The sequence below is a fragment of the Streptomyces sp. NPDC022910 genome (assembly GCF_055561075.1).
The window spans coordinates 1-46,681 of the sequence record NZ_JBVHHL010000062.1 but is presented as its reverse complement, the minus strand read 5'-3'; the positions used below and the strand labels follow the sequence as shown (position 1 = coordinate 46,681).

35 protein-coding genes and 8 pseudogenes are annotated in these 46,681 nt (G+C 67.5%); 21 read left to right on the top strand and 22 right to left on the bottom strand.

Going from position 1 to position 46,681, the window contains the following annotated elements; translation table 11 throughout:
- A pseudogene (locus ACZ3TS_RS35820) lies at positions 1–155 on the top strand (IS1380 family transposase); the annotation flags it as partial.
- Between the two features lie 316 nt (positions 156–471).
- Here ACZ3TS_RS35820 and ACZ3TS_RS35815 read toward each other — a convergent pair.
- A complete protein-coding gene (locus ACZ3TS_RS35815; RefSeq protein ID WP_467626026.1) occupies positions 472–1,173 on the bottom strand; it encodes a methyltransferase domain-containing protein in 702 nt (233 codons plus the stop codon).
- 1,163 nt (positions 1,174–2,336) lie between these two features.
- Here ACZ3TS_RS35815 and ACZ3TS_RS35810 point away from each other — a divergent pair.
- Complete coding sequence (locus ACZ3TS_RS35810) at positions 2,337–3,149, top strand: class I SAM-dependent methyltransferase (RefSeq protein WP_467626025.1); 813 nt, start codon at positions 2,337–2,339, stop codon at positions 3,147–3,149.
- 313 nt (positions 3,150–3,462) lie between these two features.
- The gene (locus ACZ3TS_RS35805; protein WP_467626024.1) at positions 3,463–4,854 is read left to right on the top strand and encodes an oligosaccharide flippase family protein; all 1,392 of its coding nucleotides are present in this window, start codon (positions 3,463–3,465) and stop codon (positions 4,852–4,854) included.
- 985 nt (positions 4,855–5,839) lie between these two features.
- On the opposite strand, the gene ACZ3TS_RS35800 is transcribed toward ACZ3TS_RS35805, so the two are convergent.
- The 13 genes and pseudogenes from ACZ3TS_RS35800 to ACZ3TS_RS35740 all read right to left on the bottom strand — a co-directional run bounded on the left by ACZ3TS_RS35800 (position 5,840) and on the right by ACZ3TS_RS35740 (position 22,249).
- Entirely contained in the window at positions 5,840–7,183 is a 1,344-nt protein-coding gene (locus ACZ3TS_RS35800; RefSeq protein ID WP_467626023.1) for a hypothetical protein, read from the bottom strand.
- A complete protein-coding gene (locus tag ACZ3TS_RS35795; protein WP_467626021.1) occupies positions 7,141–7,950 on the bottom strand; it encodes a glycosyltransferase domain-containing protein in 810 nt (269 codons plus the stop codon). The genes ACZ3TS_RS35800 and ACZ3TS_RS35795 overlap by 43 nt, the downstream gene beginning before the upstream one ends.
- The gene (locus ACZ3TS_RS35790; RefSeq protein WP_467626020.1) at positions 7,947–9,014 is read right to left on the bottom strand and encodes a glycosyltransferase family 2 protein; all 1,068 of its coding nucleotides are present in this window, start codon (positions 9,012–9,014) and stop codon (positions 7,947–7,949) included. Before ACZ3TS_RS35790 ends, ACZ3TS_RS35795 begins: the two co-directional genes overlap by 4 nt.
- Before the next feature lie 916 nt (positions 9,015–9,930).
- Positions 9,931–10,911 carry a glycosyltransferase family 2 protein gene (locus ACZ3TS_RS35785; RefSeq protein WP_467626029.1) on the bottom strand — a complete coding sequence of 327 codons (981 nt, stop codon included), beginning with the start codon at positions 10,909–10,911 and terminating at the stop codon, positions 9,931–9,933.
- A gap of 165 nt (positions 10,912–11,076) precedes the next feature.
- Positions 11,077–12,261 (bottom strand): glycosyltransferase family 4 protein, encoded by a 1,185-nt coding sequence (locus tag ACZ3TS_RS35780; protein ID WP_467626019.1) that lies wholly within the window; start codon positions 12,259–12,261, stop codon positions 11,077–11,079.
- Complete coding sequence (locus ACZ3TS_RS35775) at positions 12,261–12,539, bottom strand: acyltransferase (RefSeq protein ID WP_467626027.1); 279 nt, start codon at positions 12,537–12,539, stop codon at positions 12,261–12,263. The genes ACZ3TS_RS35780 and ACZ3TS_RS35775 overlap by 1 nt, the downstream gene beginning before the upstream one ends.
- A gap of 452 nt (positions 12,540–12,991) precedes the next feature.
- Positions 12,992–14,137: a DUF1972 domain-containing protein gene (locus ACZ3TS_RS35770; RefSeq protein WP_467626018.1), complete on the bottom strand. Its 1,146-nt coding sequence runs from the start codon at positions 14,135–14,137 to the stop codon at positions 12,992–12,994.
- A 61-nt stretch (positions 14,138–14,198) separates the two neighbouring features.
- A pseudogene (locus tag ACZ3TS_RS35765) lies at positions 14,199–14,414 on the bottom strand (sugar transferase); the annotation flags it as partial.
- 246 nt (positions 14,415–14,660) lie between these two features.
- Positions 14,661–16,133 carry a sugar transferase gene (locus ACZ3TS_RS35760; RefSeq protein WP_467626017.1) on the bottom strand — a complete coding sequence of 491 codons (1,473 nt, stop codon included), beginning with the start codon at positions 16,131–16,133 and terminating at the stop codon, positions 14,661–14,663.
- Positions 16,134–16,386: 253 nt separating this feature from the next.
- Entirely contained in the window at positions 16,387–18,669 is a 2,283-nt protein-coding gene (locus ACZ3TS_RS35755; protein ID WP_467626015.1) for a (Fe-S)-binding protein, read from the bottom strand.
- A 208-nt stretch (positions 18,670–18,877) separates the two neighbouring features.
- Positions 18,878–19,747 carry a glutaminyl-peptide cyclotransferase gene (locus tag ACZ3TS_RS35750; RefSeq protein ID WP_467626014.1) on the bottom strand — a complete coding sequence of 290 codons (870 nt, stop codon included), beginning with the start codon at positions 19,745–19,747 and terminating at the stop codon, positions 18,878–18,880.
- Entirely contained in the window at positions 19,740–21,488 is a 1,749-nt protein-coding gene (locus ACZ3TS_RS35745; RefSeq protein ID WP_467626013.1) for a DUF4012 domain-containing protein, read from the bottom strand. The genes ACZ3TS_RS35750 and ACZ3TS_RS35745 overlap by 8 nt, the downstream gene beginning before the upstream one ends.
- A 128-nt stretch (positions 21,489–21,616) precedes the next feature.
- A complete protein-coding gene (locus ACZ3TS_RS35740; protein WP_467626012.1) occupies positions 21,617–22,249 on the bottom strand; it encodes an LPXTG cell wall anchor domain-containing protein in 633 nt (210 codons plus the stop codon).
- A gap of 335 nt (positions 22,250–22,584) precedes the next feature.
- On the opposite strand from ACZ3TS_RS35740, the gene ACZ3TS_RS35735 reads away from it, so the two are divergent.
- From ACZ3TS_RS35735 to ACZ3TS_RS35710, 6 genes are all read left to right on the top strand, one after another.
- Complete coding sequence (locus ACZ3TS_RS35735; protein ID WP_467626010.1) at positions 22,585–24,036, top strand: tyrosine-protein kinase domain-containing protein; 1,452 nt, start codon at positions 22,585–22,587, stop codon at positions 24,034–24,036.
- A complete protein-coding gene (locus tag ACZ3TS_RS35730; RefSeq protein ID WP_467626009.1) occupies positions 24,033–24,953 on the top strand; it encodes an arsenate reductase/protein-tyrosine-phosphatase family protein in 921 nt (306 codons plus the stop codon). The genes ACZ3TS_RS35735 and ACZ3TS_RS35730 overlap by 4 nt, the downstream gene beginning before the upstream one ends.
- A gap of 158 nt (positions 24,954–25,111) precedes the next feature.
- The gene (gene dnaK / locus ACZ3TS_RS35725; protein ID WP_467626008.1) at positions 25,112–26,965 is read left to right on the top strand and encodes a molecular chaperone DnaK; all 1,854 of its coding nucleotides are present in this window, start codon (positions 25,112–25,114) and stop codon (positions 26,963–26,965) included.
- Positions 26,962–27,621, top strand: a complete 660-nt coding sequence (gene grpE, locus ACZ3TS_RS35720) for a nucleotide exchange factor GrpE (protein ID WP_467626007.1) — start codon at positions 26,962–26,964, stop codon at positions 27,619–27,621. The genes dnaK and grpE overlap by 4 nt, the downstream gene beginning before the upstream one ends.
- A 39-nt stretch (positions 27,622–27,660) precedes the next feature.
- Entirely contained in the window at positions 27,661–28,833 is a 1,173-nt protein-coding gene (gene dnaJ, locus ACZ3TS_RS35715; RefSeq protein WP_467626006.1) for a molecular chaperone DnaJ, read from the top strand.
- 7 nt (positions 28,834–28,840) lie between these two features.
- Positions 28,841–29,299: a heat shock protein transcriptional repressor HspR gene (locus ACZ3TS_RS35710; RefSeq protein WP_467626005.1), complete on the top strand. Its 459-nt coding sequence runs from the start codon at positions 28,841–28,843 to the stop codon at positions 29,297–29,299.
- Between the two features lie 61 nt (positions 29,300–29,360).
- Here ACZ3TS_RS35710 and ACZ3TS_RS35705 read toward each other — a convergent pair.
- A pseudogene (locus ACZ3TS_RS35705) lies at positions 29,361–29,435 on the bottom strand (GntR family transcriptional regulator); the annotation flags it as partial.
- Between ACZ3TS_RS35705 and ACZ3TS_RS35700 the strand changes: the two are divergent.
- Both ACZ3TS_RS35700 and ACZ3TS_RS35695 read left to right on the top strand, forming a co-directional pair.
- A pseudogene (locus tag ACZ3TS_RS35700) lies at positions 29,430–29,726 on the top strand (dihydrofolate reductase); the annotation flags it as partial. The pseudogenes ACZ3TS_RS35705 and ACZ3TS_RS35700 overlap by 6 nt on opposite strands.
- Before the next feature lie 161 nt (positions 29,727–29,887).
- Positions 29,888–30,100 carry a hypothetical protein gene (locus tag ACZ3TS_RS35695; RefSeq protein ID WP_467626004.1) on the top strand — a complete coding sequence of 71 codons (213 nt, stop codon included), beginning with the start codon at positions 29,888–29,890 and terminating at the stop codon, positions 30,098–30,100.
- A 115-nt stretch (positions 30,101–30,215) separates the two neighbouring features.
- On the opposite strand, the pseudogene ACZ3TS_RS35690 reads toward ACZ3TS_RS35695, so the two are convergent.
- A pseudogene (locus ACZ3TS_RS35690) lies at positions 30,216–31,083 on the bottom strand (PA14 domain-containing protein); the annotation flags it as partial.
- 406 nt (positions 31,084–31,489) lie between these two features.
- Here ACZ3TS_RS35690 and ACZ3TS_RS35685 point away from each other — a divergent pair.
- Both ACZ3TS_RS35685 and ACZ3TS_RS35680 read left to right on the top strand, forming a co-directional pair.
- Complete coding sequence (locus tag ACZ3TS_RS35685) at positions 31,490–32,596, top strand: sugar ABC transporter substrate-binding protein (RefSeq protein WP_467626003.1); 1,107 nt, start codon at positions 31,490–31,492, stop codon at positions 32,594–32,596.
- A 46-nt stretch (positions 32,597–32,642) separates the two neighbouring features.
- Positions 32,643–33,231 (top strand): annotated as a pseudogene (locus tag ACZ3TS_RS35680) (M15 family metallopeptidase).
- A gap of 137 nt (positions 33,232–33,368) precedes the next feature.
- On the opposite strand, the pseudogene ACZ3TS_RS35675 reads toward ACZ3TS_RS35680, so the two are convergent.
- Positions 33,369–33,565: pseudogene (locus ACZ3TS_RS35675) on the bottom strand (circularly permuted type 2 ATP-grasp protein); the annotation flags it as partial.
- A 399-nt stretch (positions 33,566–33,964) separates the two neighbouring features.
- Here ACZ3TS_RS35675 and ACZ3TS_RS35670 point away from each other — a divergent pair.
- Positions 33,965–35,002, top strand: a complete 1,038-nt coding sequence (locus ACZ3TS_RS35670) for a helix-turn-helix transcriptional regulator (RefSeq protein WP_467626001.1) — start codon at positions 33,965–33,967, stop codon at positions 35,000–35,002.
- Here ACZ3TS_RS35670 and ACZ3TS_RS35665 read toward each other — a convergent pair.
- Together ACZ3TS_RS35665 and ACZ3TS_RS35660 are read right to left on the bottom strand one after the other, a co-directional pair.
- Positions 34,962–35,942 (bottom strand): helix-turn-helix transcriptional regulator, encoded by a 981-nt coding sequence (locus tag ACZ3TS_RS35665; RefSeq protein ID WP_467626000.1) that lies wholly within the window; start codon positions 35,940–35,942, stop codon positions 34,962–34,964. The genes ACZ3TS_RS35670 and ACZ3TS_RS35665 overlap by 41 nt on opposite strands.
- 103 nt (positions 35,943–36,045) lie before the next feature.
- Complete coding sequence (locus tag ACZ3TS_RS35660) at positions 36,046–37,083, bottom strand: helix-turn-helix transcriptional regulator (RefSeq protein ID WP_467625998.1); 1,038 nt, start codon at positions 37,081–37,083, stop codon at positions 36,046–36,048.
- 86 nt (positions 37,084–37,169) lie between these two features.
- Between ACZ3TS_RS35660 and ACZ3TS_RS35655 the strand changes: the two genes are divergently transcribed.
- Together ACZ3TS_RS35655 and ACZ3TS_RS35650 are read left to right on the top strand one after the other, a co-directional pair.
- Complete coding sequence (locus tag ACZ3TS_RS35655) at positions 37,170–37,382, top strand: hypothetical protein (RefSeq protein ID WP_467625997.1); 213 nt, start codon at positions 37,170–37,172, stop codon at positions 37,380–37,382.
- A 1-nt stretch (position 37,383) separates the two neighbouring features.
- A complete protein-coding gene (locus tag ACZ3TS_RS35650; protein WP_467625995.1) occupies positions 37,384–37,719 on the top strand; it encodes a hypothetical protein in 336 nt (111 codons plus the stop codon).
- Between the two features lie 133 nt (positions 37,720–37,852).
- Here the strand turns inward: ACZ3TS_RS35650 and ACZ3TS_RS35645 are convergent, their stop codons facing one another.
- Complete coding sequence (locus tag ACZ3TS_RS35645; protein WP_467625994.1) at positions 37,853–38,266, bottom strand: pyridoxamine 5'-phosphate oxidase family protein; 414 nt, start codon at positions 38,264–38,266, stop codon at positions 37,853–37,855.
- 134 nt (positions 38,267–38,400) lie between these two features.
- Here ACZ3TS_RS35645 and clpB point away from each other — a divergent pair, with 134 nt between their 5' ends.
- Both clpB and ACZ3TS_RS35635 read left to right on the top strand, forming a co-directional pair.
- Positions 38,401–40,998: an ATP-dependent chaperone ClpB gene (gene clpB / locus ACZ3TS_RS35640; RefSeq protein ID WP_467625992.1), complete on the top strand. Its 2,598-nt coding sequence runs from the start codon at positions 38,401–38,403 to the stop codon at positions 40,996–40,998.
- Positions 40,999–41,439: 441 nt separating this feature from the next.
- Complete coding sequence (locus tag ACZ3TS_RS35635) at positions 41,440–41,964, top strand: YbjN domain-containing protein (protein WP_467625991.1); 525 nt, start codon at positions 41,440–41,442, stop codon at positions 41,962–41,964.
- A gap of 6 nt (positions 41,965–41,970) precedes the next feature.
- Here ACZ3TS_RS35635 and ACZ3TS_RS35630 read toward each other — a convergent pair whose 3' ends face one another.
- Both ACZ3TS_RS35630 and ACZ3TS_RS35625 read right to left on the bottom strand, forming a co-directional pair.
- Positions 41,971–43,173 carry a mannosyltransferase family protein gene (locus ACZ3TS_RS35630; RefSeq protein WP_467625990.1) on the bottom strand — a complete coding sequence of 401 codons (1,203 nt, stop codon included), beginning with the start codon at positions 43,171–43,173 and terminating at the stop codon, positions 41,971–41,973.
- 125 nt (positions 43,174–43,298) lie between these two features.
- Positions 43,299–43,474, bottom strand: a pseudogene (locus ACZ3TS_RS35625) (aminotransferase); the annotation flags it as partial.
- Between the two features lie 145 nt (positions 43,475–43,619).
- On the opposite strand from ACZ3TS_RS35625, the gene ACZ3TS_RS35620 reads away from it, so the two are divergent.
- From ACZ3TS_RS35620 to ACZ3TS_RS35610, 3 genes are all read left to right on the top strand, one after another.
- Positions 43,620–44,174 carry a Uma2 family endonuclease gene (locus tag ACZ3TS_RS35620; RefSeq protein ID WP_467625988.1) on the top strand — a complete coding sequence of 185 codons (555 nt, stop codon included), beginning with the start codon at positions 43,620–43,622 and terminating at the stop codon, positions 44,172–44,174.
- A 327-nt stretch (positions 44,175–44,501) separates the two neighbouring features.
- Entirely contained in the window at positions 44,502–45,398 is an 897-nt protein-coding gene (locus tag ACZ3TS_RS35615) for a hypothetical protein (RefSeq protein ID WP_467625987.1), read from the top strand.
- Positions 45,399–45,766: 368 nt separating this feature from the next.
- Positions 45,767–46,645, top strand: a complete 879-nt coding sequence (locus ACZ3TS_RS35610) for a RimK family alpha-L-glutamate ligase (RefSeq protein WP_467625985.1) — start codon at positions 45,767–45,769, stop codon at positions 46,643–46,645.
- Positions 46,646–46,681 lie beyond the last annotated feature (36 nt).

Genomic DNA, 46,681 nt, shown 5'->3' with positions numbered 1-46,681 from the left:
CACGGACCGGCACCATCCGCCGCCACCTGATCAACATCCCCGCCCGGATCGCCACCGGCGCCCGCCGCCTCACCCTCCACCTACCCCAACGCTGGTGCTGGGCAGACGACTTCACAGACCTTTGGACAGCGACCGGACAGCGCATGGTCACCTGACGCACGCGACCACCCTGGCCGCCCACGACCCGAAAGACCCTTGGAGCCCCGGCACCGGACGGCCACCCGGCAATCGCCGCTGCCCGCATCCCGAAGAAACACCCAGAACCCGCCCGACACCCGTGATCAGAAATCACGCGGTGGATCCAGGCTCAGAGATGAAGAGGCATGTTCGCACCCTCGCGGGTGGGCATGCACGCTCTGGCGCACGCTGCAGGGTTTACCGGATGAAAGGCTTCTGGGCCGGTAGTTGTCGGTACCCGCCCGAGTGCGCAGCGATGGCCATGTATCCGCGAGAGTGACCATGGGTGGTACCTCAGACGGCCTCGTAGATGTAAAAGTCCGCGAAGGAGGTGAGCCTGCCGTCCCCACCGGTGTGAGGGTGGGCATTTTTTAGCCGCTCTTGAAGTCGCCAACCCGGGAAGTGCCTCTCGATGTCGCGCACCACGGGGCGGTGCCGCACATGAGGGGGGACGTATTCATTGACGTCGAGGCTGCTCGAGTCGCTCGTGTAGAGAATGACGAATCGATTAGCTGCCCCAAAAAGGTGTTTGAGGTGCAGAAGATAAACCTCGTCCTCCACCAGGTGATAGATGACGTCGAGCGACAGCGACAGGTCCGACACGAGGAACCGTGCTTCGTCCTTGAAGTTGCGAGGATCGTACCTGAGGAAGCTCTTGGTGGAATCTCCTGAGAACAGCCGCATTGCTTGCCGCAGGCCTGACTGGGAAACGTCGAAGCCGAGGTAACGCGGGTATTCAGCGAGCTGCAGTTGTCGTCCGTCGCCGCAGCCGAACTCGATGACGGAAGACACGCCGTTCTCTTTGACGAATTCGTTCAGGATCTGCGCTTTGAACTGGGCCAACACGCCTTCGGATCCATGGCCGGACGTGCCCCCTTGCGCGTAACGCCGCTCCCAGTATGCCCCTGATCCGGGGAAGCGATATTTGGCGACCAGTCCTAAAACCGTACCGGCTGCTGAGCCCAGGCTGTGCTTCATCGTCTCGACGACGGCCACAGTAGCCCCGATCTGTCGACTTGAAATGGCTTGCGGCCAAGATACTGCGCCCTTCGAAAAATGACCGACTTTCGTCAAAGTGTCATCGGGAAGCCGGCACCCGAACAGGGACGGGGCACTCGGGGCGGAGTACTTTTAGCTGGTGAACGGCGGTCTGGGCGGTCTCGCAAGCCATGGAAAACGTCCATACTTGCTGGCGCCATGGCCGGGCAGGGAGTCATCGCGCACGGCTCAATGGGTAGTTGACTTGTATCAAGCGTATGTGTCCCTGATTCTGTCGGGGAGCTTGACCTCCGGCGCCCACCCCAGAGCAGTGACTCTCGAAATGTCCGGAACCTTGCGACAGGTGCCATCCGGCTGGCTTGGATACCAGCCCGTCACACCTGCGCCTTCCACTGCGGATGCCACCATGTCCGAGAGTTCTTTGATGCTGAGGTCTTTGCCCATACCCACATTGACGGGTGAGTCCGGGTCGTAACGTTCGATGAGGAGCAGACATGCGTACGAGGTCGTCACGGCCTTCCGTGGGAACGGGCCACTGTGAAGAACTACGACCGCACCGAGGCCGCGGCCGCAAGGAGAGCCGGGCGGTGCAGGTGCTGTCCGCCTCTTGCCTGCTCTTCCCGCACGCGAAGCAGACCGCCCGCATCACCGCCACAGCACCGAGCCTGCCACCGGCAAACGGACGCGGGAGACCGTCCATGTGATCATCCTGCCCCGCCGGCAAGCGAAGCCGGAGGCCCTCGCACGCGGCTTCGCGAGCACCGGCACATCGTAAACAAGATCCACCACGTGCGAGCCACCCTCTGGGGAAAGATCGCTTCCGCATCCGAACCGGCCACGTACCAGAGACAATGGCTACTCTGCGCAACGCTGCCCTCAACCGCTTCCGTCACCAAGGAGCTGCGAACATCGCCGCCCCAGTCCGCGATCGACATCCGCGGCTGACCAGCGAAGACGCCGCAGAAATTTGACCTTGCGACAGCCCTGCCAACAGAGCTTCGGTCCTCCTGGTCACCCCTCAACTGACCAGCTCTCGTACAAGACCACGCTGACCTTCCAAAACCTCTGGAAGCACGATCGACGGCCGATCGCCTGAATTCCGGCCGACCCTTTGCGACAGGGTCAAGCGATTCCCCACAGCACTCCTAAAGTAACCAGCCATGACGACCACTCAGGTGAAGCCCTCGATGGGGGAGCTCCAAGAGCGCGAGCACGGAACCGGTCACGACTACGCCAAGGGCTCGCCGCACATTCGCCACCACACCATTCGTGACCGGGTCATCACTGACTTGCACGCCTTGGTGCAGGAGGTCATCGACCGGAACGGACAATGCCGGGTCATCGAACTGGGAGCCGGCCACGGCACGTTCACGGATCATCTCCTTGCCGCCGGCGCTCAGGTCACGGTGACGGAGATGAGCGCGCCAAGTGTCCGCTTTCTCCAAAGCCGTTTCCGCCAGAATCCGAACGTCACCGTGATCCACGATCGGGACGGTACCGCGGCTTGCCAGACGGGTCCCGTGGACGCAGTGGTGTGCATCTCCGTCCTGCATCACATCCCGGACTACCTCGGTACGGTCAAGCAGCTCGTCGAGCACATCGTTCCGGGAGGAGCGTTCTTCAGCACTCAGGACCCCTTGTGGTATCCACGCCGGTCACGGATTTCGATGAACCTGGATCGCCATGCTTACTTCCTATGGCGGCTTGGACAGGGCAAGCTCCGCCGGGGCCTGTCCACCCGACTGCGCCGGATGCGCGGCGTATACGACGAGACCAACGAGGCCGACATGGTCGAGTACCACGTCGTCCGTGACGGTGTGGACGAAGAGGCCCTGCGGGACCTTCTCACTCCTGCCTTCGAAGAGGTGGAGATTCAGCGCTACTGGTCGACGCAGTCCGATCTGCTGCAAGCCGTGGGAGAGCGGTTCTTCCCGCCGACTACCTTCAGGATCACCGCAAGAAATCGTCGATGAAGCGCGACCGAGCGCCGCCTCTACACCACCTACAGCCGTGGAGTGCCCAGCGCCTCAGCAGGCAGGGGCCACCCTTCTTGTGACGAGAGCGGAAGGCGTCAGGACCTTGGACGCTCTATGCTCCGATGGCTCGGCTGCCGTACCACCGCCTGTCTCTACACAAGCCGTCCTGCGGGCAACAGCCTTGGCAGGCCGCCGTCTCTCAGTAATCGACGGTCAACCGGCACCCTCTGTGTAGGTTCCCGCGTGAACCCACACTGGACCCTTTTGCCGACCCAGGCGTGAGACACAATCAAGTGATGCCAAGTACCCCTTGCCTGGCCAGCATGGTCGTCCGGAAGGTCCGCCGCCGACACCACGACAAGAACCGAATCCTTCCGCGCCCGAAGCGCTCTGTGCGAACGAGGGGTATTCGTTGACGACTTTGCGAACTCGCGTCGGTGTCAACCTGACCTCGAACGCGGCACTCACGCTCGCGGGATTCTTCGCTGCACCCCTACTAGCGCGCGGTCTCGGCGTTGGTGGAAGGGGGGAAGTGGCGGCGGCAATCGCCCCCCTTGCGCTCTGCGCGACGGTCTTCAACTTCGGTATGCCTGCCGCGGTTACCTACTTCATGGCGCGTGGGGGATACCGCGCGCGGACTGTGCTGGCGCGGGCCGGATGGGTGATGCTTGCCGCATCGGTATTGGCGATGGGTACGACCTTCGCAGCCCGATCCTGGCTCAGCTCGGGCAATAACGATCTCACCCGGCTAATCTCTCTGTCGTCCGTTGCGATCCTTCCCACGATGCTTGTGTCTCTTCTGCAGGCGGCTGCAGCCGGTCGTGACTTGTGGGGTTACGTCTTGGCGGAGCGCGCAACGTCAGCGGCGCTGCGCGTGATTCTCCTGGCGGTCCTCATGTTCGGAGGCCTCCTCACCCCGACCAACGCGGTGGTAGTCCTGTGCTGGGCACCGGTCCTGGCGGGTACGGTGTATTTGCTCAACTGGAGAGCCTTGGGCGATGTAGCCGTCAATACCGGTGCGCCCCACGAGCTAATGCGATTTGGAGTTCGGGTCTGGGTCGGCTCAGTTTCGGGCCTCCTGCTCTTACGTCTGGACCAGCTCCTTATTGTTCCGCTGGCCAGCACCACTGCACTTGGTAACTACACTGTGGCCGTGTCGCTGAGCGAAGTCGCGCTGATCGTGAACAGCACCTTCCGAGAAGTCATGTTCACCGACGCGACTAGGAAGTTCGACCGGGTGCGGCTCGCCGTGGCATCTCGTATTTCGACTGTTGCCGCTCTTGCCATTGGCGCTGGCTGCGCAGTCGCGAGTTGGATCGCCATTCCAGTCCTCTTTGGCCCCGCGTTCGAGGCCGCGGTCGTGCCGGCCTGGATCCTGATCCTCGCGGTGATCCTTGGGAACCCTGGGTCCCTTGCGGGCGTGGGCTTGACCGCGCTCGGTCAGCCAGGCCTGCGTAGCTGGAGCCTGGCTGTTGGCTGCGCAATCAACTTCGTGGCGCTGACAGTACTCGTCCCTCCGTTCGGCGCAGTGGGGGCAGCCCTTGCGACCCTTGTGGGCAACATGACCGCTGCGAACCTCGCCATCTATTGGCTTAAGACACGACATTCAGTCATGGCGAGAAACTTCTATAGAATCAGTCGAAGCGACTTCGTTGCCTTTTCGGAGACGGCAAGTCGTGCGCTCCGGGGACGATCCGGTTGACATCGCGGCCAGTGTGTCTCCCCACCAATGCTCAGGGGCCGCGACCAGTTCAGAGGGCCTAACGTGTTGGCGACGGCTGGAAAACGGTACTCGATCACTTTCAGTGCTGGAACCACGGAGGATCACCACGACCGCCATCATGAACGGCCTCGCGCGGCGCGGAGGGCCACTTTACGCAGCAGGTCGGAGTGGGCCCGGCCGAACATCTGCCGCTTCAGCATCTTGCTCTTGAGGTCCCGCCGCTGGACTTTGGCGGTTGTTCATCAACTCCGGCGAAGTCGCGGGCCTCGCCGCCGGGACAGCCGCGCTCGCGGAGTTCATCGAAGAGTCGGCGAGCGACGGTCAAGCTCTCGGTCCATTGCTGGTCCATGTAGGGCTTGCAGGGATCGAGGATGCTGGAGCGGCGGGTCCACCGCCTGACAGTAGTTCATCCGCAGTGGCTGCCTGGGCGAGACGGCGACCGTATTGCGGGCCAGACCGAGTCGGCGAGCAATCGGCGGCTGCCCAACGCCCTCGTCGAGCAAGGCGTGGACGGCCGTGTACTGTGCCCGCACTCGGTCCGACAGCCGGCCGGATCGCCTGGGGGATGTAAGGGGAGCGCCGTGTAGGGCAGGGATCTCCACGGCAGAGGCGGAGATCAGACCGGTCCTCTCCGACGCGCGGGCAGGGCGCGGTGCTGGATGACGCCCCTCTCGACGGCCTCGACGAGGTCATTCCAGACATGCCAGCGGACTGCGGTGTGAAACCGCATCCGGGGCGCCGAATTGTCCGGCTTCAGCGTAGGTGGTGGAGCGGTCCCGGTAGATCACCTGAACGCCCGGGTGGTCTGCGAGCGACTGGCCCCCGCTTGCCAGGCGGGCGCCGGTCCGGCCCGGCTGGCATGACTGCCAGGCTCCGCGGCACTGCAGCCCGGCACTTCGTCTTCCGGATCGCGGTCGTGGTGACCCCCGTGGTTCCAGCACTGAAAGTGATCCAGAACCACGATTCAGGCGACGCTGACACTCACGGACCGTTGCTGCCGCAGCCCAGCCTCTCTCCTCGATCGCGTGGGCTGCGATGCGCGGGTCCGGATCGGGGTGGCGAGTGCTAGGCAGAACCAGAGCACAAAGGGCGCCGCGCCTGGGTTGGCGATTGAACTGTAGGACTGGGTTAGAAATACAGCCGCAAGTGCTGCCCACCGAGCGGTGGGGAGCGCATATGCAGCCGAGTCACGAGTCAACAAGAGCAGGAATTGGGCACCGAAGTAGGCAAGAGAGAACACCAGCCCGAGTTCGATCGAATAAATAAGGGTTGGGTTCTCGAGACTGGTCGTGAGCCCGGCGGACCGCGCGAATACAGATGCACTGCCGGGGCCATCCCCGACAAGCCGGATCCCTTGGGCACCATCAAGGAATGAACCAAAAGCCGAGGCTCGCGCTCCCGCCGAACCCTTGTCGTCCGCGAGCCGATCGAGTACATCTCGGTAAGGCTGGAACTTGGATCCGGCCCAGTACCCTGCCAAGCAACCCGAGAGGATGAGGACTCTCGTCAAAAAAGCTGTAGCCCTCTGAACGAGCATTGCCGCACACACCACCGCGACCACAGCGAGCCCTGCGCGCGATTGACTCAGTAGAACACCAGCAGTGAGCAGCGAGCCGAGCGCCGCCTGAACGATCCCCGTCGAAAGTCGCCAGGCCAACGGCAAGGCTGCCGATGCCACGAGCGAGAGGATGAGTGGGTGGTCGAGAGTGCTGGACTGTCGACCGTTCATGGTCGGCCACCACGAGTATCGCTCCGTCATCGCTGCCTCAAACGGAGAGCGGAAGTCAGAGAGGAAGCCCCAGACCGCGATCGCGGACACCGTTGCGGCTCCAAGTACGAACACACGGATCAGCCAAGTCATAGATTCGCCCCTCCAGCGGGCGTACCAAATGAGCCAGGCATAGAGCACCGGCGCTACGACTTGGTTCAGCATGAGTGATAGGCCGTGACCATGCGCGCCTGCGACCACCACGGCGATGCCAAGGGAGACTCCCAGCAATACGGCTGGGAGCCGCAAAGGCGCGACAGCCGCTGCAAGCCCGCGTAAATTCCCGACCCCAACAACCGCGAAGCATCCGACAACCAGGGCCGCGCTTGGGTGAAAGTAGGCACCGTCGTCCAGGCTGGCATCCAGTACGGAGCTCATGAGAGCAGCCGGCGCAAAGAGCCAGCCAAGAGCCGCTAGGGCCAAGACCGGCACGATCGACCGATGCAGGACCACGGCGACCAGAGCCGCCGTGCCCAGCGCTCCGATCAACAGACCCATCATGGCTTCTCCCCGAAGATCCGACGCCGTGCTGCGCGCCACCACCGCGACTGTGCCGCGCGATCGCGCATATGGGCAGCAATGCCATACCGATACCCGCGGCTCCTGGCAATGTCATGGTCCTTGTGCAGGGCCAGCCATTCATGCCACTCCGACGTCCGGTTCTCAAGGCGCATGGCGTTGACTCTGATGGGGCTGCCATGAAGTGCGAGATTCACCGAGAGTTGGTCCCTGCGTGAACCCGACAGGACGTGGGCGAACCAAGTCTGCATCACCTCCTGAAGAGCGTCAGAGTGCCTGCGCATCAGCATTGCAGTCCAATAAGGCCGTTCGTCCAGTACTGAGGGGGCATACCTCTGCATCTGAAACAACTGCTCGTGCACTCGTTCGGGGCGATCAAGGTCGTGGTACAGGACGGCCGCATACTCGTCGCGAACTGTGTTACGGAAGCTATGTACCGGCAGTGCCAGATCCGCATCCGCCAGACCATAGGCGAAGAACTCTGAGGGTGCTCGTCGAAGTTGGATCCGGTTGTCAATCCATAGCGATAGTGCATGCCCCCGAATCGCTGGATGGCCAAGAATCTTGAGTTCACGAGCGCAGCGAGTGGGATCCCACGCGATCCTCTTTCGCACCCTGACGATCTCCCATGTAGAGCTGGTGAGGGATTCGTCGTCCGTGAAGCACACCATTCGCACGTCGGAATCAACCGTGACAGGGCAGTCATTGAGCGGCTCGTAGTTACCGAAGAGCGCCGTATAGACAACCAGATCGTCCAGTCGGCCAGTTCCTTTTGTGACCTGATTCATTGTCCCGCCCCCTTCTCTCCTGTGCGACGGAACGGCCGACGCTGCCGAAGGGCCCCGAGCGTCCGAAGGGCGCGACCCTCCATCTGACTCAACAACTCAATGTCCGGACGATGCGGCGGCACGTCCTCAGACATGAGTGATCGCACGTAGCTATCGCTCACGATCCGCGACCGTTGAATTCTCCTGCGTTCGCCTCGCATCTCCCACATCAAGCGAATGGCGTGCAGGTGGCCTCGCAATGCCGACCGACCTTGTCCTCGCCGGATGGCCCAGGCGGTCAATAGGAGCTGCGCAAGGACAAGTCTCGGGGCTAGGGGCCAGAGGAGAGACGTTGGAACGTTCTTGAAGGCCACGAGCGGCAGGTTCTTCATGGTCTGATATGTGACGAAGCCCTTGATGCGGCTACTCGTCATTCCGACTGCGTGAAAGACATGGGCGGCCGGCACATAACGAGCCGTCCAACCACGAAGCTGCAGGCGGAAGCTCAGGTCAACGTCCTCGAAGTAGGCGAAGAACTGCTCGTCGAAGGGCCCAACGTCGGCGAGAGCCGAACACCGGAAAAGACTGGCGGCTCCGCTCGCGCCAAACACGCGCGTCTCGTGGTCAAACTGCTCGAGATCTAACTGATCACGGCCCCGCGGAATCGCGAGCCCCCACCGGTTGTAGAGATCACCCGTGCTGTCCAGATGCACACCGTCGGCCAGGTAAACCTTCGGTGCAGCAACGCCCGCTGATGCGTCCGCTTCAAGACATTCCACGAGGAGCTCGAGCCAGCGTGGATCAGCCGAGGCATCGTTGTTGAATGGTGCGACATACCTCACCTTGCGCTCGAGCGCCATGCGCAAACCCCGATTGACTCCACCCGCGTAGCCAAGGTTCTCGGCATTGCGAATGAGTTCGACGTCGGGAAACTTCTCGCCAAGGCGCGCGACTGAGTCATCGGTCGACGCGTTGTCCACGACGACAATGTGAGGGCGCAACGTCTGCGCACGCAATGACCGTACGGCCTCCAGGAGCTCATCCCCGCCATTTAGGTTCGGGATCACAACGACGACATCGATCACTCTCGGCCTCTTCCAGAGTCTGAAGCGCGTCCACAAACCGAGTCATCAACAGTCGAACTCAGCTCAATGCGAGCAAGAGCAATCGGGTCATAGGTGCGCTGGAGCTGCGTGTCATTCTCACCCTGCTCGACATTGGTCAGCCCCAACGCTCCCGCCTGGGTGCCTGGGATAACTCGCTCGCCCAACGGGCGGGATCCGACTTGGCGCGTCCGGAAGCCTTCTTTCACTGAAATCCAGTGGAGCCAAAGGTCGTCGGCGCGAGGAGCGGTCTCGAGGAAGCCTTGACCGTATCGGAAGATCGCACTCTGGAGGGGGCGGGGGTAGAGCGTGCCGCCGACCCCCGTGGCGACGTTCCGATAGCTTGCGCGGTCCGAACTACAAAGGTGCCAACTCGAGTAGGGCTTGGGAACTCCGTGGGCAATCGCGAAAGTGCGGGCCCGATGGCATACGACTGTGCCTGGCTCCGATTCACTCACGGCAACGAGTTTGCTCAGCCAGTGGCGGGGGTAGAAGACGTCGTCATCGGCCGTGACAAGTGGTAATTGCGCAGAATGGGTAACGGCTGGGCTATGGGACTGAGCCAGGTACGGCCAGTACTTCTTGTGCGGGCCCAAGTCTGAACAGTAGAGGATTTCGAGGCCACGCCTTTCGAGTCGCCGCAGAGCTGGCGTGATCGACTCACCATCCGCCAACCACAGAATGAGACGGCGCGGGCGGACCGACCCAAGCGCGATGCTCTCGATTGCGACTGAGGCATAGCGCAGACGATCACCATAGCTGGTGAGGGAAACAACAGCGTCTGCATCGCCGACGACGCGGCGCCAACTGCATCGGTTCCAAGCCGACAGCAGCCCGCGAAGAGCCAGGAGAAGGTAGTAGCCAATGCGTTCCCCGGGCCCGGGGCGACGGGGAGGCGTCACGGCTTGCGCTCCTTGTCACTGATGGGAGCCGTCGCCCGCCAAATAGCGCCCGCAAAGAGGCGAAACCGTCTGGATTCGGCACGCCAATTGACGGGACTGATTGGTTTCTGAGCAGCCCGGAGACCAAGCATCACCGATCTGCTCAGCATGCCCAGGGACGCAATCAGTCGCCACAACCACGCACGGAATCGCCCAGGCCGATACCTGATGCAGTAGAGGTCGTACAGGTTCAGCAACCACGCAGCATTGGCAACAGGTCGATCGCCCTCGACGCTTCCGCCGATCGAATGACTGGCCTGCGCGTCATCGACCAACCAAACAGCGTGTCCAGCATCGCGTGCCCTGAGGCACAGGTCGACATCCTCCCCGTACATGAACCAGCGCTCATTGAGCCCACCCATCTCGTGTAGGACCGACGTTCTCACCACCATGCACGCCCCCGAAACCCATGCGACGGCACGGGAGCCCCGATACGTGGAGGTACGGAGGTACAGGCCCTCCAGGAATGGAAGCCACTTGGAAAGGACCGATAGCCCCGAGTAGTGAAAGAAGAGCCTAAGGATCGATGGCTCGGCACCCGCTTCCATGACGCGAAGCCGCGCGGACGGATGGATCAACCTGGGGGCGATGATAGCTACGTCTTCATGGTCGTCCATCCACTCGATGCACTCTCGAACAGCCTCTGGGGAGATCACAGCGTCGGGGTTGAGTAGAACGGCGTACTCGGTCCGCACCCGTGATGCTGCGCGATTGACTGCGCGTGCGAATCCGTCGTTTCGATCGTTCGTGATTACTTTCACAGACGGGAACCTGCGCTGGATGACGTCAGGTGTGCCATCAGCGCTGGCATTATCGACAACGAGCTTCACAATATCGGGACTATCGGCGATGGGCTCCAACATGCGCGAGATGACGCCTGCGCTGTTGTAGGTAACCGTCACAACCGTTGCACGCGACAAAGCTGCCTCGGTCTGCATCACTCTGTTGGCCCTTCCGGTTCCTTGGCAAGCAGACTCATCGTCGGTCGGGAGTAGGCCATCCGCCTGAAGCCGCAGCGCTTGAGGCGCGTGAACCATTCTGGATTAATAGCGAAGATCAAATCGCGAATGAAGCCCATCCGCCCCGCCAGCCTGGGTTGGCAGCTAATGTGTGACATGCATACAACCCCTCGAGCCGCCGTCATGTGGCGCCGCTTGCCGACCGTCCCCCTGGACGATTGAGGCGATGTTCCTCGAGTACTGCTCCACGCCATTGCGTTTGAGCGCCTCGCGACGGGCTCGGCCAGTCATTTGGCAGGTTCCCTCCCAGTCATTCACCAAGCGCTCGACCACACCAGCCATTGCAGAGGCGTCTCCGATGGGGACAAGCACGCCCGTGCATCCCGAATCGATCGACTCCAGATGTCCATCTGCCAGGCTCGCGACAACTGGGCGCAGCGACAGTTGTGCCTCGACCACGGAATTGCCGAAAGGTTCGACATGGGAGGGCGCCAGCAATACATCAATGGAGTCCAGCGCCGGCCAGATTGGGTGCGCATAGCCGTGAAAGAAGACCCTGCCTCCCAGGTCCTGCTCGCTTGCTCGTTCCCGAAGCTGGGCCTCGTACCACTCGTATCCGGGGAATACTGATCCGAACAGGTGCAACTCCACATCCCACCCGCGCCCCGCCAGTTGACTGACGACTTCGAGAGCGTCGTGGGTTCCCTTGCGAGGGGAGAGTCGTGACAACATCCCCAGACGCACGGGTTCATGCAGCCTGGGCGCGAGAGGAGGGTCAACTCGATCCCGAACACCGTTGCGAACGATGATCGAGCGCGCACGCAGCCACTTCAGCGTTGATGTCGCCGTCATGAGAGCAGCTTCGCTAATCATGATCAGTCGGTTTGCCAAGAGCAGGGGTGCGTACATGGCAATCCGGAGGAGGCGTCGTTCTTGGCGTTCCGCCTCGTGGACATGGCAGACGGCTTCAGCACCGGCGACTCGGGCGGCCAAGAGCCACCAGGGAATCGTGATGGTGTTGACGTAGACCACGTCTGCGGCGGCCGCACGAACGCAGGCGCGGAGCCTTGGCAAGCAAAGCAGGACCGCGGCTGCCAACCGAACCAGACCAGGGAGGTTGAGATAGGCGCGACGTAGCACCGGGAACTCAATGAACTCCGGCTCTACACCCGATTCCCGAAGGAGATCCACAAGAGGGCCGCGTGCGGGAAGGACGATGCGAACTGTGTGCCCATGGGCCATCAACGCCTTTACAGACTCCAGTAATTGGAGGTCCGACCCGTACACGTCGGCGCCTGGGTTGACCAGGAGGACTGATCGACGACTCATCAGGGTTCCCTGTCTTCCTGGATACGCGAGCGTACAACCCGAGCCGGAACGCCCGCGACGACAGACCACTGCGGAATATCGGAAGTGACAACACTCCCCGCGGCGACGACACTGCCCCTTCCGATCCTCACGCCGCTCGTGACGATGACCCCGCAGCCCAGCCAGCAATCATCTTCGATGACCGTCCGTCCGCGGGATACTCCTTGAGACTTGATCGTTTCGGTCAGGGAATCGAATACGTGATTCTCTGAGAAGATTCGTACGTCAGGACCGAGCATGACGTCGCTACCAATTTCGATCTGACCCGAGCAGCCAATGAACCCACGTGCTCCGATGCTAGATCTGTCACCGACGGTCAGACCCCAACCGACCTCTCCACCGTAGTAGCTGCTTGGCCGAATAAGCGTAGAGCGCCCGATGGATACGTCGGCGCCGAACGTCAGGCCATTCTTGGAGAGGCCATGGGCCTCTGCGAAGTCTTCAATCACAAGACGGCCGAGTGCGCGAACGTAGGAAGCATTCTTGACTCTGGCCCCGCGGCCCACGAAGACGGAACCCCGCGCTTCCCGGAACATCGCCGCATATGCGGCGCCCCTGACTCGCATGAGAGCAGCACGCGCTAGGGTCGTGGACGTGGCCTGGACGTTTGCCCCTGCGTCAAGGCCCTCGAATCGCGTAAATGTCCCCATTGCCCTGCTGTCGGATCGTCGCAAGATCGAGCGAGCCGGAATCAACGGCCCGCACCCGCGTCGAGGCGCGCCTCGGGCGCCGGCAACGTAAGGGTGGACCGGCCAACCCGTCCTGCGATCTCCAGCAGCATCTGCTCATAACAGTCCGTCACGTCGTCCCAGCGGTAGGCACCCGCGACGTGGTCCTGGCCGGCCTTGCCGCGGAGCAGCGCACCCTCGACGTCTGCGTCGTCCGCCCGGACAGCGCCGGCGACTTCCTCTGGTGTACCGAAGAACCGGGCGTGGCCCGCGGTGACTTCGCGGTTGAAGTTCACGTCGAAGGTCGAGACCGGGGCGGCGCAGCCGAGCGCGCGGAGCAGCGACGGGTTGGTGCCGCCGACCGAGTGGCCGTGCAGGTAGCTGCGACAGTTTCCGTAGAGCTGGTTCAGCAGCCGCTGGTCCCACACCGCGCCGATGAACCGGGTGTCCGACTGGCCGGCGAGCCGCTTCACACGGTCGATGTACTCGTCGCCGTACGGGGTGCCGCCCACCACGACGAGCGGAACGTCCGAGCCGGAGTGGGCGTAGCCCTCCACGATCATGTGGACGTGGTTCTCGGGCTCCATGCGGGCCACCACCAAGTGGTACCCACCGGTCTCGAGGCCGTGCTGCTTCAGCAGGTCCGACTCGGGGTGGAGGACCGGAGCGCCGTACACAATGACGTAGGAGTGTCGGCGGTAGTTGTCCCACAGGTGGTCGGCGATGCCCTGGGCGTCGGCGATCAGCGCCAGTCCCTCGGTGGCGGCCTTCCTCTCGGCCCACCTGTAGTACTTTGCGCCCGCGCCGGCCCACTTCTGGCGCTTCCACTCGATGCCGTCCATGTGGACCGCGGTCGGGATGCCCGCCTTGCGCATGCGGGCGAGGAACGGCGCGTTGGCCGCGTTGAACACCACGGCGGCATCCGGCCGGTTCTTCGGCCTGGTCGCGTGGCGCACCGACAGCGCGGTGTGGCTCAGTGTCTCCAGGGACCGCTTGCGCAGCGCAGGCATGTTGACGAGCTCCATGCCGAGGTACTCGGTCATCGTCTGGCCCTCGTTGCGGCAGTAGACGGTCACTCGGTGACCACGCGCAACGAGGCGTTTGCCGACCTCCTCGACCGCGGTCTCGAAACCGCCGTACTGCGCCGGAACGCCTCGCGTCCCGAACATGGCGATGTGCATCCAGTTCCCCGAATTCGCGTGAGGGTGTGGAGTTCCGGACCATGGCCCGGTTGTCGAGGTACCAGAGGTCCAGACGGACCGCCTCGTCGAACGGAAGTTCACTACGCCCCGACACCTGCCGGATCCCGGTGATGCCCGGGCGGATGAGCAAGCGGCGGAGCGTCTGCTGCGGTTGCTCCGCGACTTCCGCCCGAGCGGCGCGGACGAGTTGCGGTACTCCTCGGTCCCCTGACCGATGACGCTGTGGGCCCCGAGTCCGGAACACGATGGGGAGATCGGACCCACGACCTGCTCGAGCATGGGTATCCCGGTCTTTCCTTTATCTAAGGTGACTTATATTGCTCTTTGCTCACATGTAGCGTTTTGACGATCTCACCAACGTGACTCCGGTCACAACCCGGCGCGCGCGGCCTCTTCGCCGCAGACAGGTGAAGTGGCTCATCGATCTCGGCGGCACAGCCTGCCCAGGGGCCGGGCGGCCGGTGCCGGGCGGGGTTGCGACCTGCGGTCGTCAGTAGGCGCCGTTGCCCTCGACGACGGCGCGCAGCGTCCGGCACAGGACGCCGAAGTCGACGGAGGGCGACCAGTTGTCCACGTACCGCAGGTCCAGGGCGATCGTCTCGTCCCAGGAGAGGTCGGATCGGCCGCTGACCTGCCACAGGCCGGTGAGGCCGGGCTTGACGGCCAGTCTGCGCAGTTCCACTTCGTCGTAGCCGGCGACCTCGTCGGGCAAGGGTGGCCGCGGGCCGACCAGCGACATATGCCCCCCCAGGACGTTGAACAGCTGGGGCAGTTCGTCCAGCGAGTAGCGGCGCAGCACCCGGCCGACGCGGGTGATCCGGGGATCGCGGCGGATCTTGAACATCCGGCCGTCCTGCTCGTTGGTCAAGGCCAGTTGGCGCCTCCGCTGCTCCGCGTCCGCGACCATGGTGCGGAACTTCGCCATGGTGAAGGGCCTTCCGTCACGACCGACGCGCGTTTGCCGATAGACGACGGGGCCCGGGGAGTCCAGCCGCACGGCGAGGGCCACGGCCACGAACACCGGGGCGAGCAGCACGATCAGCAGCGCCGAGCCCAGCCGGTCCGTCACCGCCTTCAGAAGCGCCGCGAGCCCCCGCCTCAGGGGTGGCGCCACGTTCAGCATCGTCAGCCCGGCCACGGAGAAGACCCCCACCCGGCGGCCTGACACCTCTGTCAGCCCCGGCACGACGACGAGCCGGCACCTCTCGGCGTGCAATGCCCACGACAGCCGCCGCAGGCGCGTTCCGGCCATGTGCGGCCCCGGCACGACGAGGACCACGTCCACGCCGAGTCGACGCGCCGCCTCCAGCACCGGGGCGGAGTCGGCCGACATGCGCGGCGGTGCCTGCCGGCCGAGGCGGGCCGGGATCGGGGCCAGTACATGCGGATCCTCGTCGCCGATGGGGCACACACCGACGATGACGAACTCGTGGTCGGTCCGTTTCGCAAGGTGGCTCACCAGGCCGTCGACGGCGTTCGGCTCCCCGATCACCAAGGCTCGACGGACCGCCCGGCCGTTGCGGCGTCGGCCGACCAGATGACGGTTGAGCAGCGTGTGCACGACGGCGCTCGCCGGGGCGCAGGGCACCAAGGCGGTGAGCGCCAGGTGGAAGGGGGACTCCTCGCCCGTCGCCGCCCGCACCACCGCGAGCAGCCCGACCAGTACCAGCCAGTCCTGCAGCGCCGGGACAACGTTGTCGCGCTCACCGAGATGACGTGCGGCGTAGCGGTCCCGTCCGCCGCGTACCAGCAGCCATGCCGCGGCCGCCACCGCCGCGTATGCCGAGGCATGCGTGCCGTCGACCAACGCGAAGGCCAGGTAGACCGGCACGGCGGCTGCCGCCGCATCGCCGAGCACGGCGGCCGGCGCGTACCAGAAGGGCTTGCCGGTGCGGCGCCCGGCCGGTGGCTGCTCCCGGATGGCCTGTGTCTGCGTCGGTACTGCCACTGGTGCCTGGGGCATGGTCTCCCCGAACAGCCACATTAGCCCTCCAAGCGGGATAAAAAGGGACTAATTGAGTGTGTATGGCTGCCCATGGGGGAGAGCGGCGCGACGCTGGGTGACGGGGAACTGCCACCCGATGAGCGGAGTGCCATGCTCACCGCATATGCGGTCGGCTGCGGGTCGGGAGACCCGATGACGGGGGTATGGACGAGGGGCCGGAGTCGCGGAACGCGACTCCGGCCCCTCGTCCGAGGCTGCCTGCGAATGCCGGTTACTTCACGGGCTCCGGCTCCGGCGCGCTCTCCGTCTCCGCCTCGCCCGCGGGGTCCACCGGCGTCCTGACGGAGTCGAGCAGCAGCTGGGCGACGTCCACGACCTGGATGGACTCCTTCGCCGTCCCCTCGTTCTTCTTGCCGTTCACCGAGTCGGTGAGCATGACCAGGCAGAACGGGCAGGCCGTCGACACGATGTCCGGGTTGAGGGAGAGGGCCTCGTCGACGCGTTCGTTGTTGATGCGCTTGCCGATCCGTTCCTCCATCCACATCCGCGCGCCACCGGCGCCGCAGCAGAAGCCGCGCTCCTTGTGGCGGTGCATCTCCTCGTTGCGCAGGCCCGGGACCTTGCCGATGATCTCGCGTGGCGGCGTGTAGATCTTGTTGTGGCGGCCCAGATAGCACGGGTCGTGGTACGTGATGATGCCTTCGACCGGCGTGACGGGGATGAGTTTGCCCTCGTCGACGAGGTGCTGCAGCAGCTGGGTGTGGTGGATGACCTCGTAGTCACCGCCGAGCTGCGGGTACTCGTTGCCGATCGTGTTGAGGCAGTGCGGGCAGGTGGCGACGATCTTCTTCGCCGACCTCGGCTTCTTCGACTCCGGGGTGACCTTGCCGTCGTCGTCCAGCTCCTCGCCGAAGGCCATGTTCAGCGCCATGACGTTCTCCATGCCGAGCTCCTGGAACAGGGGCTCGTTGCCCAGACGACGGGCGGAGTCACCGGTGCACTTCTCGTCGCCGCCCATGATCGCGAATTTGACGCCCGCGATGTGCAGCAGCTCGGCGAAGGCCTTCGTGGTCTTCTTGGCGCGGTCCTCGAGGGCGCCGGCGCAGCCGACCCAGTACAGGTACTCGACCTCGGTGAGGTCCTCGATGTCCTGGCCGACGACCGGGATCTCGAAGTCGACCTCCTTGGTCCACTCCAGGCGCTGCTTCTTGGCCAGGCCCCAGGGGTTGCCCTTCTTCTCCAGGTTCTTGAGCATCGTGCCCGCCTCGGACGGGAACGCGGACTCGATCATCACCTGGTAGCGGCGCATGTCGACGATGTGGTCGACGTGCTCGATGTCCACCGGGCACTGCTCGACGCAGGCGCCGCAAGTGGTGCAGGACCACAGGACGTCCGGGTCGATGACGCCATTGTCCTCGACGGTGCCGATCAGCGGACGCTCGGCCTCCGCGAGTGCCGTCGCGGGGACGTCCTTGAGCTGCTCGGCAGACGCCTTCTCCTCGCCCTCCATCGTCTTGCCGCCGCCGGCCAGCAGGTATGGGGCCTTGGCGTGGGCGTGGTCCCGCAGCGACATGATCAGCAGCTTGGGGGAGAGCGGCTTGCCCGTGTTCCAGGCGGGGCACTGCGACTGGCAGCGTCCGCACTCGGTGCAGGTGGAGAAGTCCAGCAGGCCCTTCCAGGAGAACTGCTCGACCTGGGAGACGCCGAAGACGTCGTCCTCGCCCGGGTCGGTGAAGTCGATCGGCTTGCCGCCGCTCGTCATCGGCTGCAGCGCGCCCAGAGCCGTACCGCCGTCGGACTCGCGCTTGAACCAGATGTTCGGGAAGGCGAGGAAGCGGTGCCAGGCCACACCCATGTCCGTCTTCAACGAGACGGTGATCATCCAGATGAAGGACGTCGCGATCTTGATCATCGCGACCAGGTAGACCAGGTTCTGCAGCGTGCCCAGGCTCAGGCCCTTGAAGGCCGCGACCAGCGGGTACGAGATCAGGTACGACGCCTCGTAGCCCTCGACGTGGTGCAGGGCGCCCTCCAGGCCGCGCAGCGTGAGGATCGCGAGGCCGATGATGAGGATGACGGCCTCGACGAAGTAGGCCTGGCCGATGTTGGAGCCCGCGAAGCGGGACTTGCGGCCCGGGCGGCCCGGCCGGGACAGCTGGCGGATCACGATCAGCGTGAGGATGCCCAGCGTCGTGAGCACGCCGACGAGTTCGGTGAAGACCTCGTACGGCGGCCAGTCGCCGATGACGGGGATGTACCAGTCGGCCTGGAAGAGCTGACCGAAGGCGTTGACCAGGGTCAGGACCAGGGTGAAGAAGCCCACCGCCACGAACCAGTGCGCGACGCCGACGATGCCCCAGCGGTTCATACGGGTGTGGCCGAGGAACTCCTTGACCACGGTGACGGTGCGCTGTTTGGGGTCGTTGGTGCGAGTGCCGGCGGGTACATTCTGTCCGAGCCGCACGAAGCGGTAGATCTGGCCGATGGCTCGGGCGAACAACGCCACGCCGACCACGGCCAGGACCAGCGACACGATGATCGCGGCGAGTTGCATTGGGGCTCCTCGGGCCTGCGAGGGGGTCTCCTCCGGTGTACTTCCTGTGTACTCCGGAAGAGAGATTACTAAGCGGTAACTTATGCAGTCCGTCTGAGACTACCCACTTTTTCCGTCGCACTGTAGTGGCGCAAGCGGTGATCTGCGTCGCTGTGGCAGCCCGCGGAGCTCTCCCCTCCGGTTCGGCCTCCGGACCCTCCTCGCCCACTCAGCCTCGGGAGCCGTTCGCCCGGCCGGCCGGGACGAACTCGACCCGGAACATCTTCGGCCAGAACTTTCCGGTGATCAGGAACTGGTCCTTTCCGGGGACGGTCGCGATGCCGTTCAGCACTGCCCCCGGCCCGAACTCGTCATCGCGCAACAGGCCCGAGGCGTCCACCGTCGCCGTCACCGCACCGGTGGCGGGATCGATGCGCAGGATCCGGTCGGTGAAGAGCACATTGGCGTACACCGCGCCGCCCACGCACTCCAACTCGTTCAGCTGCGTCACGGGCCGGGTCCCTTCGGTCACGGTGACCTGGCCCGTCCTCGCGAGCGTACGGGGGTCGCGGAAGGTCAGCCGCGACGAGCCGTCGCTGGTCACCAGCCGGTGCCGGGCCCGCTGGAGGCAGACGCCCCAGCCCTCGTCCGGGTACGGGACGCGGCGCAGCTCGGCGAGCGTACGGGCGTCGCGCTCGATGGCGACCCGGTTCCGCCAGGTGAGCTGCCACAGGGTCCGGCCGAGCACGGTGATGCCCTCACCGAACAACGGCGTGTGGAGGGCCTTGCGTGCCCTGGGTTTCCCGCCCGGGGGCCCGGCCCGCAGCGAGGACCGGCCGGAGATGCCGGTGCTTTCGTAGAGCGTGCCGCCGGCCATCTCGAGGCCCTGGGTGTACGCCCTCCGGTCGTGCGGAAGGATCTCGAGGACCTTGACCCGCAAGTGCTCGATCCGGTGGGTGGTGGACTGCCGCCCACTCGCGGACCCGGCGGTGGCTCTACCGGCAGGATCGTCCGTGAAGTGGTCTGTTCCTGTGCACGACGCGAGCAGCAGCCCACCCGTGAGTACGGCCGCCGCCGCGCGGAGCACGCGCTCAGGCACGGCAGTCACCCCCCGGCTTCAGCGTGGCCCGCAGCGGCGTGACCAGGGACTGTCGCAGCAGGGCGGGGACGCCGTCCGCATGTGGCTCCCGCAGGTGCAGCACAAGCGTGTGGCGGGATCCGGCGGGCAGCTCCACGAACAGGGTGAAGACGGAGTGGCCTCGCTCGACGTCGGACGCGAACGACGCCTGGCGCCCGTCCAGCGTGGCCCCGGTGAGGGTGGCTCCGACCCCTGCGTAGTAGGACACTTGCAGCCGGTTGTCACCGGGGCGGGTCCGGTAGGGCGGAGCATCGACCCGCTGCGTGACGTACTGGGGCAGTCCGGATGCCGGGGCCCGGTTGGCCAGCGTCACGGTCACCGTGACCGGGCGGTCGCCGCCGGGGCAGCCCTCGGCCTTCCAGACCAGGCTGCGATCCAGGTAGTAGTCCAGCTTGGTGCCGGCCGCATTGTTCACCACCAGCCCTGCGAAGGGACCGGGGGTGGCCGGGAGGGTGCCCGATACGGGGTGCGACTCGAGGAGTTGTTGTTCCGCTCCGTGGGCGCTCCATGCCTTCAGTCGGCCGTCCCGTTGGGCGTCGTACACGGCGAGGAGCAGCGCGGGGAGGCTGTGGACGTCGTTGGCCGCGGCCATCAGCCGCCCGGCGGCGGCGCGGGCCGCGTCGACGAAGAACGCCTTGCGCCGGGTGGTGTCGTCGTAGACCGCGTAGCTGGCCCTTTCGGTGAGGTCCACGACGTTGTCGGCCGTGAGCTTGGTGCCGTCGGGCATGCTCGCCGGGCCGGTGACGCGCAGGAGAAGGCTCAAGGTGACGGGGTCGACGGCGAGAACGCCGTCCACGCGCGCGCCGGTGTGCTGACGCCAGGCCGCGGCCCAGATGCGGGCCGCGTAGGGGAAGTGCGGGCTCAGGTTGGAGTTGGGCCACATGCTGGTGGGGCGGTACCGCAGGTAGCGGGCCGGGAAGTCGGGTCCCAGAGAGATGTTCGCCTTCGCGTCGGTCATCTCGGTGTTGTTGCCGAACCGCTCGAAGGACAGGTGGCCCCGGTCGGCCCGCAGTACGGCGAAGGCCCCGGGCACGCCCCCGGTGCCGCGTGCCTCGGCGATGTTCTGGAAAGCGAGGAAGTAACGTCGTTGCCCCTGTGCGCCGAGCATCGACGGCAGGACGCGGGCCGCCAGGGAGACGTCGTTCATCGCAGGGGCGAGGCGGTCCAGTTGCCGCTCGAGTCCGGCTCGGGCCCGGTCGGCCGTCGGCAGCCAGGTGGACCGCGGAAGCCCGTGCACGTCGGCCTGCACCTCGGCCGCGACACGTGCGGCTCGGACGACTTCCGGCGCGTGCGTCTGCAGTGCCATGAGGGCTTCGGACATTCCGTCGCCGGCGCTGTCCGGCCTGGGCGCCGGCAGAGCGCGCGCCAGCGGGTACAGCACCTCGCCGGCCAGTCGGTCCGCTGCGTACGCGGCACCGCGCACCGTTCGGAACGGCTCTCCCAAGACAGGCAGCAGGGCGGCGGAGTACCACGCCGGGCCGGTGGTGAGGCGATACGCCCGAGCGGCATGGGTGGCCGCGGAACGCACACTCTGTTCACGGTCCCGGGCGGACGTGGGCTGCGCACCGGAGCCGGACGCGGGCGCCACCGAGTGTCGCAGTGCGTCGAGGTCCCGCTGGGCAGCGAGCATTTCCCAGCGGGCGAACAGTCCGGTGACACCGATCCAGACGGCGCCGGCCAGCGCGACCAGTGCGATGGCCACCAGGGCGCTTCTGAGGACGCGACGGCGGCCCCCTGCCCGGTCGCGGGAGCGGCCGGACCGGGGCATCCGGACGGCGTCCCGACCGTGGTCGGGACGCCGTGGCTCCGCCGTACGGATGTCTTGGTCGGTCATGAACTGCGGCGACGGCGTACGGCCAGCATCGTGCCGCCACCCACTGCGACCAGCGTGGCCGCGACGCCGCCGAGGGCCATGGCCTCCTCGTCGCCCGTGTTCGCGAGGCCCGGACGGTTCTGCTGCCCCGTTCCGCCGGAAAGGCCGCGCCGGTCGGGTCCACCGCGTCCGTCGGACTCATCGGATCCGTGGTGGTGTCCGCTGGGCTTGTGGGGCTTGTGGGGTTTGTGGGGCCCGCCGGACGCGGCCAGCACCGTGATGGGGAGGGTGAACGTCCGGTTGGGACGGTAGGCGCGCGCTTTGAGGGTGTGGTCTCCCGGTGTGACCCGTCGGGGAATGGTCACGGTGACCAGGGCATTCCCGTCCGGGTCCGCCTTGAACCTGGCCAAGACGATCTCACGCGACGCAATCGACAGGGTGGCCGGCTGCCCACCTGCGAGACCCGAGACGCTGACGTCCACCGGGTCTCCGGCAGTCACCGTGTTGCCGGGGTTGTTGGGCAGGGACAGACCCGGGGGCGGGTTGTACTGAGCATGGGCGGTCGTCGCCCCTACCAGCGGCATGGCGACGAGCACGGCAGCCGATGCTGCCGATGCCAGCGCAACCCGCCATCTCGGCGATGATGTCATCTTCGTTCGCTCTCCTCGACTTCGGTGACTTCCCTACGGGTCAGGCTGCGTAGCGTCAGCCATATCTAGACCTAGATACATGGAATTAGTGGGACATATCGCCACCGACTGGCGCGGCCGGGGCAGAAGGCACCGGATGATGTAGCGCCCGCTCCTCGATGGCCCACCGGGCTGGTCCGACGGGGTGACGGCGCGGTGTCAGTCGCCAGGTCCGTTCGACGGGTGCGTGGGGTGGCTCCCCCAGTTGAAGTAGGCGAATGCCTATGTTCGGCTGCACGCATAGGGAACAGAACATCCCATTCGGGGTGGTTCCCTCGGTCTATGAGGGGTGCAGCTTGGAACTCCACGATTTCCTGAGGGCTCTTGCCAGACGCTGGCCGACCGTCGTGGTCTGCCTGGTTCTCGCGATCGGGGCGGCGCTCGTCACAACCGCCCTGAGCACTCCGGTCTACGAGGCCAGGACCCAGCTCTTCGTCGCCACCCGTACCGGCGAGGACACCATGCAACTGAACCAGGGGCAGAGCTTCTCGCAGGCTCGAGTGCAGTCCTACGCCGAGATCGTGACGACTCGTCAGGTGACCGCTCCGGTGGTGAAGGAGTTGAGGCTGCGCACCACACCGGAGGAACTGGCGTCCCGGATCACCGCCCAAGCCCCGCTCAACACCGTGCTCATCGACATCACCGTGAAGGACACCGTGCCACAGCGTGCGGCGCGCATCGCCAACGCTGTTGCGGGCCGGTTCAGTTCGGTCGTCGAACGGCTGGAGACGCCCAGGCGTGCGGTCGGCTCGGAGCGGTCGGCCAGGAGTCGCACTTCGCCCGTCTCCCTGGGCGTGACCCAGGAGGCCGTGGCCCCTACCGGTCCGGTCTCGCCCCGCCCGATGCTGAACCTGGCCGCAGGCGTGCTCGGCGGCTTGTTGCTGGGGGCCGGGCTCGTCGCCCTGCGCGAGACGCTCGACACCACACTCAAGACCGGCGAGGCGCTCGGCGAGTTCACCGCGCTGCCGGGCCTCGGCACCATCCCCTACGACAGGAACGCCCCCAAGCAGCCGCTCGTCACCACCGACGTGCACTCCAAGCGCGCCGAGGCCTTCCGCAAGCTGCGCACCAACCTGCAGTTCTCGCAGGTCGACGACCCGCCCCGGATCATCGTGGTGACGAGTTCGGTGCCCGGTGAGGGCAAGACCAACACCGCCGTGAACCTCGCCCTTTCGCTCGCCGAGGCCGACGTCTCCACCTGCCTGGTCGACGGCGACCTGCGCCGGCCGTGCGTGGCCCCGACCTTCGGTCTCGTCCAGGACGCCGGTCTGACCACGGTGCTCATCGGGCAAGCCCGCATCGAGGACGTGATGCAGCAGGCCGGCCGGCTCTCGGTGCTCGCCGCCGGCGCCGTACCGCCGAACCCCACGGAGTTGCTGACCTCGGCGCGTATGGAGGAGGTGTTGCGCGACCTGGCCGACACCTACGAGGTCGTGATCGTCGACACCGCGCCGTTGTTGCCGGTCGCCGACACCGTCGGCCTCGCCTCGCTCGCGCAGGGCGCGCTGCTCGTCGTGCGCGCCGCGAAGACCAGCCGGGACCAGGTCCGCACCGCCGCGGAATCGCTGGACCGCGTGGGTGTCCGTGTCCTCGGCACCGTCTTCAGCATGGCTCCGGTTCCCAAGGGCGCCCGCTACGGCCACTACGGAACCTACGGACAGTACGGCGAACTGCCCGCCCCCCGTACCTCGGCTCCGCGGGACGAGGCCGTCGCGCCCGCCGGGGCGCGTCGCACGAGCGAGAAATGACCCGGGTCCTGTTCGTCTGCACGGGCAACGTGCACCGATCGGTGTTCGCCGAGCGGCTGCTGGCCGCGCGGCTCCCGCCCGGCTCGGCCGTGCGGCCGGAGAGCGCCGGTACCGAGGCGCGGCCCCGGCCCGGCATGGCGAGCTCCACCAGGGCCGTGCTGGAGAAGCTGGGCGGCGACGGCTCCGACTTCGCCGCCCGCCCGCTCACCGCGCCGCTCGTCGCGGGAGCGGCCCTGGTGCTCGGGCTCGCCCGCGAGCACCGGGAGGCGGCCGTGCGGCTCGCGCCGTCGGCGATGCGGCGCTGCTTCACCCTGAAGGAGTTCGTGCGCCTCGCCGCGGGGGGAGTCGACCGGCTGCCGGTCGGGGAAGATCCGGGCGGTGCGGTACCGGGGGTGAAAAGCCCGGGGACGGCGACCGGCGGAGTCCCGGGCGGGAGGGGCTTGGAGGCCGACGACGGCGGGGCCCCGGGCCGGGAAGGTCCGGGAGCCGGGTCCGGCGGAGTGCGGGGCAGGAGTGGCCGGGTGGCCGGGACCGCTGGGGTACCGGATGGGAAGGGCCTGGTGAAGGGCCTGGTGGCCGGCTCTGACGAGGTCCCGGGCCGGGAAAGGCCGGGGGCGGGGCATGGCCGAGAGAGACAGGGCACCCTGCTCGGCGGCGTGTCGGCCGGAAACGGTGCGGCGGCCGGGTGCGACAGGGTCCCGGGCCGGGAAGGCCCGGCGGCGGGGGGAGGTTTCACCATGGTGGTGGCTGCCGCAGCCGCCCGCCGGGGTACCGCCGCCCCGGTCCCCGCCGCCGAGGACGACATCGAGGACCCCTGGGCGCAGCCCTACGACGTGCTCTACGAGTGCGCCCGCGAGATCGACAGGGCGGTGAGCAGGCTCGCCCTGCTGCTGGGCGGTGGTGGCGCGAGCGCATGAGTCCGGCACGGTCCTGTCGGCCGTGACCTGCGGCGTTTCCTTGGTTGCCGTGCAGCGTCGGACAAAAGTTGAGTCGATCCGACTCAGGTCTGTTGACGCCGCACCGACCCTCGTGCATCCTTGAGCCTGTTCCACTCAAGTCAGCTGGAGGAATCACCATGGCACGTGCGGTCGGCATCGACCTGGGCACGACTAACTCCGTCGTCAGCGTTCTGGAGGGCGGCGAGCCCACCGTCATCACCAACGCCGAGGGTGCCAGGACCACGCCGTCCGTCGTCGCCTTCGCCAAGAACGGCGAGGTGCTCGTCGGCGAGGTGGCCAAGCGTCAGGCGGTCACCAACGTGGACCGGACCATCCGCTCCGTGAAGCGCCACATGGGCACCGACTGGAAGATCCAGCTGGACGGGAAGGACTTCAACCCGCAGCAGATCTCCGCGTTCATCCTGCAGAAGCTCAAGCGGGACGCCGAGGCCTACCTGGGCGAGAAGGTGACCGACGCGGTCATCACCGTCCCCGCCTACTTCAACGACTCCGAGCGTCAGGCGACGAAGGAGGCCGGCGAGATCGCGGGCCTGAACGTTCTTCGTATCGTCAACGAGCCCACCGCGGCCGCGCTCGCCTACGGCCTCGACAAGGACGACCAGACCATCCTCGTCTTCGACCTCGGTGGCGGCACCTTCGACGTGTCCCTCCTGGAGATCGGTGACGGCGTCGTCGAGGTGAAGGCCACCAACGGCGACAACCACCTCGGTGGTGACGACTGGGACCAGCGCATCGTCGACTACCTGGTCAAGCAGTTCGCCAGCGGTCACGGCGTGGACCTCGGCAAGGACAAGATGGCGCTCCAGCGCCTCCGTGAGGCCGCGGAGAAGGCCAAGATCGAGCTGTCCTCGTCCACCGAGACCTCGATCAACCTGCCGTACATCACCGCGTCCGCCGAAGGCCCGCTGCACCTGGACGAGAAGCTCACCCGGGCGCAGTTCCAGCAGCTGACGGCCGACCTGCTCGAGCGCTGCAAGACGCCGTTCCACAACGTCATCAAGGACGCCGGCATCTCCATCAACGAGATCGACCACGTCGTCCTCGTGGGTGGCTCGACCCGTATGCCCGCCGTCGCCGAGCTCGTCAAGGAGCTGACCGGCGGCAAGGAGGCCAACAAGGGTGTGAACCCGGACGAGGTCGTCGCCATCGGCGCCTCGCTGCAGGCCGGTGTCCTCAAGGGCGAGGTCAAGGACGTCCTGCTGCTGGACGTGACCCCGCTGTCCCTGGGTATCGAGACCAAGGGCGGCATCATGACCAAGCTGATCGAGCGCAACACCACGATCCCGACCAAGCGGTCCGAGATCTTCACCACGGCCGAGGACAACCAGCCGTCCGTGCAGATCCAGGTCTACCAGGGCGAGCGCGAGATCGCGGCGTACAACAAGAAGCTCGGCATGTTCGAGCTGACCGGTCTGCCGCCGGCCCCGCGCGGTGTCCCGCAGATCGAGGTGTCCTTCGACATCGACGCCAACGGCATCATGCACGTCACGGCGAAGGACCTCGGCACCGGCAAGGAGCAGAAGATGACCGTCACCGGCGGCTCCTCGCTCCCGAAGGACGAGGTCGACCGGATGCGCCAGGAGGCCGAGCAGTACGCGGAGGAGGACCACCGCCGCCGCGAGGCCGCCGAGACCCGCAACCAGGGCGAGCAGCTCGTCTACCAGACGGAGAAGTTCCTCAAGGACAACGAGGACAAGGTCCCGGCCGAGATCAAGGCCGAGGTCGAGTCCGCCGTCGCCGAGCTGAAGGAGAAGCTCAAGGGCGAGTCCGCCGAAGGTGACAACACGGCCGAGATCCGCAGCGCCACGGAGAAGGTCGCGGCCGTCTCGCAGAAGCTCGGCCAGGCCATGTACGCCGACGCCCAGGCCGCGGGCGGTGCCGGTGACGCCGGTGCCGGCCAGGCGAAGGCTGACGACGACGTCGTCGACGCCGAGATCGTCGACGAGGACCGTAAGGACGGTGCCGCGTGACGGAGGAGACCCCGGGCTTCGAGGAGAAGCCCGACGTCCCCTCCGGCGCCACCCCTGATGACGCCGAGCCGCAGGCCGCCTCCCCCTCTTCGGAGGAGGCGGCGGCCCCGGCGGGGGACGCAAGCGCACAGACCGCCGGTCTGGTGGCCCAGCTCGACCAGGTGCGCACGGCGCTCAATGAGCGCACGACGGACCTTCAGCGCCTCCAGGCCGAGTTCCAGAACTACCGCCGCCGCGTCGAGCGCGACCGGATCGCGGTCAAGGAGATCGCCATCGCGAACCTCCTGACCGAGCTCCTGCCCGTGCTCGACGACATCGGCCGCGCACGGGACCACGGCGAGCTCGTCGGCGGCTTCAAGTCCGTCGCCGAGTCGCTGGAGACCGTCGCGGCGAAGATGGGTCTGCAGCAGTTCGGCAAGGAGGGCGAGCCCTTCGACCCGACGATCCACGAGGCCCTGATGCACTCGTACGCGCCGGACGTCACCGAGACGACGTGCGTGGCGATTCTTCAGCCCGGGTATCGCTTCGGCGAGCGCACCATCCGCCCCGCGCGGGTGGCCGTCGCCGAGCCGCAGCCGGGGGCGCAGACGGTCAAGGCCGAGGAGACGACCGAGACGGGCGACGACAAGGAGAGCGGTGGCCCGGACGAGGGCTGACGTACACCCATACGGCATAGGGAAGGAGGGACGTCGGGGATGAGCACCAAGGACTTCATCGAGAAGGACTACTACAAGGTCCTCGGCGTCCCCAAGGACGCCACCGAGGCCGAGATCAAGAAGGCGTACCGGAAACTCGCCCGCGAGTTCCACCCGGACGCCAACAAGGGCAACGCCAAGGCGGAGGAGCGCTTCAAGGAGATCTCCGAGGCGAACGACGTCCTCGGCGACCCCAAGAAGCGCAAGGAGTACGACGAGGCCCGCGCCCTCTTCGGCAACGGCGGCTTCCGCCCCGGTCCCGGCGCGGGCGGCTCGTTCAACTTCGACCTGGGCGACCTCTTCGGCGGCCAGGGCGGCGCCGGCGCCGGGGGAGGCTTCGGCGGCGGGCTCGGTGACGTCTTCGGGGGCCTGTTCAACCGCGGCGGCGGCGCAGGCACGCGTACGCAGCCGAGGCGCGGCCAGGACATCGAGTCCGAGGTCACGCTGAGCTTCATGGAGGCGGTGGACGGCGCGACCGTACCGCTGCGCATGTCCTCGCAGGCGCCCTGCAAGGCCTGCTCGGGCACCGGCGACAAGAACGGCACGCCCCGTGTGTGCCCGACCTGTGTCGGCACCGGCCAGGTGGCGCGCGGCTCGGGCGGCGGCTTCTCGCTGACCGACCCCTGCCCGGACTGCAAGGGCCGGGGCCTGATCGCGGAGAACCCGTGCGACGTCTGCCACGGCAGCGGCCGGGCGAAGTCGTCCCGGACGATGCAGGTCCGCATCCCCGCGGGCGTCTTCGACGGGCAGCGCATCCGGCTGCGCGGCAAGGGCGCGCCCGGCGAGCGGGGCGGCCCGGCCGGCGACCTGTACGTCGTCGTGCACGTAAACCCGCACCCGGTCTTCGGCCGCAAGGGCGACAACCTGACGGTGACCGTGCCCGTGACGTTCGCGGAGGCGGCGCTCGGCGCCGACATCCGGGTGCCCACCCTCGGCGGGCCCCCGGTGACGCTGAAGCTGCCCCCGGGCACGCCCAACGGGCGCACCATGCGCGCTCGCGGCAAGGGCGCGGTCCGCAAGGACGGCACCCGCGGCGACCTCCTCGTCACCGTCGAGGTGAGTGTCCCCAAGGACATGACGGGGAAGGCTCGTGATGCGCTGGAGGCGTATCGCGAGGCGACTGCGGGCGAGGACCCGCGAGCGGAGCTGTTCCAGGCCGCGAAGGGAGCATGAGGACGCCATGGATGGGATCGGCCGTCGACGCAACCCGTACGAACTGACCGAGGAGACCCCGGTCTACGTCATCTCGGTGGCGGCCCAGCTCTCCGGACTGCACCCGCAGACGCTGCGCCAGTACGACCGCCTTGGGCTCGTGTCCCCGGACCGTACGGCCGGCCGGGGCCGGCGCTACTCGGCCCGCGACATCGAACTGCTCCGTCAGGTGCAGCAGTTGTCGCAGGACGAGGGCATCAACCTGGCCGGCATCAAGCGCATCATCGAACTGGAGAACCAGGTCGCCGCGCTCCAGTCCCGTGTCGCGGAGCTTCAGGCCGCGCTCGACGGCGCGGCGGCGGCGATGCGCCAGCGCGAGGCCGCGGTACACGCCTCGTACCGCCGTGACCTGGTGCCGTACCAGGAGGTCCAGCAGACCAGCGCGCTGGTGGTGTGGCGGCCGAAGCGGCAGCAGTCGTCGGACTGAGGCACGGACGACACCGAAGGGGCCCGGAGGTCGGGACAGACCTCCGGGCCCTTTCGCGTAGGGTCTCCAGCAGCACGGGGTTGCCACACCCCTCCAGCACGGTGCGGTGGAGGAGGCGGTGGGCCTCGGCCCATGCCTTGAGGAGCTCGGTGAAGAAAGCACCGTGGATCCGTTCCGCGACGAGAGAATGGTCAGCCTCAGCGACCTCGAGCCCGGGCCGAACGGCGCGAGCGCGGTCGTACGGCGCATCGGGGAGCCGATCCAGACCGACCGCCAGCTGATGTACGCCCTGCGGCACGCCGGGGTGCAGTCCGGCGCGGTCGTGGACGTGACGTCGTCGCCCGGCGGCGTGATGGTCGGCAGCGGTGGGGAGCCCGCCGAACTCACCCCGCAGACCGCCGCGTACGTCTTCGTGGCCGAGCGCTGAGCCCAGCCGGGCGCCGGCCCATGCCGTGGCCCGTGCACAAGGATGGCCCTCGGCCATGGTCGTGGCCGAGGGCCATCCTCGGTGCAGCAACCCGCATTGGTCCGCCCGCAGGACCCCGTCGATCACCGGCTTGTACGGCTCCAGCGCAGTCGGCCGCGGCGGTGGAACCTTCCGCGGCTTCGGCCGGACCGAGTCCACCGCCTTGCGGACCGAAGGACAACGCGGAGGCGACGTTCTACGTCAACGGCAACGACCGCTACACCGACACGGACCTGAGCAACGGCACGACGTACTACTACGCCGTCGCCTCCGTCAACGCCGCCGGACTGGAGTCGTCCCTGTCACCGGAGGTGTCGGCGACCCCGAGGACCTGAGGGGCACTTGCCACGGGAGCATCGGGGTGCTCATGGTGAAATGCCTGGTGACGCCGGGGCTGGTCGAGCGGTACACGCGGTAGGCCGTCCTCGTGGATGCGGCCCTGAGGCCCGACGGGGAGGCAGGCGGGGTCCCGTCGACGGTGGTGACGGCACGGTCGGCGGTGCCGGCCGACTCGTTGTCGGCCTTGTCGTAGGCGCGGACCTCGTAGTAGTAGGTCTCGCCGGTCTGCGGCACGGTCGAGTCCGTGTACGAGGTGGAGGTGGTCGTGGCGAGCGGCTTGGCGGGGTAGGAGCCGCCCTTGAGACGGCGGTGGACGCGGTAGCCCGCGAGGTCCATTTCCTTGTTCCTGGACCAGGTGAGCGTGGTCTTTCCGGCGGCCTTGTCGTACCGAGACGGAAATCCCCGTAGGTGTCCGGGGCTTGACCTTGTCGACGGTGGCCGAAGTGCGGGGGGTGTAGCCGAACGCGACGTTCGCCGTTCCGGTCCAGTTGACGAAGTCGATCCGCAGGGTGTGCCTGCCGGAGGGGACGGTGACGTTGACCGTCTTCTTCACCGTCGACGACACGTTCTTCCACAGGTCCACCTTGCGTGTGCCGTCGAGGTAGACCCGGATGCCGTCACGGGCGGCGGCCGTCAGCGCGAAGGGTCCGCCGGAGCCGAAGTCGCGGGTGACGGTCCAGCGGACGCCGAAGTTGTTCCTGGGCAGACCCGAAGCCGGAACCCCGGTGCCCCCGTTCTGGTCGACCTTCGAGTCGCAGTCCGTCGTTTTCGGCGAGCCCGAAAAGGTGGTGTTCGCGAAGAACTGCCGTTTGCAGACGGGTGATGCGCAGTTCACCGCGTCCTCGGCGGTGGGCGCGGCGGTAAGCAGGGCGCCCCCGACAGCGACCGCAAGGGTCGCCGCGAGCCCCGTGCCCGAAGCGTCTCCGGCGGGCGGGCGGGCGTGGCCGTTGTCACTCCCCCTCGTGACGGACGGCGCCATGACGGCTGTGAGCGCCGAGGATCACGACTCGCGACAAGGTCGGTTGGCTGTAAGGGGTATGACCCCTGGGTGTGGAGACTGTGCGCACGCTCGCGTGATGTAGATCACGTTTGCTGCTTCGGCCGAACGTCCAGCCTTCTCAGGCAAGTTGACTGACCGTCGGTCGCCGGATCCGCCCAGGTCGGGGATCAAATCTCCATCGCACGAAGGTTTGGCAATGGCCTGTGTACCGCACTCTTTTGGTCTTCACTTGACTTCCACGCGGATGCTGTTGCCATCTCGTTAACCCGTACTCCTTGACGCTGCATACCGTCGCCGCGTTGGCTTTCAGCCACGTGGGTCGCAATGCTGCTCCCCCGCCCGGAAGGCATCTGATGTGAACGCTCGTACCACCCGTAGGACCGCCGTGCGTCGTACCGCCATAGCCCTGGCCGCCTCGGCGTCGGCCGTCTCGCTCGCCGCATGCGGCGTCATCGACGGAGTCGGCGGGAACAGCAGCTCCGCGAGCCCGAAGAAGGGCGACGACATCACGGTGGGTCTTCTCCTGCCCGAGAAGGAGAACCCGCGGTACGACAAGTTCGACTACCCCATCATCAAGAAGCAGGTGCTCTCCCTCACCAACAACAAGGGCAAGGTCGTCTACGAGAACGCGGACGCGGACGCGGCCAAGCAGAGCCAGCAGCTCGACCAGATGATCGCCGACAAGGTCGATGTGCTGCTGGTCGACGCGGTGGACGCCAAAGCCATCGTCCCGGGCGTGAAGAAGGCGAAGGACGCCGGCATTCCGGTCATCGCCTACGACCGGCTCGCACAGGGCCCCATCGATGCGTACATCTCCTTCGACAACGAACTGGTCGGCCAGGTGCAGGGCCGCGCCCTCGTCGACAAGCTCGGTGGCAACGCAGCGACCAGCAAGATCGTCATGATGAACGGCTCGCTCACCGACCCGAACGCGGCGCAGTTCAAGCAGGGTGCGCTCAGCGAACTCCAGGGCAAGGTGAACATCGTCGAGAGGTACGACACCAAGGACTGGAAGCCGGAGAACGCCAAGGCGAACATGGCCTCGGCGATCCGGGCCGTCGGGGCGAACAACATCGCCGGTGTCTACTCCGCGAACGACGGCATGGCCGGCGCCATCATCGACGCGTTGAAGGAGGCGGGCGTCAGCAAGCTCCCGCCGGTGACCGGGCAGGACGCGGCCCTGGACGCGGTGCAGCGGATCATCTCGGGGGAGCAGTACATGAGCGTGTACAAGTCGTACCCGGAGGAGGCGAACAACGCCGCGGAGATGGCGGTGTCCAAGGTTCAGGGCCGCTCTATCGAGTTCGACGCGCTGACCCGTGACAAGGTCGACAGCCCGACGCAGAAGAAGATCCCGTCGATGCTGGTGCCGGTGGTCGCGCTCACCACGGACAACATCAAGGACACGGTGATCCAGGACGGCATCTACACCGTCAAGGAGATCTGCACCGCGAAGTACAAGGCGGCCTGTACGGCGATCGGCCTGAAGTAGCGCTCAGGGGGCGCCCGCGACGATCGCTCGGTCAGGATCGGCCGCAATGACCGAGATCGTGCTGATGTCCGACCCGAAGCTCGCCGCGATACCCGTCATGGACTCCGGAGAGCCGCTCGTCGACGTGCGGCTCTCCCGGGGCCTCGTGGCCGACGAGCGCAAGCGGGACGACGACGGGGCGTACGCACAGCTGCGGACCGGGGTACCGGAGCGGCTCGTGAAGGCCGGCGAGCTGCTGCCGGACGGGCTACGGCTGCTGTTCGTCGAGGGCTACCGGCCTCCAGCGCTTCTACTTCGTGCGGTACACCGGCGAACTGCGGGCGGCCAACCCCGGCCGGTCCCCCGAGCGACTGCGCGCCGCGGCCAGCCGTTATGTCTCCCCGCCCGGGATCGCTCCGCACAGGGCGGGCGCGGCCGTCGACCTGACCCTCGTCGACGCAGACGGCCGCGAGGTGGACATGGGCACCCGCGTGAACGCGGATCCGGAGGAGAGCGACGGGGCCTGGTACACGGCCGCGGGCAACATCACCGAGCGGGCTCCGGCGAACCGCGCCCTGCTCGGCGACGCGCTCAGCGCGGCCGGACTCGTCAACTACCCGACCGAGTGGTGGCACTGGTCGTACGGCGACTGGTAGTGGGCTTGGGCGACCGGCGCGGCTCACGCGCTGTACGGGCCGAGGGAGCCCGGTGTGTGACGCCGTGCGCCGGGGCCGTTCTTTCGGGGGCGCTTTCACGCCACCCGCGTGAACTCCACGGTCACCTCCGGCGGTCCGCCGACGAAGGCGTACGTCACACCCCGCGGTCGGTGAAGGACCGGGCCATCTGGTCGGCCCGGAACCGCAGTTCACCCGGCTCGATCGGCTGCAGCGCCGCAAGCACCGGCTCGTAGGCGGTCCTGACCTCACCCGGCCGCTCAAACATCTCGTCCCACGCGTCGGCCAACCCGTACGCGTCAAATATGTCCGCCATGGCCTGACGTCAAGTGCGTCACGTAACGTGCCGATCACTCGGTGAATTCCGGCAGCGCACACGATCGTGCGCCGCGGTGCGGGTGTTGGCGCCGTCAGCTTCATGCAGTTGGAAGTTCCGGAGGTGGGGAGCATCCGGGAGATTCCGGGTCATTCACGGGCGTTGAGGCGGGGGAGCCGTGTTGCGGAGGCGGGCGGGTCCGCGCATAGTTGCGCTGCGAAGGCGTGCGGGGCGCGGCGCGGACGGAGTCCGTCCGGGCGCGCGTGAGGACGTCGCTGGTGAGCTGCATCGCTCAGGACGCTGGAGCCAGGAGTGGTTCGGAGCCAGGAGCGGGAGCCCGCGAGTGAGCCGGCATCGGCGCCCCGGCGGCGAACCGAGCGCAAAAATCAGGGGTGGAAGATGGCCGGGCAGGGGACGGACGCGCATCCGCACGGCGCTGACCGGCTCTGCGAGGCCGGCAACCGCGTGTACTCCCGGGCCGTACGCCGGGGCCGGGTGCCCCGTGCCGACGCCGAGCCGGTGCCCTGCCTGCTGGAACTCGCGCTGCTGCACCCGGACCCCGACGACATGGACTGGCTGGTGCCGACCTCCCCGCAGGAGGTCATGACCCGGCTGCTGCGCGGCGTGCACGAGGAGGTGAGCGCGAGTCAGGCGCGGGTCGGGGCGGCGGTGGCCGCGGTCGAGTGGTACGCCGGGCTCGGCGGCCGCGAGCAGGGATCGGCGGAGGGCGTGGCGATCCGGGTCCTGGACGGGCTGCCGCGGATCCGCGCCGCCATGGACGAGGCGACGGAGCAGTGCACGGCCGAGGTGCTCACGGTGCAGCCGGGCGGCATCCGCCGCGAGGACGAGCTCTCCGAGGGGCTGCACCGGGCGCTGGAGATGCGCCGCAGGGGCGTGCGCATGCGCGACCTGTACACGCATGTCGCCCGGCACGGCCAGGGCCTGCACAACTACATGGAGCTGATGGGCGACGCGGCCGAGGCGCGCACCCTGGACGAGGTGCCCGAGCGCCTGATCCTCTTCGACCGCACGGTCGCCTTCATCCCGGCGAACACGGACCGCACCATCGCGCTGGAGCTGCGCCACCCGGCGCTGATCGACTACCTGGTGACCGTCTTCGAGCGCCTGTGGCGGCTGGCGATCCCGCTCACCTCCCCGCTCCCGGACACGGGCATCGACGGCATCACCCACCGGGAGCGCTCGATCGCGGCGCTGCTCGCGGAAGGCCACCAGGACGCGGTGGTGGCCGAACGTCTGGGCATCAGTGTCCGTACCTGCCGTGCGCACATCGCCCGGCTCTCGGAGACCCTGGGCGCGGCGAGCCGGACGCAGCTGGGCGTCCGTATCGCCCAGGCGGGCCTGGACGGCCCCGTGCGCTCGCCCGAACTGCTCCCGGTCACCGCTCCTGGTGCTCCAGAATCCCCGACCGGCCTATGAGGTAGCCGAGCTGCGCCCTGCTCCCGCTGCCGAGGACGGCGGCGAGCTTGGCGATGTGGACGCGGGCGGTGCGCACGTTCATCCCGAGGCGGTCGGCGATGACGGTGTCGGTGTGACCCTCGACGAGGAGGCTCGCGATGGCGCGCTGGCGCGGGGTGATGCCGTTCAGGACGGGCTGCGGGGCCGCTTCGGGGCACATCGGGGTGGCCAGCCGCCACAGCCGGTCGAAGGTGACGGCGAAGAAACCGACCAGGGCGGGTTGGCGGATTTCGAGCGCGAGGGAGCGGTCCTTGCTGGCGGGAATGAACGCCACCGTGCGGTCGATGACCACCAGGCGGTCGGTCACCTCGTCGAGCGTGCGCGCCTGGGCGTCGCCGTCGAGCTGTTCGTAGCGGGCGAGGATGGCCTGCGAGTGGCGCAGGGTGTGCTGGTAGAGGGCACGGATGCGGCCGCCGCGGTCGAGGAAGGCCTGGTCGCGCTGCCAGGACTGGGCGAGGGCTTCCGCGTTCCGGCCGGTGTGGGGCTGGATGGCGAGCAGTTCCCGCGAGGCGTGCGCCATGGCCTCGGAGATGGCCAGGTTGATCCGCTTCAGACCGCTGAGGACCGTGACCGACGGGCTGCTCGCCGGCTCCGTGAGACGGCCGTCGATCCGCATGAGCGGCTCGAACACGGCGGTCAGCCGGGCCTCGTGCCGTCGCTCGTCCGCGATGCGTTCCTCGGAGGTCCGCAGCAGCCGGTGCAGTGCGACGGCCGGGGCGACGGGCTCGAGCCACAGCGTGTCCTCGGCGGCCGGATGGAGCAGCCCGAAGTCGACCAGGCACGGGGCCGCACCGGTGTCCCGGGCGGGCACGCGCCCTTCCCGTAGCGCCCGTTCGTACAGCTGCGATCCGGCGGCGCACAGGTCCTCCACGCCGTGTTCCTGGTGCGACGCCGGGGTCACTCGGTGATTCCCTCCTGTTGGCGGACTCCTGATTCTGTGCCGGGCGGCCGGATCGGCCCGGCACTGATCCGCGCGATCGCGCCACTGGGCGTGCGGGTACCCGTCACTGAGGGTGGCTTTCTCCCGGAACCGAGTGATTCTGGCTCAGGATCCCCGACTGTGCTATGAGGTAGCCGAGTTGGGCGCGGCTTCCGCTGCCGAGGGCCGTGGCCAGCTTGGCTATGTGGGCGCGGCACGTCCGCACGTTCATGCCCAGCCGACGGGCGATGGCCTCGTCGACGTGGCCCTCCACGAGGAGCTTGGCGATGGAGTGCTGGATGTCCGTGATGCCGTCCGGATCGGTTTCGTAGGGGGTTCCCGCTCTCAGCGGCACCGCCCGTCCCCACATGAACTCGAAGACCTTGATCAAGTAGCCGACGAGACCCGGGTGGCGGAGTTCCAGGGCGACCTGGCGGTCGTCGCGGATCGGTATGAACGCGACGGTCTCGTCGCAGATGATGAGGCGCTCGACGAGTTCGTCGATGGTGCGGTACTCCGCCTTCCCGTCGGTGAACTGGTCCACGTAGGCCAGCCGCTCCGGGCTGTAGCGGGCCGTGTGCTGGTACAGGGTCCGGATCCGCACGCCGCGTTCGATCAGCGGCTTGTCGCGTTCCAGTCCCTCGATGAGCCTGTGCTCGGGGCGGTGGCCGCTCGGCTGCACCGTGAGCATCTCGTTCTGGCACTGGGCCGTGGCCAGGTCGAGGGCCGCGTTGATGCGGTCGAGCCCTTCCAGCACCGTGATCGAGTGCGTGGGTGCGGTCCCCTGTGCACTGAGTGCCATGAACGGTTCGAAGGCTTCGGCCAGGCTGGTCGACAGCCTCCTGCGCTCGGAGATCTCGCGCTCTATCGGGTTGAGCCGCTGGGCCAGGGCGACCGACGGGGGCACGGGGCGCAACCAGTTCGCATCGTCCGGATCGGGGTGAAGGAGGGCGAACTCCATCAAACACGGAGCCTCTTCCGCATCGGCGCGAGCGATACGTCCCGTGCGCAAGGCGTTCGCGTACAAGCGGCCACCCTCCTCGCACAGTTCGGTCAAGGAGTGGGGATGTGTTGCTTTAGTCGGATTGATTGTCAAATCTCCACCCCCCAGGGTCCTGAACATGCAGGAACATGATGCACCGATTGTGTGGCCATGACGTGCCCGAATGAGCCATCGTCTTATTCGACGGGGGAAGAGGGGACCTTCAAGTGAGGACGAAGCCGACTATGGGTAAGAGAATGCTTCGCTCGGTGCTTGTCGCCACCTTCTCCGCCGTTGTGGCCTTCGGATCACTGAGTGGCCTCTCCGGTACGAGGGGTGACGTGCGCGCGGACAGCGTCTGGTCGTTGGTGCCCGCGTCGCCGGCGGCCGTCGACGACGCCGACGCTCCCGTCCACACGGATGACAGCGTGTGGAGCTGATGTGACCACTCCTCCCGACGACCGCTCGTTCCGGCGGGAAATGGCCACCGCGTACCGCTCCGGCTGGCACTTCATCGACCTCGTCACGGCCGTCCCGCACACCGGTGACTCGCTGATGGTGACGGTGTTCGGGGAGCCCGTCGTCGTCACCAGGGACGACGACGAGGACGTGCGGGCCTACCGGCTTCTGCGGCGGCCTCGGGGGGCGCCGCAGCCCGTGCGGTGTGCCGTACGGTACGGAATGATCTTTGTGAACCTGGACCAGCGTGACCACCGGCTGGCCGAACCGGACAGTCCGGAAGTGAGGACCATCTCAGCCACCCCCCGCAGTGCCTGACGCGATTCCCCCGTCGTAACAGATCGCTCAGGTGCTTCCCCCCGCAGCGGCGTCACCGTGACCTGAACACGGTGACGCCGCTGCAGTTTTGGGGGACATCTCCGGATATCGACCGGAGAGACTGTGGCTGGAATCAGCCGCGCCCCAGTGCCGCGGTGAGGGCGATCTCGATCACCACTCGTGACGGGTTGGGTGTCGGCACCCGTCCGTAGCGCTCGGCATAGCGCCGCTCCGCCTCCGCGATCCGCTCGGGATCCGTCGAGACCCGCGCCCGGCCCTCCAGCGTCGCCCACCGTCGCCCGTCCACCTGGCAGACCGCCACCCGGGCCCCGTCCGGGCCCGCGGCCGCCACGTGTCCCACCTTCGCGCTCGCCTTGTTCGCGATCACCCGAGCGAGGCGCCCCTCGGGGTCGTATGTCACTCCGACCGGAACGACGTGCGGGCCGCCGTCCGGGCGGAGGGTGGTCAGCGTGCACAGGTGCCGCTCCCGCCAGAACCTGAGGTACGAGGCGTCGGGCGTGCCCGGGTCTACGGAGTAAGTGGCCATGGGCGGAACTTAGCCGTTCTCCCTCCCGCCCGACGCCTTGAGTGGAATAGACTCAACTTTGTGTACGTTGCTCTAGTCAGAGTGAAAGAGAGCACGCACCTGAGCGCGGCCGACGCAAGGAGGAGAAGGCGAACGTGGACGCCGAGCTGACCAACAGGAGCCGGGACGCGATCAACGCGGCCAGTAACCGGGCCGTGTCGGAGGGGCACCCGGACCTCACCCCCGCCCACCTGCTCCTCGCGCTGCTCGAGGGGCAGGACAACGAGAACATCATCGACCTGCTGGCCGCCGTCGACGCCGACCAGGCGTCCGTGCGGGCCGGTGCCGAGCGCGTGCTCGCCGGTCTGCCCAGCGTGACCGGCTCGACCGTCGCGCCGCCCCAGCCCAACCGCGAGCTGCTCGCCGTGATCGCCGACGCCACGCAGCGCGCCAAGGACCTCGGTGACGACTACCTCTCCACCGAGCACCTGCTCATCGGCACCGCCGCGAAGGGCGGCGCCGCCGGCGACGTACTCTCCCGGCAGGGGGCGAACGCCAAGAAGCTCCTCGACGCATTCCAGAAGACGAGGGGAGGACGCCGGGTGACGACCGCGGATCCCGAGGGCCAGTACAAGGCACTCGAGAGGTTCGGCACCGACTTCACGGCCGCCGCGCGCGACGGCAAGCTCGACCCGGTCATCGGCCGGGACCAGGAGATCCGCCGTGTGGTGCAGGTGCTGTCCCGCCGTACGAAGAACAACCCTGTCCTCATCGGCGAGCCGGGCGTCGGCAAGACCGCTGTCGTGGAGGGGCTCGCCCAGCGGATCGTGAAGGGTGACGTGCCCGAGTCCCTCAAGGACAAGCGGCTTGTCTCGCTCGACCTGAGCGCCATGGTCGCGGGCGCGAAGTACCGCGGTGAGTTCGAGGAGCGGCTGAAGACCGTCCTCGCCGAGATCAAGGACTCCGACGGGCAGATCATCACCTTCATCGACGAGCTGCACACCGTCGTGGGCGCGGGTGCCGGCAGCGACTCCGCCATGGACGCCGGGAACATGCTCAAGCCGATGCTGGCGCGCGGTGAGCTGCGCATGGTCGGCGCGACCACGCTCGACGAGTACCGCGAGCGGATCGAGAAGGACCCGGCGCTGGAGCGGCGCTTCCAGCAGGTGCTGGTCGTCGAGCCGACCGTCGAGGACACCATCGCGATCCTGCGCGGGCTCAAGGGCCGGTACGAGGCCCACCACAAGGTGCAGATCGCGGACAGCGCGCTGGTCGCCGCGGCCACCCTCTCCGACCGGTACATCACCTCCCGCTTCCTGCCCGACAAGGCCATCGACCTGGTCGACGAGTCGGCCTCGCGGCTGCGCATGGAGATCGACTCGTCCCCGGTCGAGATCGACGAGCTCCAGCGGACCGTGGACCGGCTGCGCATGGAGGAGCTGGCGCTGAGCAAGGAGACCGACCAGGCCTCCAAGGAGCGGCTGGAGAAGCTGCGTCGCGACCTCGCCGACAAGGAGGAGGAGCTGCGGGGCCTGACCGCCCGCTGGGAGAAGGAGAAGCAGTCCCTCAACCGCGTCGGTGAGCTGAAGGAGAAGCTCGACGAGCTGCGCGGCCAGGCCGAGCGCGCCCAGCGCGACGGCGACTTCGACACCGCGTCCAAGCTGCTGTACGGCGAGATCCCGGCCGTCGAGAAGGAGCTCGAGGCTGCCTCCGAGGCCGAGGAGGAGGCGTCCAAGGGCACGATGGTCAAGGACGAGGTCGGCTCCGACGACATCGCCGACGTCGTCGCCTCCTGGACCGGTATCCCCGCCGGACGCCTCCTGGAGGGCGAGACGCAGAAGCTGCTGCGCATGGAGGACGAGATCGGCAAGCGGCTCATCGGCCAGGGCGAGGCCGTGCGCGCGGTCTCGGACGCCGTACGCCGCAGCCGGGCCGGCATCGCCGACCCGGACCGACCGACCGGCTCGTTCGTCTTCCTCGGCCCCACGGGCGTCGGCAAGACCGAACTGGCCAAGGCGCTGGCCGACTTCCTCTTCGACGACGAGCGGGCGATGGTCCGCATCGACATGTCGGAGTACAGCGAGAAGCACAGCGTCGCCCGCCTGGTCGGCGCCCCGCCCGGGTACGTCGGCTACGAGGAGGGCGGACAGCTCACCGAGGCCGTACGCCGCCGCCCCTACAGCGTGGTGCTGCTGGACGAGGTCGAGAAGGCGCACCCGGAGGTCTTCGACATCCTCCTGCAGGTGCTGGACGACGGACGCCTGACGGACGGTCAGGGCCGTACGGTCGACTTCCGCAACACCATCCTCGTGCTGACCTCGAACCTGGGCAGCCAGTTCCTGGTCGACCCGTTGTCCAGCGAGGAGGAGAAGAAGGAGCAGGTCCTGGAGGTGGTCCGGGCCTCCTTCAAGCCGGAGTTCCTCAACCGCCTCGACGACCTGGTGGTCTTCTCGGCGCTGACGAAGGACGAGCTGAGCCGGATCGCCCAGCTCCAGATCGACCGCCTGGCCAAGCGGCTGGCCGAGCGGCGCCTGACCCTTCGGATCACGCCCGAGGCGCTGGCCTGGCTCGCGGACGAGGGCAACGACCCGGCATACGGCGCCCGCCCGCTGCGCCGCCTCGTGCAGACCGCCATCGGCGACCGCCTGGCCAAGGAGATCCTGGCCGGGGAGGTCAAGGACGGCGACACGGTCCGGGTGGACACTTTCGGAGACGGGCTGATCGTGGGCCCGGCGTCCGGCAAGACGCTCTGACCGGAGGCGCCGGTCGGCAGTGCAGGCCTGGTGATCTACGAGGGCGGTGCGCCCGCCCTCGTACACCACCGTGATCTCCACCTCGTTGGCGTCGGCCGGTGACTCGGTGCGGACGTCGAGACACAGGTCGTCGCCGCGGCACTCGGTCGACGGTTCCCGGTCCGGGTACGAGGCCGTCAGCCGCCCCGCGACGTCGGAGCGCGGCGGCCGTGTACGCGTACACCGCCCACCCCGACCACACCGGACACATGGCCGTGAAAGCCGCACACGGCCACCACGGGCCCCAGAGGATGTGCGCACGTGTATCGCCCCGTACGCTCCCTCGGTCGGCGGAGATCGGCCAGATCCTGTCAGCCTGCGGCGGACACACCCTGTCCGGGGTTGCCACCCCCCTCCCCGCATGGGGGAGGATGGCGGAATCCGTACGAAGGGAAGAACACGGTGAGCATCGACCCGTCCTCGATTCCTAACTTCGGGGGCCAGCCCGAGCCGCAGCCGCCTGCGGGCCCCGTGGTTCCGGATCAGGACCTCGTGAAGCAGCTCCTGGATCAGATGGAGCTCAAGCACCTCGTCGACGAGGAGGGAGACCTCGTCGCGCCGTGGGAGCAGTTCCGTACGTACTTCATGTTCCGCGGCGAGGGCGACCAGCAGGTCTTCTCGGTGCGGACGTTCTACGACCGGCCTCACAAGATCGACGAGAAGCCGCAGCTGCTGGAGTCCATCGACGACTGGAACCGGCGCACGCTGTGGCCCAAGGTGTACAGCCACACGCACGACGACGGCACCGTCCGCCTCATCGGTGAGGCGCAGATGCTGATCGGGACCGGCGTCAGCCTGGAGCACTTCGTCTCGTCGACCGTCAGCTGGGTGCGGGCCGCCATCGAGTTCGACCGGTGGCTCGTCGAACAGCTCGGCCTCGCGGAGGACGTCGACGACGCGGAGAAGCCCGAGGACGACGAAGAGTAGACCCGGCTAGAGGGGCGACCGGGCCAGCACCACGAGATACGCCCCATAGACGAACGAGAGACCGGCCAGGGCGCTCGCCACAATGGCGGCGTGCCACGGCCGGGCTCTCGCCGTCCGCACCAGGGCCCGCGCCACCACGATGAGCAGGGGAAACGCCGGCAGCAGGAAGCGCGGCTTGGACTCGAAGAACCCGGAACCGCCGAGCGCGACGACCAGCAGCAGACCGCTGTAGACGACGAGCGGCAGCGGGGCGCGGTCGGCGAGCAGTAGCGCGAAGAGCACGGTGCTCCCGCCCACGATCATCAGTGCCATCGGGAAGAGCAGCCGCGTGCCGTGCAGCATCATGTGCTCGGTGAACTGCAGCGAGCCCTGCCCGAAGTCGAAGCGCGACCCCCACAGCCGCTGCACCGTGAAGTAGCCGCGGAGCGGGTCGCCCCTGCGGTGGCCCACCCACAGGACATAGCCGCCCCAGCCGAGCGGTGCGAGCGCCGCGCCTGTCCACAGCCTGTGGGAAACTCCGTGCCCGCGCGCCCGCCACACCTCGTGCGCGGCCGCCGCGAGAACCGCCGCGGCCACCGCGAAGCCATTGGGCCGGGACAGGCCCGCGAGCGCCGCGAGTGCCCCCGCCCAGATCCAGCGCTCGGTGAGGACCGCGTACAGGGACCAGGCGGCGAACGCGGTCAGCACCGGTTCCGTGTAGGCCATCGACAGCACGATGGAGTGCGGGAGCAGGCCCCAGAGCACGACGAGGACGGTGGCCACGGCGGGGCCGTACAGCCGCAGGCCGAGCAGATGGATGCCGTACGCGGCGACCGCGGCGGCCGTCCAGGACACCAGCAGGCCCGCCGTGACGCCGCCCAGCGGGCTGAGGGTGGTGACGGCGCGGATCAGCGCCGGGTACAGCGGGAAGAACGCCAGGTCGTTGTGGATGCCGGTACGGGTGTGCTGGGTGAGTCCGTAGCCGTGCGCGGCGATGCGCAGGTACCAGACGGAGTCCCAGGAGTGTCCGAGCAGGAGCAGGGGCTGCTTGCCCGAGGAGCGGGAGAGGACGGCGAGCACAAGGCCGCCGCACAGCCGGGCGGCGACGAAGAGCCCGAGGGCGGCGAGGGCCGAGCTCGGCAGCCGCTGCCCGCCCCCGGCCCGACGGACACGGTCGCGTTTTCCCGGGCCCCCTACGGCGGGGGCCGGGATCGTACTGGCGTGGGTCACACCCGCACCATGCGTCGATCACGACCGATTTGCGAACCTTGCGCGGCCGTGCGGGCGGGAATTCCCACGCCTAGGCGTGCCGTCGGCGGACGGTCCGGGCTGCCGCGGACGCATCTCGGGCCGCCTCAGCCCGCCAGCCCCTTCAGCCGCTGGGCGGCCTCCTCCAGGACTCCGCGCGCTTGCAGAAGGCGAAGCGGACGAACGGGGCGCCGGCCTCGCGGTGGTCGTAGAAGACCGCGTTCGGGATGGCGACGACGCCCGCGCGCTCCGGCAGGGCGCGGCAGAACGCGAAGCCGTTGTCGTGCGACAGGCCCCGCTGCGGATCTCCGGCACCGGCGGTGAGCGGGCCGCACAACCTGTCCGGACCGGTCTGCCGGCCGTACCGACGGGCTCGGTGACACGGCACTGTCCGTCGTATCCTGACCACACACGGGAAGGAGCCGTCCATGAGCGTCGACGCGATCGTGCACACCGAGTTCCCCAAGGGGTACGCGGTCCTGTTCGGGGCCGACGGAAAGGTGATCATGACCCCGCAGAGCGAAGAGCACTCCAGCACCATCAGGTCGATGCAGATCGACTCCGCTCTTGCCCTCGGCCGTCACGCGAAGGTCACCTCCAACATCTACATCGACTTCCCCGCCGACGAGAACTCCGCCCCCGACCTCGCGATCCTGCGCGAGGACGCACGCAAGGAAGGCAAGCGCTACAGCTTCGAGGACGTCCTGCTGATCTCCGAGGTCGTCTCGACCTCTTCCGCACGCAAGGACTACGACGACTGCACCGCGAAGTACGGCCGCTACGGAATCCCGATCTACCTGGTCGTGGACCCCTACGCCCAGGAAGTCGTCCTTCACACCCAGCCGACCGCCACCGGTTACATCGCCGCACACACCCACAAGTACGGCACGGGCAAGCTCCCCATCCCCCTGGCCGACGGCCGCACCTTCACCCTCGACCTCGACGAACTCCCGTGCCCGGATCCCGAGGCGGACGCCCGCTGACGAGGGACTCCCCGCTGGCCAGGCCCGTGCCGTCGGCACCGCCGTCGCCGGACGTAGTCGTTCCTGGTCGGGGCAGCCGACTGGGATGGCCTGGCCTCTCGTCGATCGGGATCGGCCAGGGGGGCGTGCCGTTCTGTGCCATGAGTCCGTGCGACGAAGTCCGGTTCGCCGCAAGGAGGTTCGAAGCCGCGTTTGCTGCGGGCGACAACCACCACGTACTGCCCTGAGGTAGCGGGCCCGCTCGTCCTCGGCCGAGTTGCCGGCCCCGGTTCGGCGATAGCGTGGCACGGCAACGACTGCTGCAGACAGGTGGACGAGATTTCATGCGTGGCCCGGGCCGAGCCGCAACTGCCCGTGATGCTTCCCCCGGACGACGAACTGCGCCGACGGGCCGAGGCGTCGACGACCGTGGCGCAGTTGCGCGGACTCGCAGAATGGGCGGGGCAGGGCGGCCGCCCGGTGACGGCGACGGGACGGCTGCGGATGGCGGAGGCCCGCGAGCTGGTGGACGTACTCGGCACCGGCGACAGGATTGAGGGGGTGCGCTCTTCGGCCGACCTGCCGCGGCTGGGGCTCCTGATGGAGTGGGCGAAGAAGGCACGGCTGGTCCGGGTGGTCAAGGGGCGGTTGTACGCGGTGGCCAAGGCCCGGCCGGTGCTGGCCGACCCGCTCCAGCTGTGGCTGCGCGCCTTCGACGCGTGCTTCGAGCTGCGGCAGGCCCTGATCGGGGCACGCAGCGGCTGGCACGTCGAGTCGATGCTCTTCGACGTCTACGAGCACATCCTGGACGACGTGCTGAACACGCTCTACAGCCTGCTGTACCCGATGCCCTGGCCGCGGCTGCGCGACACGGTACGCCTGGCCTATCGGACCTCCTTCCAGCTCGACGCCGGGTTGGACCTTCAGCACCGGATGTGGTTCGAGCACGCCGACCGGGACCTGCGCTCGGTGCTCGACCTGCTGGACGACCTGGGCGCGATCGAGCGTGACCGTGGGATGGCCGATTCCGGTGTTCCTCGACATCGACCTCTCCGATGCCGGTCCCGAGCTGCTCGCGGACATGCCGCCGGAGCTCGCGGAGCTGCTCGGCGTCGTGGGGGCGGCAACGGACCCGGCGGCGCGGGAGCGTGCCGATGCCCGGCGAGAGGCGCTGACCGCCGGGCCGGTCGAGCTCATCCGTCTCACCGAGCTCGGTACCCGACCGCGCGGCACGGCCCGGCATGATTCCTAGCGGGCTCGTAATGCGTAGGTCTCGGGTTCGAATCCCGAAGGCGGCTCAGTGAAACCCCAGGACAGAGACTCTCTGACCTGGGGTTTTTCTTGTGTCTGTCGTAGAGGGCCTTCCAGAGCCGGACCGGTCACACCGGCTTGCGCGATCTTCGGGACAGCCGCCGGAGCCGTTGACGGGACAGGCCCAGGCCGAGCCGGGTAATCGGAGCTTGTAGCCGTACGGGGGTGGGTCAGCGGGGTGTGTCCTGGTGATTGAACTTGTTGCGGACGCTCGGGGTGTCGGTGTGCTCGTAGCTTCTTTTCCGTGCGGCAGGTCGGTTGTGCCGTCCGGGGATAGTCAGTGGTCCTAGTACGGAGGTCACGTGTCAGCGACACCAGAGCGCCCGGGTGGCTGCGGGATCGCGGTGCTTGCGAGCAGGGTCGGTGCGGACGAGAAGAGGCTGTTCGACGCATTCGACCGACGCGGGGTCCGTTTCGAGCACGTGGATACGCGGCGTCAGTGGTTTGCGGCCGGTGGGCGTGGATTGCCCTGGGGTCTCGCGTTGAACCGGGAGATCGGTCAGGTCCGCGCGGTGTACGCGGCCCGCTGTCTCACCGCGGCGGGAGTCGATGTGGTCAACAGTGCGGACGCGACCGAGGTGTGCGGTGACAAATGGCGTTCCACCGTGGCCTTGGAGGCGGCGGGGGTGGCGACACCGCGTACTGCGCTCGCTCTCACTCCGCAGGCCGCGCTGGACGCTCTGGATTCGATCGGGTATCCGGCTCTGATCAAGCCGCTGGTCGGTTCGTGGGGCCGGCTGGTGGTTCGACTGGCTGACCGGGCTGGTGCGGAGGGTGTACTTGAGTACGTTGCCGCGCTGCCTGGGCCGCAGTCTCATCTCGGGTATGTGCAGGAGCTGATCGACAAGCCCGGTCGGGACATCAGGGTGATTGTGGTCGGGGGTCAGGTGCTGGGGGCCGTGTACCGGACGGGTGAGTCCTTGCGTACGAACGTGGCACTCGGTGGGCAGGCCCGGCCGTGCGAGGTGACTCCGGAGATCGGCAAGCTCTCTGTCGACGCGGCCGCCGCCGTCGGCGCTGATATCGCCGGTGTCGATCTGATCGAGGACCGGGATGGCCGGCTGCTGGTCCTGGAGGTCAATCACCGGGTCGAGTTCAGCGGTTTCCAGTCCGCGCTTGGCGACCGGGTCGATGTCGCGGATCACATCGTGGGTCATCTGCTGGATCGGGTGCAGCGATGAATTGGGCGTTCACTTCGTCGGGGAATGTGACTGAGA

Coding starts and splice junctions, on each gene's coding strand:
- ACZ3TS_RS35810 (WP_467626025.1), top strand. CDS start 2,337: ATGACGACCACTCAGGTGAAGCCCTCGATGGGGGAGCTCCAAGAGCGC.
- ACZ3TS_RS35795 (WP_467626021.1), bottom strand. CDS start 7,950: ATGAATCAGGTCACAAAAGGAACTGGCCGACTGGACGATCTGGTTGTC.
- ACZ3TS_RS35785 (WP_467626029.1), bottom strand. CDS start 10,911: ATGCAGACCGAGGCAGCTTTGTCGCGTGCAACGGTTGTGACGGTTACC.
- ACZ3TS_RS35780 (WP_467626019.1), bottom strand. CDS start 12,261: ATGAGTCGTCGATCAGTCCTCCTGGTCAACCCAGGCGCCGACGTGTAC.
- ACZ3TS_RS35775 (WP_467626027.1), bottom strand. CDS start 12,539: ATGCTCGGTCCTGACGTACGAATCTTCTCAGAGAATCACGTATTCGAT.
- ACZ3TS_RS35770 (WP_467626018.1), bottom strand. CDS start 14,137: ATGTTCGGGACGCGAGGCGTTCCGGCGCAGTACGGCGGTTTCGAGACC.
- ACZ3TS_RS35760 (WP_467626017.1), bottom strand. CDS start 16,133: ATGCCCCAGGCACCAGTGGCAGTACCGACGCAGACACAGGCCATCCGG.
- ACZ3TS_RS35755 (WP_467626015.1), bottom strand. CDS start 18,669: ATGCAACTCGCCGCGATCATCGTGTCGCTGGTCCTGGCCGTGGTCGGC.
- ACZ3TS_RS35740 (WP_467626012.1), bottom strand. CDS start 22,249: ATGACATCATCGCCGAGATGGCGGGTTGCGCTGGCATCGGCAGCATCG.
- ACZ3TS_RS35730 (WP_467626009.1), top strand. CDS start 24,033: ATGACCCGGGTCCTGTTCGTCTGCACGGGCAACGTGCACCGATCGGTG.
- dnaK (WP_467626008.1), top strand. CDS start 25,112: ATGGCACGTGCGGTCGGCATCGACCTGGGCACGACTAACTCCGTCGTC.
- dnaJ (WP_467626006.1), top strand. CDS start 27,661: ATGAGCACCAAGGACTTCATCGAGAAGGACTACTACAAGGTCCTCGGC.
- ACZ3TS_RS35710 (WP_467626005.1), top strand. CDS start 28,841: ATGGATGGGATCGGCCGTCGACGCAACCCGTACGAACTGACCGAGGAG.
- ACZ3TS_RS35670 (WP_467626001.1), top strand. CDS start 33,965: ATGGCCGGGCAGGGGACGGACGCGCATCCGCACGGCGCTGACCGGCTC.
- ACZ3TS_RS35660 (WP_467625998.1), bottom strand. CDS start 37,083: ATGTTCAGGACCCTGGGGGGTGGAGATTTGACAATCAATCCGACTAAA.
- ACZ3TS_RS35645 (WP_467625994.1), bottom strand. CDS start 38,266: ATGGCCACTTACTCCGTAGACCCGGGCACGCCCGACGCCTCGTACCTC.
- ACZ3TS_RS35620 (WP_467625988.1), top strand. CDS start 43,620: ATGAGCGTCGACGCGATCGTGCACACCGAGTTCCCCAAGGGGTACGCG.